The sequence below is a fragment of the Limnohabitans sp. DM1 genome, assembly GCF_001269385.1.
Taxonomy (GTDB): domain Bacteria; phylum Pseudomonadota; class Gammaproteobacteria; order Burkholderiales; family Burkholderiaceae_C; genus Limnohabitans_A.
Map to the genome: position 1 here is coordinate 115343 of NZ_CXOO01000026.1, position 55427 is coordinate 170769.

General features: G+C 59.6%; 60 protein-coding genes, 2 tRNA genes and 1 riboswitch (2 of these 63 running past the window's edge). Of the genes, 33 read left to right on the forward strand and 29 right to left on the reverse strand.

Annotation, left to right across the window (positions count from 1 at the left end):
• The 5 genes from AMM33_RS10395 to AMM33_RS10410 all read left to right on the forward strand — a co-directional run.
• Window positions 1-309, forward strand: the 3' end of a protein-coding gene (locus AMM33_RS10395) for a D-alanyl-D-alanine carboxypeptidase family protein (protein ID WP_090141314.1). 954 nt of this gene lie to the left of the window's left edge; 309 of the gene's 1263 nt are visible here — the last part of the coding sequence; the start codon falls outside the window, past its left edge; it ends in the stop codon at window positions 307-309.
• A 130-nt stretch (window positions 310-439) separates the two neighbouring features.
• The gene (locus AMM33_RS10400) at window positions 440-1141 is read left to right on the forward strand and encodes a type I restriction-modification system subunit M N-terminal domain-containing protein (RefSeq protein ID WP_228768069.1); all 702 of its coding nucleotides are present in this window, start codon (window positions 440-442) and stop codon (window positions 1139-1141) included.
• Window positions 1138-1320, forward strand: coding sequence for a hypothetical protein (locus AMM33_RS21935; RefSeq protein WP_194945375.1), 183 nt, complete (start codon window positions 1138-1140; stop codon window positions 1318-1320). The genes AMM33_RS10400 and AMM33_RS21935 overlap by 4 nt, the downstream gene beginning before the upstream one ends.
• Window positions 1321-1397: 77 nt before the next feature.
• Window positions 1398-2024, forward strand: a complete 627-nt coding sequence (locus AMM33_RS10405) for a pyridoxamine 5'-phosphate oxidase family protein (protein ID WP_090141051.1) — start codon at window positions 1398-1400, stop codon at window positions 2022-2024.
• A 149-nt stretch (window positions 2025-2173) separates the two neighbouring features.
• Complete coding sequence (locus tag AMM33_RS10410; RefSeq protein WP_228768070.1) at window positions 2174-2650, forward strand: SRPBCC family protein; 477 nt, start codon at window positions 2174-2176, stop codon at window positions 2648-2650.
• Window positions 2651-2798: 148 nt separating this feature from the next.
• Here AMM33_RS10410 and AMM33_RS10415 read toward each other — a convergent pair whose 3' ends face one another.
• On the reverse strand, window positions 2799-3494 hold the full coding sequence (locus AMM33_RS10415) for an SOS response-associated peptidase family protein (RefSeq protein ID WP_090141056.1): 696 nt from the start codon (window positions 3492-3494) through the stop codon (window positions 2799-2801).
• A gap of 233 nt (window positions 3495-3727) precedes the next feature.
• Here AMM33_RS10415 and AMM33_RS10420 point away from each other — a divergent pair, with 233 nt between their 5' ends.
• From AMM33_RS10420 to AMM33_RS10450, 8 genes are all read left to right on the forward strand, one after another.
• A complete protein-coding gene (locus AMM33_RS10420; protein WP_090141059.1) occupies window positions 3728-4261 on the forward strand; it encodes a pseudouridine synthase in 534 nt (177 codons plus the stop codon).
• Window positions 4262-4309: 48 nt separating this feature from the next.
• Window positions 4310-4945 carry a nitroreductase family protein gene (locus AMM33_RS10425; protein WP_090141061.1) on the forward strand — a complete coding sequence of 212 codons (636 nt, stop codon included), beginning with the start codon at window positions 4310-4312 and terminating at the stop codon, window positions 4943-4945.
• Between the two features lie 237 nt (window positions 4946-5182).
• Window positions 5183-5320 carry a hypothetical protein gene (locus AMM33_RS21940; RefSeq protein ID WP_194945376.1) on the forward strand — a complete coding sequence of 46 codons (138 nt, stop codon included), beginning with the start codon at window positions 5183-5185 and terminating at the stop codon, window positions 5318-5320.
• Between the two features lie 75 nt (window positions 5321-5395).
• On the forward strand, window positions 5396-6079 hold the full coding sequence (locus tag AMM33_RS10430) for an RluA family pseudouridine synthase (RefSeq protein WP_090141063.1): 684 nt from the start codon (window positions 5396-5398) through the stop codon (window positions 6077-6079).
• 74 nt (window positions 6080-6153) lie between these two features.
• Window positions 6154-6432: a cupin domain-containing protein gene (locus AMM33_RS10435; RefSeq protein ID WP_090141065.1), complete on the forward strand. Its 279-nt coding sequence runs from the start codon at window positions 6154-6156 to the stop codon at window positions 6430-6432.
• 214 nt (window positions 6433-6646) lie between these two features.
• The gene (locus AMM33_RS10440) at window positions 6647-7822 is read left to right on the forward strand and encodes a nuclear transport factor 2 family protein (protein ID WP_194945377.1); all 1176 of its coding nucleotides are present in this window, start codon (window positions 6647-6649) and stop codon (window positions 7820-7822) included.
• Window positions 7819-9189, forward strand: coding sequence for a L,D-transpeptidase family protein (locus AMM33_RS10445; protein ID WP_194945378.1), 1371 nt, complete (start codon window positions 7819-7821; stop codon window positions 9187-9189). Before AMM33_RS10440 ends, AMM33_RS10445 begins: the two co-directional genes overlap by 4 nt.
• 2 nt (window positions 9190-9191) lie before the next feature.
• Window positions 9192-9485: a 2Fe-2S iron-sulfur cluster-binding protein gene (locus tag AMM33_RS10450; RefSeq protein ID WP_090141070.1), complete on the forward strand. Its 294-nt coding sequence runs from the start codon at window positions 9192-9194 to the stop codon at window positions 9483-9485.
• A 58-nt stretch (window positions 9486-9543) separates the two neighbouring features.
• Here AMM33_RS10450 and ntrC read toward each other — a convergent pair whose 3' ends face one another.
• From ntrC to AMM33_RS10505, 11 genes are all read right to left on the reverse strand, one after another.
• Window positions 9544-11079, reverse strand: a complete 1536-nt coding sequence (gene ntrC / locus AMM33_RS10455) for a nitrogen regulation protein NR(I) (protein ID WP_090141315.1) — start codon at window positions 11077-11079, stop codon at window positions 9544-9546.
• Window positions 11080-11112: 33 nt separating this feature from the next.
• Window positions 11113-12177: a nitrogen regulation protein NR(II) gene (gene glnL / locus AMM33_RS10460; RefSeq protein WP_090141071.1), complete on the reverse strand. Its 1065-nt coding sequence runs from the start codon at window positions 12175-12177 to the stop codon at window positions 11113-11115.
• Window positions 12178-12191: 14 nt separating this feature from the next.
• A complete protein-coding gene (locus tag AMM33_RS10465) occupies window positions 12192-12716 on the reverse strand; it encodes a hypothetical protein (RefSeq protein ID WP_194945379.1) in 525 nt (174 codons plus the stop codon).
• 113 nt (window positions 12717-12829) lie between these two features.
• Window positions 12830-14245 carry a type I glutamate--ammonia ligase gene (glnA, locus tag AMM33_RS10470; RefSeq protein WP_090141075.1) on the reverse strand — a complete coding sequence of 472 codons (1416 nt, stop codon included), beginning with the start codon at window positions 14243-14245 and terminating at the stop codon, window positions 12830-12832.
• A 286-nt stretch (window positions 14246-14531) separates the two neighbouring features.
• Window positions 14532-15359 (reverse strand): competence/damage-inducible protein A, encoded by an 828-nt coding sequence (locus AMM33_RS10475; protein ID WP_090141077.1) that lies wholly within the window; start codon window positions 15357-15359, stop codon window positions 14532-14534.
• Between the two features lie 51 nt (window positions 15360-15410).
• On the reverse strand, window positions 15411-16349 hold the full coding sequence (locus AMM33_RS10480; protein WP_090141079.1) for an EI24 domain-containing protein: 939 nt from the start codon (window positions 16347-16349) through the stop codon (window positions 15411-15413).
• A gap of 151 nt (window positions 16350-16500) precedes the next feature.
• A complete protein-coding gene (locus AMM33_RS10485; protein WP_090141080.1) occupies window positions 16501-16908 on the reverse strand; it encodes a type II toxin-antitoxin system VapC family toxin in 408 nt (135 codons plus the stop codon).
• A gap of 9 nt (window positions 16909-16917) precedes the next feature.
• Entirely contained in the window at window positions 16918-17148 is a 231-nt protein-coding gene (locus AMM33_RS10490; protein ID WP_090141082.1) for a ribbon-helix-helix domain-containing protein, read from the reverse strand.
• Between the two features lie 55 nt (window positions 17149-17203).
• Complete coding sequence (locus AMM33_RS10495) at window positions 17204-18166, reverse strand: sterol desaturase family protein (RefSeq protein WP_090141083.1); 963 nt, start codon at window positions 18164-18166, stop codon at window positions 17204-17206.
• Between the two features lie 3 nt (window positions 18167-18169).
• Window positions 18170-18997, reverse strand: a complete 828-nt coding sequence (locus AMM33_RS10500; protein ID WP_090141085.1) for a polysaccharide deacetylase family protein — start codon at window positions 18995-18997, stop codon at window positions 18170-18172.
• On the reverse strand, window positions 18981-19904 hold the full coding sequence (locus AMM33_RS10505) for a YncE family protein (protein ID WP_090141317.1): 924 nt from the start codon (window positions 19902-19904) through the stop codon (window positions 18981-18983). Before AMM33_RS10505 ends, AMM33_RS10500 begins: the two co-directional genes overlap by 17 nt.
• Window positions 19905-20025: 121 nt before the next feature.
• Here AMM33_RS10505 and AMM33_RS10510 point away from each other — a divergent pair, with 121 nt between their 5' ends.
• On the forward strand, window positions 20026-20838 hold the full coding sequence (locus AMM33_RS10510; RefSeq protein ID WP_090141087.1) for an alpha/beta fold hydrolase: 813 nt from the start codon (window positions 20026-20028) through the stop codon (window positions 20836-20838).
• Window positions 20839-21010: 172 nt separating this feature from the next.
• Here the strand turns inward: AMM33_RS10510 and AMM33_RS10515 are convergent, their stop codons facing one another.
• Complete coding sequence (locus tag AMM33_RS10515) at window positions 21011-21730, reverse strand: pseudouridine synthase (protein ID WP_090141319.1); 720 nt, start codon at window positions 21728-21730, stop codon at window positions 21011-21013.
• 85 nt (window positions 21731-21815) lie between these two features.
• Here AMM33_RS10515 and AMM33_RS10520 point away from each other — a divergent pair, with 85 nt between their 5' ends.
• Window positions 21816-22094 carry a hypothetical protein gene (locus tag AMM33_RS10520; RefSeq protein ID WP_090141088.1) on the forward strand — a complete coding sequence of 93 codons (279 nt, stop codon included), beginning with the start codon at window positions 21816-21818 and terminating at the stop codon, window positions 22092-22094.
• A gap of 320 nt (window positions 22095-22414) precedes the next feature.
• On the opposite strand, the gene ettA is transcribed toward AMM33_RS10520, so the two are convergent.
• The 6 genes from ettA to AMM33_RS10550 all read right to left on the reverse strand — a co-directional run bounded on the left by ettA (window position 22415) and on the right by AMM33_RS10550 (window position 27879).
• Window positions 22415-24076 (reverse strand): energy-dependent translational throttle protein EttA, encoded by a 1662-nt coding sequence (gene ettA, locus AMM33_RS10525; protein ID WP_090141090.1) that lies wholly within the window; start codon window positions 24074-24076, stop codon window positions 22415-22417.
• A gap of 165 nt (window positions 24077-24241) precedes the next feature.
• On the reverse strand, window positions 24242-25393 hold the full coding sequence (locus tag AMM33_RS10530; RefSeq protein ID WP_090141092.1) for a 3'-5' exonuclease: 1152 nt from the start codon (window positions 25391-25393) through the stop codon (window positions 24242-24244).
• Window positions 25394-25470: 77 nt separating this feature from the next.
• Window positions 25471-25701 (reverse strand): hypothetical protein, encoded by a 231-nt coding sequence (locus tag AMM33_RS10535; protein ID WP_090141094.1) that lies wholly within the window; start codon window positions 25699-25701, stop codon window positions 25471-25473.
• A gap of 30 nt (window positions 25702-25731) precedes the next feature.
• Complete coding sequence (locus tag AMM33_RS21945; protein WP_194945380.1) at window positions 25732-26001, reverse strand: hypothetical protein; 270 nt, start codon at window positions 25999-26001, stop codon at window positions 25732-25734.
• A 187-nt stretch (window positions 26002-26188) separates the two neighbouring features.
• Window positions 26189-26734, reverse strand: a complete 546-nt coding sequence (locus AMM33_RS10545; RefSeq protein WP_194945381.1) for a hypothetical protein — start codon at window positions 26732-26734, stop codon at window positions 26189-26191.
• A gap of 137 nt (window positions 26735-26871) precedes the next feature.
• Complete coding sequence (locus AMM33_RS10550) at window positions 26872-27879, reverse strand: Bug family tripartite tricarboxylate transporter substrate binding protein (protein ID WP_090141100.1); 1008 nt, start codon at window positions 27877-27879, stop codon at window positions 26872-26874.
• A gap of 335 nt (window positions 27880-28214) precedes the next feature.
• Between AMM33_RS10550 and AMM33_RS10560 the strand changes: the two genes are divergently transcribed.
• The 11 genes from AMM33_RS10560 (at window position 28215) to AMM33_RS10615 (ending at window position 41190) form a co-directional block, all read left to right on the forward strand.
• Window positions 28215-30038 carry a DEAD/DEAH box helicase gene (locus AMM33_RS10560; RefSeq protein ID WP_090141104.1) on the forward strand — a complete coding sequence of 608 codons (1824 nt, stop codon included), beginning with the start codon at window positions 28215-28217 and terminating at the stop codon, window positions 30036-30038.
• A 213-nt stretch (window positions 30039-30251) separates the two neighbouring features.
• Window positions 30252-30354, forward strand: a riboswitch (TPP riboswitch).
• Between the two features lie 66 nt (window positions 30355-30420).
• A complete protein-coding gene (thiM, locus tag AMM33_RS10570; protein ID WP_090141108.1) occupies window positions 30421-31263 on the forward strand; it encodes a hydroxyethylthiazole kinase in 843 nt (280 codons plus the stop codon).
• 16 nt (window positions 31264-31279) lie between these two features.
• Window positions 31280-31933, forward strand: coding sequence for a thiamine phosphate synthase (gene thiE, locus AMM33_RS10575; RefSeq protein ID WP_090141110.1), 654 nt, complete (start codon window positions 31280-31282; stop codon window positions 31931-31933).
• 2 nt (window positions 31934-31935) lie between these two features.
• Window positions 31936-32778 (forward strand): bifunctional hydroxymethylpyrimidine kinase/phosphomethylpyrimidine kinase, encoded by an 843-nt coding sequence (thiD, locus tag AMM33_RS10580; protein WP_090141112.1) that lies wholly within the window; start codon window positions 31936-31938, stop codon window positions 32776-32778.
• Between the two features lie 13 nt (window positions 32779-32791).
• Window positions 32792-34069: a purine-cytosine permease family protein gene (locus tag AMM33_RS10585; protein WP_090141321.1), complete on the forward strand. Its 1278-nt coding sequence runs from the start codon at window positions 32792-32794 to the stop codon at window positions 34067-34069.
• Complete coding sequence (locus AMM33_RS10590; RefSeq protein ID WP_194945382.1) at window positions 34066-36291, forward strand: TonB-dependent siderophore receptor; 2226 nt, start codon at window positions 34066-34068, stop codon at window positions 36289-36291. The genes AMM33_RS10585 and AMM33_RS10590 overlap by 4 nt, the downstream gene beginning before the upstream one ends.
• Window positions 36292-36369: 78 nt before the next feature.
• A tRNA-Asn gene (locus AMM33_RS10595) sits at window positions 36370-36445 on the forward strand.
• Between the two features lie 316 nt (window positions 36446-36761).
• Window positions 36762-37358 (forward strand): OmpA family protein, encoded by a 597-nt coding sequence (locus AMM33_RS10600; RefSeq protein WP_090141116.1) that lies wholly within the window; start codon window positions 36762-36764, stop codon window positions 37356-37358.
• A 15-nt stretch (window positions 37359-37373) separates the two neighbouring features.
• Window positions 37374-38876, forward strand: a complete 1503-nt coding sequence (locus AMM33_RS10605) for a CHASE2 domain-containing protein (protein WP_090141119.1) — start codon at window positions 37374-37376, stop codon at window positions 38874-38876.
• A 26-nt stretch (window positions 38877-38902) separates the two neighbouring features.
• The gene (locus tag AMM33_RS10610; RefSeq protein ID WP_090141122.1) at window positions 38903-39349 is read left to right on the forward strand and encodes a FecR family protein; all 447 of its coding nucleotides are present in this window, start codon (window positions 38903-38905) and stop codon (window positions 39347-39349) included.
• 509 nt (window positions 39350-39858) lie between these two features.
• Window positions 39859-41190: a tyrosine-type recombinase/integrase gene (locus AMM33_RS10615; protein WP_090141124.1), complete on the forward strand. Its 1332-nt coding sequence runs from the start codon at window positions 39859-39861 to the stop codon at window positions 41188-41190.
• A gap of 223 nt (window positions 41191-41413) precedes the next feature.
• Here the strand turns inward: AMM33_RS10615 and AMM33_RS10620 are convergent, their stop codons facing one another.
• Window positions 41414-42775, reverse strand: coding sequence for an IS1380 family transposase (locus AMM33_RS10620; RefSeq protein ID WP_090141125.1), 1362 nt, complete (start codon window positions 42773-42775; stop codon window positions 41414-41416).
• 399 nt (window positions 42776-43174) lie between these two features.
• Between AMM33_RS10620 and AMM33_RS22725 the strand changes: the two genes are divergently transcribed.
• Genes AMM33_RS22725 through AMM33_RS10635 form a run of 3 tightly spaced genes read left to right on the forward strand, consistent with a single transcriptional unit; the run spans window position 43175 to window position 44828 of the window.
• Window positions 43175-43384, forward strand: a complete 210-nt coding sequence (locus AMM33_RS22725; RefSeq protein WP_090141126.1) for a helix-turn-helix transcriptional regulator — start codon at window positions 43175-43177, stop codon at window positions 43382-43384.
• A gap of 14 nt (window positions 43385-43398) precedes the next feature.
• Window positions 43399-43716, forward strand: a complete 318-nt coding sequence (locus tag AMM33_RS10630) for a hypothetical protein (RefSeq protein ID WP_090141128.1) — start codon at window positions 43399-43401, stop codon at window positions 43714-43716.
• A complete protein-coding gene (locus AMM33_RS10635) occupies window positions 43713-44828 on the forward strand; it encodes a plasmid recombination protein (RefSeq protein WP_090141130.1) in 1116 nt (371 codons plus the stop codon). The genes AMM33_RS10630 and AMM33_RS10635 overlap by 4 nt, the downstream gene beginning before the upstream one ends.
• Before the next feature lie 99 nt (window positions 44829-44927).
• On the opposite strand, the gene AMM33_RS10640 is transcribed toward AMM33_RS10635, so the two are convergent.
• From AMM33_RS10640 to AMM33_RS10670, 7 genes are all read right to left on the reverse strand, one after another.
• A complete protein-coding gene (locus tag AMM33_RS10640) occupies window positions 44928-45167 on the reverse strand; it encodes a hypothetical protein (protein ID WP_090141132.1) in 240 nt (79 codons plus the stop codon).
• 47 nt (window positions 45168-45214) lie between these two features.
• Window positions 45215-45499 carry a hypothetical protein gene (locus tag AMM33_RS21950; RefSeq protein WP_194945383.1) on the reverse strand — a complete coding sequence of 95 codons (285 nt, stop codon included), beginning with the start codon at window positions 45497-45499 and terminating at the stop codon, window positions 45215-45217.
• Complete coding sequence (locus AMM33_RS10645; protein ID WP_090141134.1) at window positions 45483-45926, reverse strand: hypothetical protein; 444 nt, start codon at window positions 45924-45926, stop codon at window positions 45483-45485. Before AMM33_RS10645 ends, AMM33_RS21950 begins: the two co-directional genes overlap by 17 nt.
• A 32-nt stretch (window positions 45927-45958) precedes the next feature.
• The gene (locus tag AMM33_RS10650) at window positions 45959-46381 is read right to left on the reverse strand and encodes a hypothetical protein (protein ID WP_090141136.1); all 423 of its coding nucleotides are present in this window, start codon (window positions 46379-46381) and stop codon (window positions 45959-45961) included.
• Window positions 46378-46803: a hypothetical protein gene (locus AMM33_RS10655; RefSeq protein WP_090141138.1), complete on the reverse strand. Its 426-nt coding sequence runs from the start codon at window positions 46801-46803 to the stop codon at window positions 46378-46380. Before AMM33_RS10655 ends, AMM33_RS10650 begins: the two co-directional genes overlap by 4 nt.
• Before the next feature lie 390 nt (window positions 46804-47193).
• Window positions 47194-47270 (reverse strand) — tRNA-Pro (locus AMM33_RS10665).
• 33 nt (window positions 47271-47303) lie between these two features.
• The gene (locus AMM33_RS10670) at window positions 47304-47750 is read right to left on the reverse strand and encodes a MerR family transcriptional regulator (protein WP_090141141.1); all 447 of its coding nucleotides are present in this window, start codon (window positions 47748-47750) and stop codon (window positions 47304-47306) included.
• A gap of 151 nt (window positions 47751-47901) precedes the next feature.
• On the opposite strand from AMM33_RS10670, the gene AMM33_RS10675 reads away from it, so the two are divergent.
• From AMM33_RS10675 to maiA, 4 genes are all read left to right on the forward strand, one after another.
• The gene (locus tag AMM33_RS10675; RefSeq protein WP_090141144.1) at window positions 47902-49113 is read left to right on the forward strand and encodes a 3-hydroxybenzoate 6-monooxygenase; all 1212 of its coding nucleotides are present in this window, start codon (window positions 47902-47904) and stop codon (window positions 49111-49113) included.
• Window positions 49114-49131: 18 nt separating this feature from the next.
• Complete coding sequence (locus AMM33_RS10680; RefSeq protein ID WP_090141146.1) at window positions 49132-50169, forward strand: cupin domain-containing protein; 1038 nt, start codon at window positions 49132-49134, stop codon at window positions 50167-50169.
• A gap of 112 nt (window positions 50170-50281) precedes the next feature.
• Window positions 50282-50983: a fumarylacetoacetate hydrolase family protein gene (locus AMM33_RS10685; RefSeq protein ID WP_090141323.1), complete on the forward strand. Its 702-nt coding sequence runs from the start codon at window positions 50282-50284 to the stop codon at window positions 50981-50983.
• A gap of 86 nt (window positions 50984-51069) precedes the next feature.
• Window positions 51070-51705, forward strand: a complete 636-nt coding sequence (gene maiA / locus AMM33_RS10690) for a maleylacetoacetate isomerase (RefSeq protein ID WP_090141148.1) — start codon at window positions 51070-51072, stop codon at window positions 51703-51705.
• 227 nt (window positions 51706-51932) lie between these two features.
• Here the strand turns inward: maiA and AMM33_RS10695 are convergent, their stop codons facing one another.
• Window positions 51933-52940 (reverse strand): aldo/keto reductase, encoded by a 1008-nt coding sequence (locus tag AMM33_RS10695; RefSeq protein ID WP_090141150.1) that lies wholly within the window; start codon window positions 52938-52940, stop codon window positions 51933-51935.
• 96 nt (window positions 52941-53036) lie between these two features.
• Window positions 53037-55427: the 3' portion of a DUF748 domain-containing protein gene (locus AMM33_RS10700; protein ID WP_090141152.1), read on the reverse strand. Its footprint extends 1344 nt past the window's final position; only the last 2391 of its 3735 coding nucleotides appear in the window; the start codon falls outside the window, past its right edge; it ends in the stop codon at window positions 53037-53039.

Sequence of the window (55427 nt, forward strand, 5' to 3'; positions counted from 1 at the left end):
ACCCCTGTTCAGCCAGGCGCCGTGGTCAGCACGGTCAAAGTCAGCTTCGGCAAGGCCGACACCGTGGCTGTAGGCCTGGGCACGCCGTGGCTCTTGACCGTGCCACGCGGCACCCAAGTGCAGACCGCCGTGGAACTCAAGCCCGGCCTGGAAGCCCCCGTGGCCAAAGGCACAGTGATCGGCAAAGTGATCGCCACATCCAACGGCAACCCCGTGGGCGAAGCCCCACTGGTGGCGCAAGCCGAGGTGGAACGCTCGGGCTTTCTGCTGCGCGGCTGGCAGCATGTGATGAAGTGGGTCGGCCGATAAACAGGCTTGAGCCGCAACAAGACCAACGCCAAGGCACCTTAGGGTGCCTTTTTCACGGGCTGACGCCGCCACTCAGCCCCTAAAATGCAAACTTATGTTCGAACAAACCTTTTAAGATATCGTTGACATCTTGCACAAAGACGCGGGGTGCACCAGCGAGCTGGACTACACCGAGCAATCCTCCTGGCTGCTGTTTTTAAAGTACCTCGACGCCCTCGAAGCCGACACAGCCACCGAGGCGGTGCTGGAGGGGCGTGACTACCAGTTCATCTTGAGCGATCCCTACCGCTGGGCCGCATGGGCTGCACCCAAAGGAGCAGACGGCAAGATGGACCACAACGCCGCCATGACGGGCGACGACCTCAAAGGCTTTGTCAACGGCCAACTGTTCCCCTATCTGGCAGGCTTCAAGCATCGCGCCAGCGGGCCGCAGACCACCGAATACAAAATCGGTGAAGTCTTTGGCGAGATCACCCACAAAATCCAAAGCGGCTACGACCTGCGCGACGTGATCGACCGCATCGACGAACTGCGCTTTCGCAGTCAAGCGCAAAAGCACGAGCTGTCGCACCTGTACGAAGCCAAGATCAAAAACATGGGCAACGCCGGGCGCAATGGCGGCGAATACTTCACACCGCGCCCGCTGATCCGCGCTGGCAGATCGAGCCATTCATCTTTCCGGTCATCGCACCCATGGCTGCGGCCTTGGGTTCGACCGACGGCTGGCAATTGCGGGCTTTCCTGGAAAGCCCGCACCCCGCACCGCGCTGGAGCAAGGCACTCCCGCCCAGCGGGTCATCGATCTGGCCATGGCGCAGGGGCATTGAAATGACGGATACCGCTTACCAACCCGTTGCGCACGACACCGCATTCCGTCAAGCGCTGCTGGAGAAACCTGGAGTCAAGCAAGCCTACGACGCCCTGCAAGACGAATACACAAGCTTGCAGATGACACTTCAGGATTGCGAAACTGCAACAAATGAAGTTAGCAAAAGCCCAACCACCTTTTGATGATGCCCCGCGCTCATCCAACCCAAATTGGGCATGAACCCACCCAATTTGGGTATTTCGCCTGACCACAGCCCCCCATGACCACCCCACACATCACCACCCTCCCCGCCCTGCGCCAGCTCTTCGGCCCCGCCCGTGAGCGTGCGCTCAAAAAGGAAATCCCGGCGCTCGACGCGCATGCGGTGCAGTTCATTGACTTGTCGCCGTTTGTGGTGCTGGCCAGCAGCGATGCGCAGGGACACATGGACGCATCGCCTCGCGGGGGCGAGCCGGGTTTTGTGAAGGTGCTCGACGCGCAGACGCTGCTCGTACCCGATTCGCCGGGCAACAACCGGCTGGACACGCTGGAGAACATCATCGCCACGGGCCGCTTGGGCACTTTGTTCATAGTGCCGGGCTTTGACGAGACCTTGCGCGTCAATGGCCGCGCCATGCTGTCCACCGAACCGGCTGACTTGGCGCTGTGTGCCGATGCGCGGCGCACGCCCGCGCTGGTGATCCGGCTGTCGGTGGAGTCGGTTTACCTGCATTGCGCCAAGGCCTTCATGCGCTCACAGCTGTGGGACGCTTCGCGCCACACCGATCGGACGCAACTGCCCAGCATGGGCGAGATGATGCGCGATCAGATTCGCGCCTTCCAGGGCGAAGAGATTGAGGCAGAAACCCAGGCACAAATGCTGGACCGCTACCAGCAATCGCTGTGAGGAAAGTTGTCCCGTCCGTCTGTGCATGAAGCTGTGGACAAGGCCGTGGACATCCGCGCAAACCCTGATTCCATGCGGTCTGGCACACTGTGCCTGTTCAACAGGCAGCCGCCTGTCCTCCCCCTTCCACCCCTTACAGGATGACTTTCATGACCCCCAATACCCCCGCTGCCGATGCCCGTGAGTTGGTGCTCACGCGGCTGATCGTTGTGCCGCGCCACAACTTGTTTCGTTGCTGGACGGAGCCTGCACTGATCGTGCAGTGGTTCACGCCGCCGCCCTGGAAAACCATCCGCGCCGAGATGGATGTGCGCCCCGGCGGGGCCAGCTGCATCACGATGCAAGGGCCTGACGGCACCGAAGTGCCCAACCATGGCGTTTATCTGGAGGTGTTGCCAGATGAGCGGTTGGTGTTCACTGACGCCTACACCGGCGACTGGCAACCCTCGGCCAAACCATTTTTCACTTGCGTGCTGACTTTTGAAGACGAAGGCGGCCAGACGCGCTACACCGCACGCGCCCGGCACTGGAGCGCAGAAGACTGCGCCGCACATGAACAAATGGGTTTTCACATCGGCTGGGGCATTGCCACCGACCAATTGGCGGCGCTGGCGGCCACGCTCTGAGAGGCCCTAAACAGAGCCTTCTTCGCGCCTGGCAAGTTGTCCCGTCCGTCTGTGCATGAAGCTGTGGACAAGCGCAGGGATATCCTCGCAAACCCTTATCCCGCTTGCCCTGCGACACATTGCCCACAGAATAGGCAGTTCTTAAGTCTTACTTTTTCTGCACAGGATTGGCCAGCAACAAGTGGGCCGGATAGGCACGCATGAACTCGCGCGCCTTGTCGACTGGCGCGCTGAGCCAGGCGGCCCAGCTGCCTTCGTTCAGGATGGCGGGCATGCGTTTTTCATTGCCATTTTGGCCATAGCGGTTCATCAACGCGTGGCTGTTGGCGTTCACCGTGAGCAAGGTGAAGCTGGTGATGCTTTCACCGTCTTTGGCCCAGTGTTCCCACAGGCCCGCCACGCCCATGGGTTTGCCGTCCACGCGGGCAATGCGGGTGGGCACGGCTTTGCCGCTGCGCCAGTCGTCTTCCAAAAAAGCCTGCATGGGGATGATGCAGCGCTGGCCATTGAGCCAGGTCTCGCGCGTGGGCGTGGCGGTGCTCATGGTTTCGTAGCGAGTGACCGCCAACTTGGTGGAGCGCAGTTTGGCGTCTGAGGCCGACTTGACCCAAGTGGGCACCAGGCCAAATTGGCCTTGGGTCAGCTCCAACACCAAACGGTTGGCAGAGGCTTCACTAGAGGCATCAACTTCGGCCATCACGGAACTTGCTGATGCGGCTTTGCGGATGAAAAAACCCGGCTGGCGCGGCCAGACTTGTTTGCCGGTCAAGGTTTCAGGGGGGGCGACGCCAAAGGCCTCGGCATACAGGTCGGCGCTTTTCAGGCATTCGTATTGGGTGCTCATGCGGGGGATGCTAACCCATGCATGATGGATCCGGCCCGATGAAGTCCGAGCAGTGTGTTGCCAGTTGGGCGCATTTTGTGGAAGCTTGCACTGCAAGCGAAAAGATTGTGGTCCCCCAGCGTCTGATCGCCAGCAGATGTTCTCCCACAAGATGCAAATTGAAGCCACCCTACAGACCCCGGAGCACACGACCTGCTACGCTCACGCCCTCCAAGCTGCCCCCCTGTCTCCTCATGCTGATCCGTTTCAACAAGCCCTATGGCGTGCTCAGCCAGTTCACCCCCGAGGGGCGCTGGCGCGGGCTCAAAGACCACATCGACCTGCCCGGCGTGTATGTGGCCGGGCGGTTGGACGCCGACAGCGAAGGCTTGCTGCTGCTGACCGACGACGGCCAGTTGCAGGCACGGATTGCCGACCCGCGTTTCAAGATGGAGAAGACCTATCTGGTGCAGGTCGAAGGCGTGGTGGACGACAAGGCCCTGACCGCCCTGGCCCGGGGCGTGGTGCTGAACGACGGCCCCACCCTGCCCGCGCGCGCCCGTGCGTTAATGCCGCCGGTTGACCTGTGGCCGCGTCACCCGCCGATCCGCGAGCGCCAAAACATCCCCACCTCGTGGCTGGAACTCTCCATCCGCGAGGGGCGCAACCGCCAGGTGCGGCGCATGACGGCCGCCGTGGGCCTGCCCACGCTGCGCCTGATTCGCACCGCCATTGGCCCGTATCACCTGCGTGACCTGCCCACCGGCACCTGGCAACCTGTGGATTGAGCTTTGCGACACAATGGCCCGTTTTCACCAAACCACAAGGAAAAATACATGTCCGAATTGCTGAACAAAATGCAGTGGCGCTACGCCTGCAAAAAAATGGACCCCAGCAAGGTTGTGCCCCAAGACAAAGTGGACCGCATCGTCGAAGCCGCACGCCTGGCCCCTACGTCCAGCGGTTTGCAGCCCTTTGAGGTGATCGTGGTCAGCAACCCCGCCGTGCGCGCCCAGATCCAGCCCAAGGCCTACAACCAGGCTCAGGTCACCGAAGGCTCACACCTGTTGGTGTTTGCCGCCTGGGACAACTACACCGCAGAGCGCATCAACACTTACTTTGACTTCAGCAACGCCGAGCGCGGTGGCACCAACGAAGGCTGGGAAAACTACCGCAAGATGCTGCTGGCCAACTACCCCGGCCGCGACCCCAAGGTGAATTTTGAGCACGCTGCCCGTCAGGCCTACATTGGCTTGGGTGCTGCGCTGATTTCCGCCGCATTTGAAGAAGTCGATGCCACCCCCATGGAAGGCTTCGAGCCCGCTGCGGTGGACGAGATTTTGGACCTGGGCGCCCGTGGCCTGCGCAGCGTAGCCATCGTGCCGCTGGGCTACCGCGGCGAAGGCGACTGGCTGGTGGGCCTGAAAAAGGTCCGCCGCCCCCGCGACCAATTCGTCACCGAAGTGAAGTGATCGCCCCGTCAGCCCACCCAGTGGGCTGACGCCTGTGTCGGGGTCTTCGACCGCCGACCTACCAATGCTGCCCAGTAGGTCGGTAGCTTCAGCTCCGGCATTGTGGGCTACAGCACAGGCCCATAGCGGCTTTGTTGCCACCGACCTACAAATTCTGCTCCGGCAAGAATAGCTCGCTTGCTTTGTGGCGTACCATCGACAGCATCTCAAACCGGGATAACCACCGAGGAAGCCACCATGGCCAAAGGCGAACAACGCAGCAACAAAATGGCCAAAAAGCCAAAAAAAGACACCACCCCGCCAAAGACTTTGACGTCTGACCGCCCCATGCCCCCGACCACTTTTGTGGCGCCTCGCGGCAAAAAACCCTCCTGATTTGGCCGCCAAGGCCTGGCCGCCCGCGTGCAGTGGGTCGCTGGCTCATGCCTGTTGTTTCCTGATCGTTTTGACATGACCCCGATCCACGTCGATGAGCACCTGCTGGTGCTTGAAAAACCCAGCGGCTTGCTCTCCGTTCCTGGCCGTGGGCCGGACAAACAAGACTGCCTGTCCAAACGCGTTCAGGACATTTACCCTGAAGCGCTGATCGTGCACCGCCTGGACCAGGACACCTCGGGCTTGCTGCTGATGGCCAGGGGCATCGAAGCGCAGCGCCGTCTGAGCCGGCTATTCGAGACACGGCAGGTCAAAAAACGTTATGTCGCGGTGGTCGCAGGACAGCCCCTGCAAACGCAGGCCACGGCCACTGTGGACGAAGACGGCTGGCGCACGATCGACGGCCCCATCTTGCTCGACTGGGAGCGCCGCCCTATTCACATCGTCCATCCCGATGGCAAGCCCAGCCGCAGCCGCTGGCGCGCTCTCCAAAGCAGCGACACCGCCACCCTGGTGGAGCTGGAACCCGTGACGGGCCGCACCCACCAACTGCGCGTGCACCTGCAAAGCATTGGCCACCCCATGTTGGGCGACTCGCTTTATGCGCCACCCGAGATCAAAGCGCTCAGCCCGCGCTTACTGCTGCAAGCGCAAGAATTGGCCTTTACACACCCGTTTACCGCCGCCCCCATGTCTTTCAGCTTGCCGACCGCCTGGTCCGCACAGTCCCCCTTCGTGACCGCAGCGCCCGCCCACTGAAATGCAAAACACCCCAAGTCGGGGCTGTCTCGCGGGTTTCATGGGGGCACAGGGGTGTTGCATAGAATTCGGCCATGACCTCACCCGATTTCGACACCTTTTCTTCAGCGGCCAAAGCCTCTGGTTTTGACGAAGTGCTGGAGCGCAGCTGGGAGGCCAACACCTGGCTGGACACCCACACACACCCGTTTGATGTGCAAGCCTTGGTCACAAAAGGCGAATTTTGGCTGACCGTAGAGGGGCAGACGCGGCATTTGCGCCCAGGCGATGCATTTGAGCTGGCACGCAATGTGGCACATGCAGAGCGTTATGGCCCTCAGGGGGCTACTTATTGGGTGGCTCGGAAAAATTGATGGCCTGGACCCGACCAAGTTCTCAAATAGCACGACCGCATCATCGGAGTTAATCAAAAGTATTCAAATCAGAGCGGATAATCACTGGCTAAAATCTAGTGTTTAAGAAATCGTCGGGTTGGTCATGTTGCTTTATCAATTTTTGCAGTTTCGGACTACCATCCCACGCTCCTTAAAGTGCTGGGCACACGGGTCCGCACTGAGTTTGGGACTGATGGGCGCACAACTGGTGCAATCAGCGATCCCTGCCCAGGACACGATCAAGCAAGCCATTCAGTCGGGTCAACTGGACCAGGCGCTCAAGCTGGTGCAACAAGAGCGCCAAGCCAACCCCAAAGAAGTCCAGTTCCAGTTCATGGAAGGGGTCATCCAGGCCCAACAAGGTCAAACCGACAAAGCCATCGAAACGTTCAAAAAAATCACAGAAACACATCCCGAGCTGTCCGAGGCTTACAACAACCTGGGCGTGCTGTTTGCGGCTAAAGGCCGACTGGAAGAGTCTCGCAATTACCTCGAAAAAGCGCTGCAAACGCACCCCAGTTATGCCGCCGCGCACCGCAACCTGTCTGATGTGCACAGCCAACTGGCCAAACAATCGTATGCCAAGGCCTTGCAGGTTGAACCCAAAGCCAAAATCAATGCACCGCAGCTGACTTTGCTGGGCAGCATCGGGCCAGACAAACGCAGCGCAGTCGCCGCCAGCAGCCTGCCTGCAACGGTGACGCCATCGCCCAAGCCCGCTGCTCAGACAACTGGCACTTCAGCAGCGCCCGCCACCCTGCCCGCTTCAGCCCCCGCCCAGACACCTGGGGTGGCCCCAGTGGTGGCAACTGCCCCGGTCGCCACTCAGGCCACGGGCGTGACGCCTGCAAAACCCAGCCCCACAGCATCCACAACGGCCCCCGCGCAGACCAAAACTTCGCCATCAGCGCCACCCTCGGCTGTGGCAGCACAAGCCAAACAGCCTGCACCCGCCACCGCAGAGCAAGCCACCGCACCCCAAGCCACAGCGGCAGCGCCTGCTGCGGCCAAAAACAGCCCCTCCGCCAAAACAGAGGAGGCCGATGTCCGCGCAGCCGTCCAGGCCTGGGCCAAGGCCTGGAGCCAAAAAGACATGTCGCGCTACTTTGCCGCCTACACCAGCAGCTTTGCGGGGGGCGATCGGCAGTCACGCGCCAAATGGGAAAGTGATCGACAAGTGCGCATCGTGTCCAAGAAAAGCATTTCGGTGGTGGCCAACCACCTCAAGATTGAAGTCAACGGCAACAAGGCAACGGCCCAATTCCAGCAAATTTACGAATCGGACAACTTCAAGGGCAACAGCCGCAAAACGTTGGAAATGGTCAAGCACGGCGAGAGCTGGCTGATTGCGCGCGAGACCGTCAATTGAGCTGGCTCAGGGCATTGACCAAGCGGCGCCACCGCGACGCGCCGCACGCTTCGGGCTGGCCCAGGTTGCTGCGCTGGGCGGCACTGAGCTTGCTGGTCGGCTTACTGGCACTGGCTGCGTGGTGGGCCACGGCAGGCCACGGCCAACCTGACGCCGCCATCGATTTGACCAACGCCCAGGCCACCTCTGGCCCCATGCGTTGGCGCATTGAATTTGAGCCCGGCCCAGACCAGCCCACCGCCACCAGCACCGACCCGGAAACCCTGGTCAGACGCATCTATGCCCAGCTGGGCCAGGGCGAGCGCAGCCAGGCCCTGGCCACTGCAGCCAGCCTGACTGCACAGTTTCCCAACTTCCAGCTGGGGCAACTGCTGTATGCCGACTTGCTCAACATCAGCTCACGACAGCCGATTCACGGTGACGAGATGGATGAAGACACTCGGCCTTCAGCCCTTAAACGCCTCGAAGAATTGGTGCTGGAAGCCAAACGCCGACTCAGCCACCCCGAGGCGCACACCCTGCACGGACAAATTCCGGCTGCACTGACCTATATTGACCCGCAGCAAGCCTATGTGGCCGCCGTGGACGCTTCGCGCTCGCGTCTCTACTGGTTTGCCAACCGCAGCGGGTCTGATGGCAAGCCCCAACTCGAACTGCTCAAGGAAACCTATGTTTCAGTAGGCATCAACGGGGTGGGCAAGCTCAAGGAAGGCGATGGCAAGACCCCCTTGGGCGTGTACTTCATCCAGAAAAACCTGCCCGGCGCCACCTTGCCCGACTTGTTTGGCGTGGGTGCCTTGACGCTGAACTACCCCAGCGCCATCGACATCATGCGCAACAAAACTGGCTCGGGCATCTGGCTGCACGGCACGCCCAGCGCGCAATACACCCGGGCGCCCGAATCCACCGATGGCTGCGTGGTGCTGGCCAACCCGGAAATGGAAAAACTGCTGGATTTGCCCGGCCTGCGCATGACCCCCGTCATCATTGCCGACCAACTCGATTGGGCTCCTGCCGGTGGGACATCCAGCCTTTATGCGGATTTCAAGCCCACGCTCGACCAGTGGCTGCAAGCGCGCAACGGCCTCGACCCCGAAGTATTGAAACAGCACTACAGCAGTCGCTTTCAGCGCGAAGAACTGGATCTGGACCACTGGTGGCCCAAATTGGCCAAGTTGTCCTTGGGGCATTACAAAAGCAAACCCCTGCAGTTGGTGTCTGTGTTGCGTTGGCAAGATGCCGAGGACACGCTGGTGGTAACCCTGAAAGACCCCAACCAGAAGCATCCGCAGGCACATCAATACCTGCGCACTTACTGGCAAAAAGAAGGCGCGGCCTGGAAAGTGATCTTTGAAGGACCGACCTGACCATGCACCAGGACTTGCCGTTTTTCAACGCCCGCATCGACCCCGATGGCGGCAGTTTTGACGCCTGGCGTGAGCAGTCCCTGCTCGACTCGATGGAGCAAGGCGGCTTGCAGTGGCCCAGCTCCTGCCGCTCGGGCAGCTGCCGCACTTGCATCGGCCACCTGATCAGCGGCCAAGTGCGCTACGAGATGGCCTGGCCGGGCCTGACCGCCGAAGAAAAAGCCGAAGGATGCGTCCTGCCTTGCGTGGCCTTTCCGGTCAGCGATGTGGTCCTCAAAGACCCCTTCACCGATTGACCCTTGGCGGTGTCGCACGGCAAACGCGGGACGCGGCGAGTGCCGACCTGATCGCCCCCTACTCTTCGATGCCCAACTCCTGAATTTTGCGGGTGATGGTGTTGCGGCCGATGCCCAATTTCTGGGCGGCTTCGATGCGTCGGCCCCGAGTGGTGGCCAAGGCGGCCTGGATCAGGCTGGTTTCAAAACGGCGCGTCAGCACATCCCACACATCGGTGCGGTCAGTGGCCAGCAGGCGCAAGGCTTCAGCTTCCAGACCGGGCTCCCAGGTGCCAGACGCCAAAGGGGCTGACACAGGCGCTGCCGCCCAGGCGGCACTGGCTTCTGCAGAGGCCGAAGGGGCAGCATCGGGCACTGGCTGCGCAATGGGGACCAGGGGCGCCTCGGCTTGCGGCGTCATGCTCTGTGGCGCTGCCACCGCAGGCGCTAGCACATCCAGCACTTCGGGTGGCAGGTCTTTGGTCTCGATGACTTGCGCAGGCGCCATGACGGTTAGCCAGTGGCAGATGTTTTCCAGCTGACGCACATTGCCCGGAAACTGGAAATGGCTCAGCCGCTCAATGGCCGCGTCGGAAATGCGCTTGGGCTCCACCCCCAGCTGCTGGGCGCTGCGCTGCAAAAAGTAGCGCGCCAGCATGGGAATGTCTTCACGGCGCTCGCGCAACGCGGGCAGACGCAGGCGGATCACGTTCAGGCGGTGAAACAAGTCTTCGCGAAACACGCCTTCCTTGACGCGCTGCTCCAGGTTCTGGTGGGTGGCGGCGATCACGCGCACATTGGCCTTGACGGCGCTGTGCCCGCCCACGCGGTAGAAGTTGCCGTCCGACAAAACGCGCAGCAAGCGGGTCTGTAGGTCAAAGGGCATGTCCCCGATTTCGTCCAGAAATAAGGTGCCGCCATCGGCCTGCTCGAAACGGCCCCGGCGGGTGGTTTGCGCCCCGGTAAAGGCGCCACGCTCATGGCCAAAAAGTTCGCTCTCCAGCAAGTCTTTGGGAATGGCCGCCGTGTTGATGGCCACAAAGGGCTGGTTGGCACGCGGCGAGTGCTTGTGCAGGGCGTGCGCCACCAGTTCCTTGCCCGAGCCCGATTCGCCGGTGATCAGCACCGTCACATGGCTTTGCGCCAGGCGGCCGATGCCGCGAAACACGTCTTGCATGGCCGGGGCTTGGCCCAGCATTTCGGGGGTGTCGACCTGGGTTTTTTCGCTCACTTCTTCGCGTTGGCTCTCGCCCACGGCGCGCCGGATCAGCTCCACCGCTTTGGGCAGATCAAACGGTTTGGGCAGGTATTCAAACGCACCGCTTTGAAACGCCGACACGGCGCTGTCCAGGTCGGAAAACGCGGTCATGATGATGACCGGCAAAGCGGGTAAACGCGCCTTGATGGTTGTCAGCAAATCCAGGCCCGAGCCGCCGGGCATGCGGATGTCGCTGACCAGCACTTGCGGGCCCTCTCGGCCATCTTCCGAGTCCAGCGCCTTGAGCACCTCGCGCGGATTGGTGAAACTGCGGGTGGGCAAGCCTTCGCGCAAGAGTGCTTTTTCAAGCACAAAGCGGATGGATTGGTCATCGTCTACGATCCAGATCGGCTTCATCGAAGTGGCACTTTCTGTGGGCACTCTTGTGCATTAAGGCAAGGGAATCATGATCTTGAAATCCGTACGGCCGGGCTCGCTGTCACATTCGATCATGCCGTGGTGCTGCTGAACAAAGGTTTGCGCCAACGTCAGCCCCAGGCCCGAACCGCCCTCACGCCCCGAGATCAACGGGAAGAAAATGCGGTCCTTGATCGAGTCTGGAACACCAGGCCCGTTGTCCATCACATGCAATTCCAATGCCAGGCGATAACGCTGTTTGCCAAACGTGACTTGTCTCAAGATTCGGCTCTTGAACGTGATCTGCGCATCGCCCTGTGCCATGCGTTCTTGCAGGGCTTGCGCCGCGTTGTGGGTGATGTTGAGCACGGTCTGAATCAGCTGCTCACGGTCACCCCGAAACTCGGGGATGGAGATGTCGTAATCGCGCGTGACTTTGAGCCCCTTGGGAAACTCAGCCAGGATCAGGGCACGCACCCGCTCACACACCTCGTGGATATTCACATCGCCCACCAAATGCGGCCTGCGGTGCGGTGCCAGCAAGCGGTCCACCAGGGTTTGCAGGCGGTCGGCCTCATGAATGATCACCTGCGTGTATTCGGTCAGCTCCTTGTTGTCCAGCTCCATTTCCAGCAACTGGGCCGAGCCGCGAATGCCACCCAGCGGGTTCTTGATTTCATGCGCCAGGTTGCGAATCAGTTCCTTGTTGGCCTGCGCTTGCTCCAGCAGGCGCTCTTCACGTTCCTGGCGGGTTTGCTGCTCCACCGGCAACAGCTCCACGATCACCTCGTGGGGCTGGTCAGAAGGGGCCACGATCACATGTACGGGCAAGCTGTCGTTGTGATGCAGGCGGCGCAGTTGGGCCTCGTAGCGCAAGGCGGCAAACTCGTTGGATTGAGCGCCCACCAGGGCATTCGTCAGCGGCAGCGGGTCCAAAAAGTAGTCGGGCATGTGCGTGCCCTGCAAGCCTCGGCGCGATAAGCCCATGGCATCTTCGAGTGCAGCATTGGCAAAGCGGATGCTGCCTCGACCGTCCAGAACAGCCACGGGGGTGGCCAGCAAATCAAAGGCCTGAAATCGGTGGGCAATCTGTGACATGGAGCTTCAGAGTCTCAAGGGTGGGTCGGTGCGGGGCGTCGGGCCAGTTCGCGCTGCAGGCTTTCCATGTCGCGCTCGGCTCGCTCAATGGCTGCTTTGAGCACAGCCATGCGCTCTTGGTGTTTGGCTTGTTCTCGCGACTCGGATGACCACAGCACCATGCCGCCCTGTTTGTACTCTTGGAGCATTTGCGCATGCTGTTGCTGCGTTTTTTCCAGTTCGGTGACCACAATGGTGCGGGCCTGAGCATCCCGGTCCTTTTGTGTGGTGACCTCTGCTTTGGCGGGGTCTATTTTGGTGCGGCCTTCTGCGGGCGCAGAGCCCGTGCCGCCCATGCTGGGGCGCGTGCCCTCGATCACGGTCACTGCTTGTGCTTGCAGCAACTGGCATCGGCTTTTGTCACGCGGCGCATTGGTGTATTCCTGACCACAGCGGTAAACGCTCTGCTGAGCCTGCACGCTCCACGCCACGCACAGGCCGCCCACCGCAACAGCCATCGCACGCATGGCGTCGTACCGATTCAAGGTTGGAGGTTTCATGGCTTGCACCTTTTCATCAACAGGCATTCAGGATCATGCCTGATCGGACTAAAAAAAAGGACGGCCGAAGCCGTCCTTTTTTGCACTGAGCTGTGCAATCCGCATGTGCAGGATTACAGCGAGTAGTACATGTCGTACTCGACCGGAGACACTTCCACGCGGCTGCGGTTGACTTCCTGCATCTTCAATTCGATGTAAGAGTCGATCCACGCGTCGGTGAACACGCCGCCCTTGGTCAAGAAAGCGCGGTCGGCGTTCAGTGCGTCCAAAGCCTGGTCCAAGCTGGAGCACACAGTAGGCACCAACTTGTCTTCTTCTGGAGGCAGGTGGTACAGGTCTTTGGTGGCTGCTTCGCCGGGATGGATCTTGTTTTCCACGCCGTCCAGGCCAGCCATCAACAAGGCTGCGAAGCCCAGGTAGGGGTTGCACAGTGGATCGGGGAAGCGGGCTTCCACGCGGCGGCCCTTGTCGGATGCGACGTTAGGGATGCGGATCGAAGCCGAGCGGTTCTTGGCGGAGTAAGCCAATTTCACGGGTGCTTCGTAGTGAGGCACCAAACGCTTGTAGCTGTTGGTGCCGGGGTTGGTGATCGCGTTCAGGGCGCGCGCGTGCTTGATGATGCCGCCGATGTAGAACAGGGCGAATTCAGACAATCCCGCGTAGCCATTGCCTGCAAACAGGTTCTTGCCATCTTTCCAGACGGACTGGTGAACGTGCATGCCGGAGCCGTTGTCGCCAGCGTAGGGCTTGGGCATGAAGGTGGCGGTTTTGCCGTAGGCATTGGCCACGTTGTGGATCACGTACTTTTGCATCAATGTCCAGTCGGCGCGCTCGACCAAGGTCGAGAAGCGGGTGCCGATTTCGCACTGACCGGCGCCCGCCACTTCGTGGTGGTGCACTTCAACGGGAATGCCGATGGACTCCAGAATCAGCGACATCTCGCTGCGCATGTCGTGGGTGCTGTCCACTGGGGGCACAGGGAAGTAGCCGCCCTTGACGCGGTTACGGTGGCCGCTGTTGCCGTTGTCCATCTTGGTGCCGCTGTTCCATGGGGCTTCGGCTTCGTCGATGGCGTAGAAAGTGTTGTTGGGCTCGGTGCTCCAGCGCACGTCGTCAAACAAGAAGAATTCGGGTTCTGGGCCGAAGAAGGCGGTGTCGCCCAGGCCAGCTTGCTTGAGGTAAGTCTCGGCGCGCTTGGCGATCGAGCGTGGGTCACGCTCGTAAGCTTTGCCGTCTGTGGGCTCAATCACGTCACAGATCAATACCAGGGTGACTTCTTCGAAGAAGGGGTCGATGAAGGCGCTGTTGGCGTCGGGGATCAACAGCATGTCGGAGGCTTCGATGCCTTTCCAGCCTGCAATGGAAGAGCCGTCGAAGGCTTGACCGTCTTCGAACTTGCTTTCGTCAAACTGCGACACGGGCGCAGTGATGTGTTGCCACTTACCACGGGTATCGGTGAAGCGGAAGTCAACAAATTTGACTTCATGTTCTTGCACCATCTTCATCACGTCTGCGACGGTCTTGGCCATCAAATTCTCCTGGTTGGAAAGGGGTTGAAATACGTACTTTCATGCAATGCAGTTTTTGTGCCAGCTAGAGCCAAATACTGCAAATTCCGAATACGCAGTGATTGTGCCTTCGTCGCGGCCCGGTTCGCCACTTGCTCAGAAAAAAGTCTTCCACCTTGACTGCGCCCAATGGCCCGGCTAGTCAGCCCTCAAAAAACCACGCACTGGCCTGCAGGCATCTGTGGCAGCAGGCTGACGCTAACGCATTGTTTTGGTGCATTTTTGCACAAAATCGGTGCAAATCAACTCAACGCACCATTTCGGGGCCGTATTGCACATCAAACACCTTCAGCCCTTGTCGCAAATCCAGATAAGCTTTGTCTGCCTGCTCGGGCGCACCTTTGACACCCAGTTCGATGTGACGCCCCCATTGCGGGTGGTCCACACTGGGCAGGCTGAACACCTTGACCCCCGGGTGAGCGGCTTCCACCGACTCCATCAAGGGCGTGAGTGTCGCCTCCATCGAACCGAGCACGATGACCGACTTTTCAAGCCAGGCGTTTTGATGGAAATGCGCGGCATAACGCGCATCCAGTACCGACGCCACCATGGGCCAGGCCATCACCGGAAAGCCCGGCACAAAATGCACCGCACCACCGCCCGGCCCCTGACAGGTGAAGCCCGGAATCTTGTTGTAGGGGTTGGCAATGATGCCAGCCCCTTCGGGAAACACGCCCATGTTGAGCCTTTGCACGTTGTCGTCGCGATCAGGCTCATAGGGAAGGCCCTGCTCTTTGGCCACGTCCTGCATGCGCTCTTGAATCAGCAGCTTGGCCTGCGGGTGCAAGGCCAGCGGCACACCCAGAGCGCGCGCTGCACACTGGCGGGTGTGGTCGTCGGGCGTCGCGCCAATGCCGCCACATGAAAACACCACATCCGCCGAAGCAAACGCCCGTTGCAACGTTGCCGTGATGCGCTCTGGCGAATCGCCCACGTAGTCGGCCCAGGACAGACTCAGCCCGCGCTCAGACAGCAGCTCAATGACTTTGGGCATGTGCTTGTCCTGGCGTTTGCCAGACATGATTTCGTCGCCAATGATGATCAGGCCAAAGATGGGGGTCGTCTTCAAGGTCATGGAATGTCGTGAAAAATTCTGGATCAAAAAGGTGATGCGTTTGGCAATGACTCAGGGACTGGAGCGCGGCAGCACATCGGTGATGTTGTCCAGTTTGGCCTGATCGTCTGCGCCCAGCCGAGCGGCTGCGTGGGGCGATGCGGCGTTGCTCGAAGAAGGCGCCGCGGCCAATACATCGTCCACCGCGCCTGGTCGAGGTTCATCGCGCAAGGCTTGCAAAGCAGCCAGTGCAAAGTGAGCAAACCACAGCGAGGAAAAAGCAAACACCAAGGTGTAGATCCAGATGGCCACAGGCACCAAGATCACAAAAGCCGCCGCAAACAAGGCTCCCGAGGCCCATACCAGGCTGGGCGCTGCGCCCATGAGACCGGTGACCACGCCCATGGCCAAAAAGCTCATGCGGTGACGGGCCATGAGGGCGTGGCGTTCGTCGGCACTGGCAAATTCGGCCAGCACGTCAAACGCCATGACGCGGTAAGTGAGCCAGCCCCATATGAAAGCGGGCAGCACCAAGGCCAGCGGCGGCACCAGCCACATGGGCAAAGTGATCACCAATGCACCCAAGGCCAGCACCAGAGAGAAAAAGGTCCACCACAAACTCATCAGCAAACTGCCTCCGTGCTTGCGCTGCAAACCCGCAAAGCGCCTGTCAGCCACCATGCGGGTGAGCGCCGGGGTCATGAAAAACGACACCGCCAGCAAAGACGCCACCACCACCAACGGCGTGAAAGAAAAGATCACCAACAAGGGCGCCACCACGGTTTTGAGGTCGGGCAAACCCACACCCTCGAGCCAGCGCCAGACCACGTCCAACCAGCTGGAGGCATCCAACCACCCGCGAACAAAGGTGACAGCCACATCCCAATACAGCCAGCCCAGCCCCCCGGACGCCGCCACGATCAGCACCAAGGGCAACACGGACAAGCCAATCGCCTTGGGATACAGGCAATACAAGGCAGCACGCCAAAAAGAATCCATCAACAGTTTCATGCGCGAAAGCTTAACAGTTCAGCCAAGAATGTCAGTCTCTTCGAGTTCAGACCTACGGGGACCGTGTATTCGTAGGTCGGTGGTCGAAGACCCCGATGTTGTTTGGCCGCCGATACCGCCCGATCAGACGCGCAAGCGTTATGACCAATGCTCACGCATCTGCATGCCAGTTCAAGCACTGCAAACCCGGCACACGCGCAAACTCGCGCACGTTGCGTGTGATCAGCATGGCTTGATGGCGCAGTGCAGTGGCGGCGATCAGGGTGTCGTGTGGGCCAATGGGGGTGCCTGCGGCCTCCAGCGTGGTGCGGATGCGGGCGGCATGCGCGGCACATTCGGCATCGAATGGCAGCATTTGCATGGGCCTGAGCAATTGCGCCAATGCGGCCAACCGGGGCGCCGCCGCCTCTTGCGGCAGCCGCAGCAGGCCGAAGCGCAGCTCGTATTCCACGATGGCCGGAACCCCTAAATCCGCAGGGCGCAGGGCTTGCAAGCGCGGCACGACTTGCGGGTCACCCCGGAAGTAATAACTGATGGTGTTGCTGTCGAGGACGAACATACCGGCCGCTCAAAAACCCAGGCGCGGCACGTCAGCGGGCTGCGGCGTGGCCGTGTCTTCGCGCATGGGGAAATCTGCAAAGCGCCCGGCCAATGTCAGGCAATCGTGCGGCCAGTCGTGGGAGGCATAGGTTCGAATGATGTCAGCCACCCAACGGCTTTTGGACACACCGCTGGCCTTGGCCGCTTCATCCACCAAAGCCTGGGTGGCGTCATCGAGGTAGAGCGTGATTTGTGACATGGTCTTGCTCCTGAATACAAGTATACGTGCAAGTATATGTGCTCATGAGAATACTTCAAGCCCTGCCCACCAAACGCAGCACCCCCTGCCACTGCTGCGCCCAAAAGCCCCGTCCGTAGTCGCGGCCCTTCTCCACCTGGTCGCGCACGCCCGTGGGGTCGTAGCGCAGCTGGAAGTCGGCGGTACCAAAGAGCATGTCCCACCAGGGCAGCAGCACGCCGAAGTTGCAGCCTCCCAGAACGGTTCGCCCCTGCACGTCAGACTCATGACCGATGCCGATGCTGTGGTGTCTGCGGTGAAAGCGCGGGCTAACCCACAGGCGCTCGCCGATGCGGCCAAACCAGATGCGCACATTGGCGTGCTGGAAGTTTTCGCTCAGTTGGCCAATGGCCACCAGGGCCACAAACTGCCCCGGCCCCACCCCGATGAGCACGGCCACGGCCGACAAAATCAGACTGGTCGCGATGTCGTCCAGCAGGTGGTTGCGGTTGTCGCTCCACATGGTCATCTGCCGCTGCGCGTGGTGCATTGAGTGCAGCGCCCACCAGGTGTTCGACTGGTGTTGTGCCCGGTGAATCCAGTAATGCACAAAATCAAACACCACCAGATACACCAAAAAGCTGAACACGGCGCCGTCGCTCACGCCAGGCCACAACTGGTCCAGGTGCCAGGTGGGCAGACCCATGACGCGCAGCATGCCCAGGCCTTGCTCGAACAACGCTTCGAGGCTGAAAAACATCGCCAGTTTGAACAAACCCAGGCGGTGGATCAGGGTGTAGAGCATGTCTACCCGCACGGCGTGTTTGTCCTGCACGGACTCGGCGGGCCACAGGCGCTGCATGGGGCCCAACACGGTGACCATGACCAGGATTTGCAGCACGCCGACCACCACCCAGCCACTGCCTTCGTAGGCTTTTTCCAGCAAGTTGTCTTGCCCTAGGGCCAGCGTCAGGGGTTGCAACACATCTTCAAAAAACAGTTGTTGCAAATCAGAAAAAATGTCAATCAGCGCGTCCATGCCTCACCTTTGCGCGTCGGTCTGCCCCGAGAGTTTCAGGGGCTGTTGAAGAATCCAGTCACGGTACTGTGGGTGTTCTCGCAGGGTGGCAAAGCACAGACCGCGCGCCTTCAGGCCCACGATCAGTGGCTCCAGCACGGCAGGTGCCCAAGGGTCTTGGCGCGACCAAATGCCCAGGTGGGCCATCAAGACGTCGCCTGCCCGGATGTTGTTGAGGGCTTTTTTCAGCAATTGCGCATTCGGATAGACGTCGCTGGGCAATTCGTCCCCCAAAAAGCCCGCATCAGCCCAGCCCACATGCACAAAACCGCACTGTTTGGCAGCCGCCAGCAAGCGCGGCGAAGTTTTGCCGCCAGGTGCCCTGAACAGGGGCAAGGGCGCCTGCCCAGTCAGCACTTGCAAACGACTGGCCGCTTGACGCAGGTTGTCGCAGTATTCCTTGGCCGACCACACCAGGTTCTGGCCAGCCTGCGCGCCCGCCGAGGGGCGAATGCGAAAGCTGTCAGCGCCCAGATCGGCCCGCCAATAAGCGTGGTCCCAGGTGTGCGAGGCAAAGGCATGGCCTTCGGCGGCGCGGGCTCGCCACCAGGGCGCCCAGTGCTGGCCCAAGCTGCCGTCCCCTTCATGGGTTTTTTCGTGGGCGGCAAAAAACGTGACCTGCACTTGCTGGCGCTGCAGCACTTGGGCAATCAGGGGTGCCACGGCCATGTGGCCGGTGTCAAAGGTGAGGTAAACAGGTTGGGTGCAGGCCGCCGCCCAGGCCAACGCGGGCGCGGCGCTGGCCAGGCCTGCGAGCAAGGCGCGAATGGCTTTGTCAGTTCCTGGGCGCATGGTCCAGCGTCCACACCCCGTGGGGCGATTTACCCACGGGCACTTGGCGCACCACTTTGCGGGCAGCGATGTCAACCACCGTCAATTTTTTGGCCCAACGCGACGCCACCAAAATGAATCGACCATCGGCCGAGACCTCCATGCAGTCCGGACCTGAAGGCGCCGGCAATTCGGCCACCACCTGCAAAGTGGCGTAGTCGATCTGGCTGATGGTGTTGGCCACGCGATTGCTCACAAACACATGGCGTTTGTCGCCCAGCGCCCGAAAGGCGTGCGCGCCTTTGCCGGTGGGCAGCATCTTGATCAAGCGAGGCTGGGTGCCTGTGATGTCATACACCTCCACCCCGGTGCCGCCGGTGATGCCCACGAGCAGGGTTTTGTCGTCCGGGGTGCCAAACACGTCGGCGGGCATGGTGCCCGTGGCGATGCGGGACTTGAGCGTTTGCGTGGCCAGATCAATCGAGATCAGCTCATTGTCGTCTTGAATGGAAGCCCAGACGGTGGTGCTTTTGCTGTCGATCCACAAGTGACTGGGGGTTTTGCCGGTCTTGAGACGCTTGGCCAGGGTGAGTTTGTGGCCGTCCCAGCGGTAGATGTCGACATGGTTCAGGCGGTTGGCCGCCGTTACAAACCACTTCATGTCGGGCGAAAAGCGCAGGTGATAGGGGTCCAAAATGCCCGTCATCACACGCTGGATTTGTGCCGTGCGCGGGTCAATGAAGGTCAGCGAGTCGCCCAAGGCGTTGGCCACAATCACCGACTTTTCATCGGGCGTGAGGTACAGGTGGTGCGGCTCTTTGCCGGTGGGAATGCGCTTTTTCTCCGTCCAGGTCTGGGGATCGATCACGCTGACGTTACCGTCCAGCGAATTGAGTACAAAAACCGGAGCCGGACTGGCCGACGCCATGGCGTGAAACTGGAAAAACAGGGCGAAAAAACCCAAAAATCGGATCGTACGGGACAAAGAAATCACAAAAACGCTTTCAAAATCACATTCAAGTGTAATCGGGCCGACTTGAGGAAAGCAGATGCAGATCAAAAGCACCACAAAAATGACCGTTTTGGGCCTTGACCTAGAAGTGCAAAGCCTGTCCGCCCCCACCCCCACCGATGCGCCCACCCTGGTTTTTTTGCACGAAGGGCTGGGCAGCGTCGCCTTGTGGCGCGACTGGCCGCAACAACTGTGCGCGCGTCTGGGCTGTGCCGGGCTGGTGTATTCCCGCCAAGGCTATGGCCAGTCGCAGGCCACGCCCGATGTGCGTGGCGCATCGCGGCAGGTCCATGGCCAGCGCCACGGACGACTGCTGCCCGACTACATGCACCACGAAGCACTGGTGGTGCTGCCCGCGCTGCTGCAGGCGCTGGGCATCCAACGGCCCGTGCTCTTGGGCCATTCGGACGGCGGCACCATCGCACTGATCCACGCCAGCCGCCACCCGGTGGCAGGCTGCATCGTCATGGCGCCGCATGTCATGGTCGAAGACATCTCGGTACAGGCCATCACCGCCGCGCGTGAGGACTTTGAACACGGCCGCCTGCGCCAGCGCCTTATGCCCTTCCATGCCGATGTGGACTGCGCCTTCTGGCAGTGGAACGATGTCTGGCTCAGCGATGCCTTCCGCACGTTTGACATCCGCACTGAACTGCCGGGCATCACCGCGCCCTTGCTGGCGATTCAAGGCGAAGCCGACCCCTACGGCACCATGGCCCAGATCGACGACATCGCACGGGCCGTGCCGCATGCGCAGCTGCTCAAGCTGCCCGACTGCGGCCACTCGCCCCACCGCGACCAAGCCGAAGCCGTCGCGCAAGCCGTGCAAGCGTTTGTGGGGGATCTGTAGGTCGGCGGCTGTGGACCCGGCATTCGTCCTTTTTCCCGTCATTGCGAGCAAAGCGTGGCAATCCAGTGCTTGGACAATCACCGCATCTGGATCACCGCGAACCGCCACATCACTTCGCTCCTCGCGGCTGCAGCTGCGACCTACGGGGCCTTGTCGGACCGGAAGGTAAAGCTCAGGCCTTGAGCAAGGCCAGGTCTTCCTCTGTCAACCAGCGCCACTGACCGGGCGCCAGATCGTTCAGCACCAGACCGCCGATTTGCGAACGGTGCAGGCCCTCAACCCGGTTGCCCACTGCTGCCAGCATGCGTTTGACCTGGTGGTATTTGCCCTCGGTCAGGGTCAGCTTCAGGTGCAGCTCGCCCACAGCCTCGCAGGCAGCGGCTTTGACCGGCTTGGGGTCATCGTCCAGGACCACGCCCGACAAAAGCTTGTTCACCATCTCGGGCGTGATCGGGTGCTTGGTGGTGACCTCATAGACCTTGGGCACATGGTGCTTGGGCGAGCTCATTTTGTGGATGAACTTGCCGTCATCGGTCAGCAGCAGCAAACCCGTGGTGTCCTGGTCCAGCCTGCCCACAGCTTGCACACCCTGGACAGCGGCCTTTTGCGGGCGCTGGCGCAAGGGGGGTGGCAGCAAGGTGTAGATGCTTGGCCAGGTTGAGGGTTTTTGCGAACACTCGGTGCCCGCCGGTTTGTTCAGCAGCACATAGGCTTGCTCTTTGAAGGGCCAGTCGGTGCCTTGCACATTGAACTGGAGATCTTCAGGTTCAAAAAATTCGCCCGCATCGGTTACGGTTTCGCCGTTGACTTGCACATAGCCTTGCTGCACGAGACCTGCACACACCCGGCGGGTGCCAAAGCCCTGGCTGAACAAGATGTCTTCGAGGCGCATGGGTTTGAGGGATTTGGCTTTCATGGGGCATGATTGTCGCCGCGAATTCGCCCCAAACACCCCACCTTGCCGGAGACCCTTGCCCATGAACGCCGCCCTGGACACCCTGACCCGCATGACCGACACGCTGGCAGCCTGCCAACAAGGCGCTTTGCCTCAAATCGACATGATCCGCCAGTGGCGCAGCGACGCGACCAGCCTGCCTTTGCCGGACAAGTTTGGGGATGTGCTGGCCAACTTGCTCGACCGCATCGAAGCCAGCGCCCTGTTCAGCGAAGAAAGCTGCTCGTTCAGCCAAAAAGACTTGTTCGACAGCCTGCACCTATGGGCCAACAAGGCGCGGAGTCGGCTGGCCAATTCGTAGGTCGGCGGTCGAAGACCCCGACATGAAGCACCAACAATACATGTCGTGGCTGAAGTCGCCGACCTACAAAACTCGGAGATGCCCATGGTCTTTGTCGCTTTTGAGCGGCAAGGTGAGGCGAATTTGGCCGGTTTTTGTCGGAGCTTGCCCTGCAAGCGATGGCTTGTGGACCACAAGCGTTCTATCGCCAGCAGGGCTGGCTCCCACAAGGCACATCAGGGCATGCCAATTGCTGACGTCATGACCCCCCTCATCCATCAGGTGCCCCACCAACGACAACGGGCCCCAAAGGGCCCGTTGTGTTGTGCAATGCGGCTGAATTACTTCAATGCCTTGAAGCGCACGCGCTTGGGTTTGGCGCCCTCTTCGCCCAGACGCTTTTTCTTGTCGGCTTCGTATTCCTGGTAGTTGCCGTCAAAGAACACCCACTGGCTGTCGCCTTCGGCGGCCAAAATGTGCGTCGCAATGCGGTCCAGGAACCAGCGGTCGTGGCTGATGACCATGACCGAGCCTGCGAATTCCAGCAGCGCGTCTTCCAGGGCACGCAAGGTTTCCACGTCCAGGTCGTTGGAGGGTTCGTCCAGCAGCAACACGTTGCCGCCTTCGATCAGGGTCTTGGCCAAGTGCAAACGGCCGCGCTCACCACCCGACAACATGCCGACCTTCTTTTGCTGGTCGCCACCGTTGAAGTTGAAACGGCCGCAATACGCACGGCTGGCCATCTGGAACTTGCCCACGTTGATGATGTCCAGACCGCCCGAGACGTCTTCCCACACGGTCTTGTTGTTGTCCAGGTCGTCGCGGTTCTGGTCCACAAAAGCCATTTTCACGGTCTGGCCGATCTTGACTTCACCGCTGTCAGGCTGCTCCCGGCCCGAGATCAGCTTGAACAGGGTCGACTTACCGGCGCCGTTGGGGCCGATGATGCCAACGATGGCGCCCGCTGGCACCTTGAAGCTCAGGTTGTCGATCAGCATGCGGTCGCCAAAGGACTTGCTGACGTTCGTGAACTCGAACACTTCGTTGCCCAGACGCTCGGCCACAGGAATGAAAATTTCCTGGGTTTCGTTGCGCTGCTGGTATTCGTAGTCGCTCAGTTCTTCAAAGCGGGCCAGACGGGCCTTGCTCTTGGCTTGACGGCCCTTGGGGTTGGCGCGGGCCCACTCCAGTTCCTTTTTCATGGCCTTGGTGCGGGCGTCTTCGGTGCGCTGCTCCTGCTCCAGGCGGGCTTCTTTTTGTTCCAGCCAGGTGGAGTAGTTGCCCTTGTAGGGGATGCCGTGGCCACGGTCGAGTTCCAAAATCCACTCGGCGGCGTTGTCCAGGAAGTAGCGGTCGTGGGTGATGGCCACCACGGTGCCCGAGAAACGCGACAGGAACTGCTCCAGCCAGTCCACCGATTCGGCGTCCAAGTGGTTGGTCGGTTCGTCGAGCAGCAGCATGTCGGGGCGCGACAGCAGCAAGCGGCACAGCGCCACACGGCGCTTTTCACCGCCCGACAGGTTGCCGATCACGGCGTCCCATGGGGGCAGGCGCAGCGCGTCGGCGGCGATTTCGAGTTGGTGGTCAGAGGCGTCGCCTGCGGTGGCAATGATCGCTTCGAGCTTGGCCTGCTCAGCGGCCAGCGCGTCAAAGTCGGCGTCTTCTTCGGCGTAGGCGGCATACACCTCTTCGAGGCGGGCTTGCGCGGCCTTGATCTCGCCCATGCCGTTTTCGACCGACTGGCGCACGGTTTCGGTGGGGTCAAGCTGGGGCTCTTGCGGCAAATACCCGATCTTCAGGCCCGACATGGGGATGGCTTCGCCTTCGATCTCTTTGTCGATGCCGGCCATGATCTTGAGCAAAGTGGACTTGCCCGAGCCGTTGGTGCCCAGCACGCCGATCTTGGCGCCGGGGAAAAAGGACAGCGAAATGTCTTTGAGGATCTGACGCTTGGGCGGCACGATCTTGCCGACCCGGTTCATGGAAAAAACGTATTGAGCCATTTGAAAACCCTGAATAAAAATTGGCAGAGACTGAACACCCCGTGGGTGCCAGCTCAAGACCTCAAGCCGGTAGATGGGGGCGTGTGGTGTCTGTGCAACCCGGCATTATCCCAGACAGACACGGTTGCAGGTATCGCCAAGGCTTGCGGGGCGCTGGCACAGGCCTCACAGGGCGCGTTCGGTGATGCGCCCGGCCCGGCTGGAAAACTGCACCTGGCTGTCCATGGCTTCCAGTTGCACCCGGGCGCTGCGCTGGCCATAGACCTCGGCCCGAAGCCAAGTGCACTCGGCGTCCAGCAATTCGTCCGAACCCAGACTGCACCACCAGACCCGGCCTTCGCCGTCCCAGCGGTAGCCGCGTGCCTTGAGTTTGTCCTTGGCCTCAAACGGGGCACCCATGGCGCGCAGCTTGTAGCGGGTCTGCCCGGCACCCGCCAAGAGGCGCGACAAACCGGTCAAACCATCTCCCAGGGGCGAGGCCAGCACCTGCAGCAAGGCGTGGCAATCGACCTGCGCCCGGTGCGCGTCGTAAAACCAGCCGCGCTCAGACGCCAAAAACTCCAGCTTGGCCGAGCCGCTGCCCTCTTTTTTCCAGTCAATGCCCATGAAGGAGCAATTCCAGGCCTTGCGGGCAAACACCGGCAGCCGGGCTTCGACAAAAGGCCGGTCAAACCCGGCGTTGTGCGCCACGATCAGATCGGCCTGCTCCACCAGCGCGGTCACTGCCGCATCGTCGATGCGCTGTCCCTGCACCATGGTGTCGTCAATGCCCGTGATGTCCTGAATGGCCGGTGGAATCGGCTTGCCCGGGTCTTCAAACGACTCGTAAATGGCCACAGGCCCCACCGGCAAACCCGTGGCCACATCCACCTGCACCGACAACATGGCCAGCTCGATGATTTTTTCGTTTTTGCTGTCCAGCCCGGTGGTTTCGGTGTCCAGCACGATCACGCGCTGCGTGGCCTGCCCCTGCAAGCCGCCGTAGTCGGCGCACGGCACCAAACGGCGCAGCACCCGAAAGTCCGGGTGCTGGGCCAGGGCCTGGGCCATGGCTTCGGGGTAGGCACTGGCATGCGGGCTTTCTGGCGGGGAGGGCAAGTTGCTGGGGGCCTGCGCCGGGTTCTGGCTGGATGCTGTGGGTGTGTCAGCCAAGGCGTGTGCGTTAGCCAAGGCAGGAGAGACGGGCACAACCATGGGCAAGGCTGCGGCCGGGGACACGGCCACCGGCTTGGCCAGCCGGGGACGCCCCGCCTTCTTGGGCTTGTCCACCCCGCCCGGCTCGAAGCCGAAAAAACTCATCTGATCGGTTTTGTTCATAGGCCGAGATTAAACCGCGACTTCGGGCATATCGGCCCACGAAATTGATCCTGAGCTTGCGGGCATGTGTAAGGCACTCATGAAACGGCCAACTCTGAAATGTGTTGAATCTTGATCAGCAGATCCGGCAAACGCGCTTGGCTCGCGCCATCGGGTGGCAAGTGCCCCGGCAAGGCACCAACAAAATGACGATCCGTCAAAAGATGTTGAAACTGCGCAGCCAAAAACGCACGCAAAGGTGCAAGGCTTTCCTGGCATTCATTCAGCAAGGAAGCGCGACCATCAATCACGCTGATGATGTCGCCCATATCGTGGCTGAACAAATAATCTCCGCTGCCTCAACCATAAAACGCCTCCAGCTTGGTGGCAATGAATTCGGGCGCGCGCAACACTCGAATGGGCACACCACTGGGCAATGTGAGCGTTTGGGAAGTGGCCATGCCCATGCGATACCACCGGTTGGCAAAGCCCAAAATTTCTTCTTTCGTGGGCATCAGGTCAACCGATACACCATCTACGCACCAACGGCACACGGGTGCATCGGGGCTTTGGTCTTGCACAAAGCCCATGTCTCGAAACTGATCCTCAAAGCGGTAATAGTCGGCCAAGGCTTCGGCGTTGGTGACGATGTCACATTTTCCGTGCGGCGAATGGGCGGCATGGCCAAATCGGTGATGAGCAAACCTGCGGCGGCACCGCCCACAAACACCAATTGACTGCACAGTTCGGGGCCCAAACTGCGGGCGACATGCTCCAGCATGGCCACGTTCGGGTCATTGGGGTTGAACACCTGCATCAACTGGCCCAGCGTTTGTCCAGCTCGGCAATGGCCAAAGCACGCTCGCGCATGCTGCCCCCGCGCACGGCATCCACCAAAGCCAGCAGCTCGTACAAGGCGGGGTTGTTTTTGGCAGCATCGGGCACCGTGGGGTACAGCGGGTAAAACGCCACACCGCGTGCCGTGCCATCTTTGTGCGGCCAAACGGGCACGGGCTCGGTACTTTGCACAATCAACTTGTTCAGTGGCGCAGCCGCATGCGCCGTGGGCATGCCCCGGCCCATGGGGCCATGCGTGGCCGGAAAGCTGTAGCGCACACCATGCTGCACAAACAGACGTAAGGCATGCAACAACAACACGGGCTTGCCTGATTCGTCTTTGCGAGCCAGCTGCGCGGCCACGGCACGGTCTACGCCCGCGTGAATTTCGGAGGCCGTGAGCTTGAGCTCCTCCGCCAAAGCGGCATAAGTTGGCACGCTGTCTGTCCCCAAAGACAATCGCAGCAGCACCACCATGTCTTGAAGGCGCAGCACCATTTGGGGGTTGGAAATTGTTCGGCTCATGGGGCGAGTTGAGTCGTTTATTCGCTATTCGCGAATGCCGAATAAACGGCAAAATTGGCATTCGAAACACATCCAGCTTCCATTCAAACTTGGCCAGTCACCCTTTCGATGGTTTCGCGAAAAGCCAACAACGGCGTTCAGTCCAGCTTGATCCCCAAATCCACCGCCAGCTTGATCCAGACGGGCACTTCGGCCTCCCAGTCTTTGCGCGTGTCGGCCAGGTTTTTGGGTTTGTTGGGGATGGCGAAGGTTTCGCGCAGCTTGGCGGCGCGTTCGGTGTTGGACCAGGCCACGGCTTCATCGGCCATGCGTTTGAGCACCGCTTCGGGCGTGCCCGCAGGGGCCACCAGGGGCAAGCCGCCTTCCAGCGTGACGAGTTTTTCGGTGTTGCCTTGCTCGGTCAGGGTGGGCACATCGGGCAGTTTGGGTGATCGGTAGCTGCCCGTCACGCCAATGGCACGCACGCCTCGGGTGGCCACGGTGTTGAAGGCCTGGAAACTGCCTACAGCGATTTGCAACTGGCCCGATGCCACATCGAGCCACATGGGCGCTTCGCCCCGGTAGTGCACCGACTGGATGCTGGTGCCTTGCTGGCGGTTGGTCTGGTCGGCCACCATGTGCGGGTAAGAACCCGGCGCATACGTGCCCATAGATGTGGGGTTCTTTTTGGCCCAGGCCACGAACTCGGCCATGTTCTTGGCGGGGATCTTGTCGGGGATGCCCACCACCAGCGGGCCGGAGGGGAACACGGTCACGGGCGTGAGGTCTTTGTCCAGGTTGTAGGGCAGCTTGGAATAAAGGATGCGGTTTTGCCAGTAAGTGCCTGAGGTGCTCATGCCAAAGGTGTAACCATCGGCGGGGGACTTGGCCACCGCGTCGATGCCGATGATGGCCCCCGCGCCGGGCTTGTTTTCGATGATGACGGGCACGCCCAATCGGGTGCTCAGGTAGTCACCATAGTTGCGCGCATAGGCATCGGTCAGGCCACCGGGCGGAAAGGCCACCACGATCTTGATCGGCTTGGCTGGCCACGGTGCGGCTTGGGCCTGGACCTGGCCCACGAAAACCATGCCGCTCAGGCAGGCGGCAAGGGTTGTGGAGGCCACCAGAGATTGGCGGCGTGGCGTTTTGGATGGCTGTGTCATGGCTGTCTCCCCAGAATTCAAGTGCGTCTTTACATGTCCAGTCTAGGGCTGCGGCGGTCGGCTTTGAATTGGGGTTTGAACCCATGACGCGCAAGAGACAACGGCCACACCAGGGCGACATAAAAAGCACCCGACTCGCTTTGTGCGACAATGCACCTCGCTGAGGCCTCCAGTTGCCCCAGCATCAGCACTTCTGCTGGGGCCTGACCCAGGCAACGCTCAAAACAAGCGCCTGCGGTTTCCATGCCCACCTTAAGACTTGTCGACCCACACTGGTCACTGCCAACAGCAGTTGATTGAGTCGATGCCTGCGCCGGACATGGCGCTCTGTAAAAATGAACTTTGAAGAATTGAATCTGGCCCCGGCCATCATGCAAGCTGTGCGCGAGCTCGGCTACGAAACCCCCACGCCCATCCAGGCCCAAGCCATTCCCGCCGTCCTGGCCGGACAAGACTTGTTGGCTGGCGCGCAAACCGGCACCGGCAAAACCGCCGCCTTCACGCTGCCCATGCTGCACAAGCTGAGCCTGACAGAGCCGGGCAAAAACCGCTTTGGCGGCAAAGCCATCCGTGCCTTGGTGCTCACGCCTACCCGCGAATTGGCCGCCCAGGTCGAAGAGTCGGTGCGCGACTACGGCAAATACCTCCAGCTCGACTCCACTGTGATCTTCGGTGGTGTGGGCATGAACCCGCAAATCAGCAAGATCAAAAAAGGCGTAGACATTCTGGTGGCCACACCGGGCCGTCTGCTGGACCTGCAGGGTCAGGGTTTCCTGGACCTGTCCACCGTTGAGATGCTGGTGCTCGACGAAGCCGACCGCATGTTGGACATGGGCTTCATCCACGACGTGAAAAAGGTGCTGGCCCTGGTGCCCAAAGAAAAGCAGAGCCTGCTGTTCTCGGCCACCTTCAGCGACGAAATCCGCGAGTTGGCGGGCAACCTGCTCAAGAATCCTCAGAGCATTCAGGTCACGCCCAGCAACACCACGGTGCAGCGCATCACGCAGGTGATCCACCCCGTGGGCCGCAGCAAGAAAAAAGACGTGTTGCTGCACATCATCCAGAAGCACGACTGGAGCCAGGTGCTGGTGTTCACCCGCACCAAGTTTGGTGCCAACAATGTGGCCGACTTCCTGACCAAAAATGGCGTGAAAGCCATGGCACTGCACGGCAACAAGAGCCAGACCGCCCGCACACAAGCGCTGGCCGGTTTCAAGAGCGGCGAGATCCGCGCTTTGGTGGCCACCGACATCGCGGCGCGCGGCATCGACATCGAAGACTTGCCACACGTCGTGAACTTTGAGATCCCGAACGTGTCGGAAGACTATGTGCACCGCATTGGCCGTACAGGCCGCGCGGGCGCGAGCGGCGAGGCCGTGAGCCTGGTCTGCTTGGACGAAGAAGGCTTCATGATGGACATCGAGCGCTTCACCAAGCAAGAGATTCCAGTTCAGTTGCTCGAAGGCTTTGGCCCTGAGCCAGGCGAAGTGGCCGAGCCCATCGCCATGGGTCGCCAGACTTTGTGGGGCGGCGCAGGCAAGCCGCCAAGCCGTGATGTGATGGCCGCAGCCGCCAAGGCCGCACGCCAGGACATGATGCAACGCATCCGCGACAACAAGGCTTCTGGCGGTGGTCAGGGACCGCGCCAGCCTCGCGCCGAAGGTCAGGGCCAGCCCCGCCCTTCGCGCAATGGTCCAGCGCCATCGCGCCGCAACAACCCCCAAGGCGAAGCCCGCTTTGAAGGCCAGGGCGAAGGTCGCCGTGAGGGCGCCGGCTTCCAGGGTGGTCGGGGCGATGCTCGCGGCGATGCACGCTTTGACAACCGTGGCGAAGGCCGCAACGGCCCACGCAACAACGGCCCACGCCCTGAAGGGCGTGGCCCCAATGCCAACCGGGGTGGTAGCCAAGGCGGTCAAGACCGCCGCCGCCAGGACAGCGATGAATTGCCACGCCACATTGACCCGCTGAAAACCACCCAGTTTGCCCGCCTGGACTTGCCCAACCGCAAGCCCGTTCGCACCAGCGGCCAGCCTGATCCCACACGCACCAGCATCGACAGCCTGGCCAGCGGCAACCGCCGTCATGGCGGTGGCAATGGTGGTGGTGGCCGTGGCTTTGGCGGCGGTGGCGGCGGCGGTGGCCGAGGCTTCGGTCGCTGATCCACGCGAATCCCCCCAAATGAGCCCGCTGATGCGGGCTTTTTTTGTGCAAACGGCTGCGGTTTGTGCTGCTGAAAATAGCTGCACTGAGGGGCGCTCGGTGAAGCAGCACACTGCCAACATCCTGCAGAGTTGGCCCAGCTTTGGCATGACTTTGGGCATGGCTGCTGCGCCTCATGTATGATCCGCCCGCCACTGCGACACCAACGCAGTGGCATTCGCTAGGGGTGTTGAGGACCGTGAAGTCTTCGACTGAGAAAGTCCCTTTGAACCTGATTGAGGTAATCCTCGCGCAGGGAAGCTAGTCCAAAGAACGGTGCCCCCTTCCGGGTGCGTCACGTTCGCAGCCAGCCGACCTGCCATAACGTTAAAGGAAAACGTCATGGCATTTTTTTCGCCCGACATCACCGCCCACGACCTGTGGATCGACATTGAGGCTGTTCGCACACAGTCGCCTCTGGTGCACAGCATCACCAACCTGGTGGTCATGAACCTGAACGCCAATGTGTTGCTGGCCGCAGGGGCATCGCCCGTCATGGCCCACGCCCACGAAGAAGTCAAAGCCATGGTCGGCATTGCGCAGTCGCTGGTGCTGAACATCGGCACGCTCGACCCGTATGGGGTGGACAGCATGAAAATCGCCCTGGCCGCGGCGCACCAGCGCGGCATCCCGACCGTGCTGGACCCTGTGGGTGCAGGCGCCACGCCTTACCGCAACCAGACCCTGAATGAATTGCTGAATGTGGCCAGCCCCAGCGTGATCCGGGGCAATGGCTCTGAAATCATGAGCACCGCCAACGCGGCCATTCAGACACGCGGCGTGGACAGCAGCGCCAGCGCCAACGATGCCTTGGGCGCAGCCCGGGCATTGACCGCCCGCACCCTGGGCACCGTGTGCGTGAGCGGCGAAACCGACCACATCTTGGACGCCCACCAGCGCTGGGCGCGCCTGTCCAACGGCCATGTCTGGATGACCAAAATCACTGGCGTGGGCTGCTCGGCTACCGCACTGATCGGCGCTTTTTGTGCCGTGCAAGCCGACGCCTGGCGTGCCACCACGGCGGCCATGGCGCTCATGAGCATCGCAGGCGAAGTGGCGGCAGAAAAAGCCCAGGCCTGCGGCCAGGGTGTGGGCAGCATGGCCGCCATGCTGCTGGACGAATTGCAGTTGCTGGATGATGCCACTTTCAAGGCCAGGCTGAAGCTGCAAACCGCTTCGCTCTGAACGAACGGTTGCCATCATGAAACACTGGAAGAGCGAAAGTCTTCGCCTCTATCTGGTCACCGACAACGCCCTGTCCAAAGGCCGTACCCTGACCGATGTGGTCACGGCGGCCGTGGCAGGTGGTGTGACCTGTGTACAGCTGCGCGAAAAAAACCTGTCTTCGCGGGATTTTCTGGCCCAGGCCTTGGCCATCCAGTCCGTGCTGGCCAACACCCAGGTGCCCTTGGTCATCAACGACCGCATCGACATCGCGCTGGCTTGCGGGGCCGACGGTGTGCACCTGGGCCAAAGTGATTTACCGGTGGCGCAAGCCAGGCGACTTTTGCCTGCGCATGTGTTCATCGGCTGGTCGGTCGAAACACTGGCCGATGTGGCGCGTGCCCACAGCTTGCCGGTGGACTATCTGGGCGTGAGCCCCGTATTTGCAACCCCCACCAAAACCGACACCCAAACCCCCTGGGGGCTGGACGGTTTGCGTCTGGCCAGACAAGCCACCGCCTTGCCGCTGGTGGCCATTGGCGGCATCCACATGGGCAATGCCCACGAGGTGTTGCAAGCCGGTGCCGATGGACTGGCCGTGGTCAGCGCCATTTGCTCAGCCGACGACCCGCGCCACGCCGCCGCCCAGTTGCAGGCCTTGAGCCAAGCCCATTTTCAGGAGGTCCATTGACCATGCGCACCCCGACCTTGACCCACGAATACCCGCGCGTGTTGTCCATTGCCGGATCGGACAGCGGCGGCGGCGCAGGCATCCAGGCCGATCTGAAAACCTTTGCCGCTTTAGGCTGCTACGGCATGACCGCCATCACGGCCTTGACGGCTCAAAACACCCAGGGGGTTCGGTCCATTCAGGGCACAACGCCGGCCATGCTGCTCGATCAGATTGACGCTGTGGTCGAAGACATTGGCGTGCATGCCGTCAAGATCGGCATGCTGCACTCGGCAGACATCGTGCAAGCCGTGACGCAGGCCATCGACAAGCACCAACTGAGCCGCATCGTGCTCGATCCGGTCATGGTGGCCACGAGTGGTGCCGTGCTCATCAGCGATGACGCTGTGGCCGAGCTGGTCAACCAGCTGTTTGGCAAGGCCGCCCTCATCACGCCCAACCTGGACGAAGCCGCCTTGCTGGTCGGCCACCCGCTGCTCAACGAAGCCGACATCGAAGCGGCCGCCCGGCAACTGCTGGACCAAGGCGCGCCAGCTGTCTTGCTCAAAGGCGGGCACCTGGCGGGGGATGTGGTCAGCGACTTGTTCATGACCCGCCATGGCCAATCCTTCTGGTTGCGCGCTCCGCGCATTGCCAGCCCCAACACCCACGGCACGGGCTGCACCTTGTCATCGGCCATTGCAGCCCACCTGGCCTTGGGCGACTCGCTGCCAGACGCCGTGCGTGCCGGACACGCCTTTGTGCGTATCGCCCTGGCAGCAGGTGCCAGCGTCCGCACTGGCGCAGGCAGCGGCCCGCTGAACCACGGCGCAGCCCCGCGCCCCATGCAACTGTTACCCCTCTGAATGGAGACACCCCATGTCCAAGCACTCTCTTTCCAAAGACTCACTGGCGCCGGTTGCGGCCGTCGAACGCGTGTTCACAGGCGTCTCGCACGCCTCGCTCTGGTTCAGCCTGGGCGTGGGCCTGCTGGTCATGCAAGTGGGCGCTTATCTGGTGCCTGCCATGGGTACGCAAGACGCCATGCTGGCCATCGTGATGGGCTCCTTGCTGGGCTCGGGCTGGCTTGCCTGGGTTGCCAAAATCGCTTGCGACAGTGGCCTGTCGAGCGCGGGCCTGATCCACCGGGTTTATGGCCCGTCGTTTGCCCGACTGCCGGTGTTGCTCAACATCGTGCAGCTCATCGGCTGGACCACGTTCGAGCTGGTGATCATGCGTGATGGCACCCACGCCATCACCCAAAAAGCCTTTGGCATGGATCTCTCGCCCCTGTGGACCACGGTGCTGTGGGGCGGCGTGCTGACCTTGCTGATGACGGGCTCCATGCTCACCCTCGTGCGCCGCTTTGTCAGCCGCGTGGGCCTGCCGCTGGTGATCTTGTCCCTGCTGTGGCTGAGCTGGCATTTTGTGGGCCTTGCACAGCAACAGGGCTGGGCTGCCTTCATGGCCCGCCCGGGCAATGGCTCGATGGGCATGCTGTCCGCCATGGATCTGGTGATGGCCATGCCCGTGTCCTGGCTACCCCTGGTGGCGGACTATGCGCGGCATGGGCGCACCGGAGCCAGCACTTTGCGTGGCACCTGGCTCGGCTATGCCTTGGCCAATGTCTGGTGCTACGCCCTCGGTGTGCTGGTGGCCAGCGTGTCTGAGCCAGGCACCGATCTGGTCACGGCCTTGCTGCTGGCGCAAGGTGGATTGCTGGCCCTGGGTTTGATCTTGCTGGACGAATTCGACAACGCCTATGGTGATGTGTATTCGGGCGCGATGTCGTCGCGCAGCTTGCATGCCAGCTGGTCTTTGCGCCGCTGGGGGGTCACCATCGCGGTCTTGTGTACCGCATTGGCCCTGGTCTTGCCCATGCACAGTCTGGAGCCTTTCTTGCTGATGCTCAGCTCGATTTTTGTGCCGCTTTATGGCGTCATCCTGGGCAGACTGGGCACGACATCTGCCCCAACCGGCACGACGGCCAAAGGCATGAATGTACCGGCCGCTGCCATCTGGTTTGTGGGCATTGCGGTGTTTCACGCATCCGCCCACTGGACCCCTCAATGGGGCTCGGCCATTCCGAGCCTGATCGTCACCTTCGCATTGGCCTTGGCCACGCGTTCTTCCAACCCAGAAGCTTCCCCCCAATGAAAACGTTCAACACTTTCCGCGCCTGCCACATCGCCAGCGCTGTGGCCCTGCTGGTGCTGGGCCACGCCCATGCGCAAAACACCACAGAAATCACCATCACCGACACCGCCCCCTCACAGGTGAGCGGCTTTGGCGATGTGCCGCTGCGCAAAGCACCTTTCAGCGCCGTCAGTTTTGACCGCCAGACGCTGCAAGACATCGGCGCGCAACGCGTCTCGGACGCCCTGCGCTTGGATGCCAGCGTGAGCGACAGCTACAACTCGCCCGCTTATTGGGACATGCTGAGTGTGCGGGGCTACACGCTGGACAACCGCTACAACTACCGCCGCGAAGGCCTGCCGATTTCCGCCGAAACCATGATCCCCATGGACAACAAGGAGCGCATTGAGCTGTTCAAAGGCACCAGCGGCATCCAGGCGGGCACCAGTGCACCGGGAGGGCTGGTCAACTACGTGGTCAAGCGCCCACCGACCGCGGCCAACGACACCATTCGCAGCGTGAGCGCCAGCTACGGCCCAGGCAAGAGCAGCAGCGTGGCACTCGACCTGGGCGGTCGCCTGGGCGAAAACAAGGATGTGGGCTACCGCTTCAATGCGGCCTATGAAGACCTCGACCCCTACATCCAGAACACCCAAGGGCACCACCACTTGCTGGCCCTGGCCATGGACTGGCGCATCACGCCTGACAGCAAGCTGGAGTGGGAGTTTGAAAAAAGCGAACGTCAGCAGATGGGGGTGAATGCCTACAGCGTGCTGGCCAACCCCAACGATCCTTATGGCGTACCGTCTTTGCCAGCCACCGTGGACGGCAAACTCAACATCACACGCCAGCCCTGGTCTGTGCCCGGAGCCTTTGCCAGCCAAACGGGCAGTGTGCGCTTCAAGCAAAACCTGTCAGACGGCTGGCTGTGGACCACGCAATACGGCGGACAGCGCCTGAAAACGGACGACCGCTTGAGTTTTGCCCTGGGCCACAACTGCTATGGGGTACTCGATACCTCAACCGGCGCCACCAAGCTGTGCGACCGCTTTACATCGGATGGACGATTTGAGCTGGCCGATTTCCGCAGCAACGATGAGCGGCGACTGGTGGATGCCTTGCAAACCGAAGTGGCTGGCCAAACCCGCTGGGGCAAAACCACACATCACCTGGCCCTTTCTCTGACCCGGCAGCGGCAACTCGACAGGCTGCCTGCCCTGCAAGCTTGGAATTCTGCTGGCGAAGGCAGCATCTACGGTGGAGGCACCAGCCAAGCGGCCCCCAAACCCGAGTACCCCAACACCAACAAGAGTGAATACAGCACAGAAATTGCCGTCAAAGATCGCATGGCGTTGAGTGCAACAACGGCCGTCTGGGCAGGACTGCGCTACACGTCCTATAGCCGCAGCAGTGAGCAAAACGGGATCTGTGATCCTGTCACTTACGTGTGCACACCCGCCGCAGGCACCAACCCAATCAGCAGCAAAGGCAACATCACCACCCCATGGATCGGCCTGACACAGCAAATGGGGCAGCACATGGTGTTCGTGTCGCATGGGCATGGCATTGAACTGCTGGCGGTCCCGAACACACCCGGCTACACCAACGCAGGCCAGTTGCTTGACGTGGCACGCAGCAAGCAAACTGAAGTGGGCATCCGCAGCTTGACCACGGCTGACCGCGCCACACCATGGAGCTGGAATGCCAGCGTGTTCCAAATCGAACGCCCCTTGACTTATGACGTTGCAGATGGCAGTTTGCTCAAACGAGTCAGCGACGGTCAGCAAATCCATCAAGGGATGGATGCAGGTGTTCAGTGGCGCTCAGCGGCTTGGTCACTCCAGGCACAAGGGCAATGGCTCCATGCACGCATCTCTGCTGCGACCCTCAACACCGCATTGAACGGTCAAACGCCAGTCAACGTCCCCACCATGACCCTGCGCGCTCTGGCCCAATACCGCTTTGCAAACATCCCCGGCCTGCGCACCAGCTTGCGCGTGAACCACGAAGGCCAGCGCCGCGTACTGGAAGACGGCAGCCTCAATCTACCCAGCTGGACCAGCGCAGATTTGGCAGCCCATTACGACACCCGCATCGACGGCACACGCACGCAATGGACGATGGCCATCGACAACCTGGCTGATCGCGATTACTGGCGTGAATCCCCCAAACAATTTGGCCACTACTATCTGTACCCCGGCGCGCCACGCACCCTGCGAATTGCCGTAAAAGCCAGCTTCTGAAACTCATGCTGCTTTTTTCTGAAATTGCACGCTCCACCCTCAAAAGTGGCCTGTAAATGACGCTATAATTACGCCTATTCCTCAATAGCTCAGTCGGTAGAGCGCCGGACTGTTAATCCGTAGGTCCCTGGTTCGAGCCCAGGTTGAGGAGCCAGAAAAATACAAGCCCTTGCAGCAATGCAAGGGCTTTTTTTTCGCCTGCGCTGTCACAGGTTTCATCAAATGCTTGGCTGCAATTGCGTGCAATCTGTCGGCACGAACAGGCCTCTTGGTGCCCAGGTCATTGCCGTCTAGCGGCATTCTTCTGCACACGATGTGGGCCCACCTCCTAGCGCACTCTAGGGCGTCTTCAGGCCGCCTCTTAAATTCACTGAATTCCGGTGGAATTTTGTTAAATTTGCCATAAATATAGTAATATTGGCATCCAAATGCGCTTAATGCATAAAATCAACAAATAATCAATCTTTTCCATGGAACTCATTGCTGTTGCCTTGCTGGGGCTGGGAATCTGGCTCGGCCAAACGCCTGCGCCTGAAAAAATCACTGAACGCATCATCTTGCTGCCCTCAGCCGATGGCGCACGCAGTGCGATCATCGTTCATGGTCTGAAGGGTGATCGGCTGATGGATGTACCGTATGCCAGTTTGGAAGTCACACCCTCGGGCTCATTCACCGATGCGTCGCTGACTGAAACTGCAGTGCGCGATCGTTACACCAGCTTGCTGGATGCGCAAGCGCCACGCCCGCGCAGTTTTCTGCTCTACTTTGTCACAGGCTCGGACAATAAGCTGACGGCTGAATCTCAGCAAACATTGACGGGCTTGCAAGACTTTTTGCAATCGCGCCCCGCCCCGGAAGTCACCTTGATCGGCCACACCGACCGCTCGGGCAGTGCAGCCATCAATGATGCCTTGTCACTCAAGCGCGCACAGGCTGTGCGCGATTTGATCCGGCAGTCGGGCATCTCAACCGACAAAGTGCCCGTTTATGGCAGAGGGTCGAGGGAACCCATTGCATCCGGCGCGCAAGAAGGCCTGAACCGGCGCGTTGAGATCCATGTGCGCTAAGAACTGGAGTTGCGCATGAACTTCCTCAAACGATTGCTGACCTCCGGAAAAGGCCGACCTGTTGCGATCGGCATTTTGCTGTGGACATTGCTGATCAACACCCTGACTGAACTGCCACCCACTTGGCAAAACCTGCCTTGGCCAGTCGAAAAAGTGGTCGATGCCGTGGGATCGCCTTTCACTACGGGCCGCAATCTCCTGTTCGATGGTTATCAAAAAGAGCACACCCGAAAACAACAATCGCAACCGGTGACGATTGTTGCGATTGACGAAAAGAGTTTGCAGGAACTGGGCCAATGGCCCTGGCCCAGATACCGCCTTGCAAAACTGCTGGACGCCATCGCTGTGCACAAACCTGCCGCTGTGGGGCTGGACATTTACATGCCCGAAGCAGACCAGACTTCGCCGGACAAGGTTGCTTTGGGACTGGGGCCGGAACACAAAGCCCTGGCGCAGCAACTGAAACAGTTACCGCCCAATGATGTGCGACTGAGTGAGGCGCTCAGACGCACCCCATCGGTTTTGAGCGCTGCAGGCTTTGATTTCAAGGCCTTCACCACCACCGAAGGCATGCGCACCTGGCCAATAACGCTTGAAGGCGACGACACATTGCCTGTGTTTGTCCGCCGCTTTGACCAAGTGTTGGCCAGTCTGCCGCAATTGCAAGCCGCTGCCAGCGGTCAAGCGATGGTCAGCGTGGACCTGGAAAACGGAGTGGTTCGCCACATCCCCTTGGTCATGAACCTGTCAGATCAGCCGGTGTCCACTTTGGCCATCGAAATGCTGCGGGTGGCCACCCAATCCCCCTCAGTCAAAGTCAAACTCAGTCCGGCAGGAGTGAGCGCTGTTGAAGTGGCAGACTTGTCTGTGCCCACGCTGGCCAAGGGTGACATACGCCTGCACTTTGCCAAACATGCCGACATGGCTTCTCGCCATGTCTCGGCCGCAGATGTGCTCAGCGGCAAAGTTGATCCTGAGATGTTGAATGGCAAATTGGTCTTGCTGGGCCTCACAGGCGCAGGCCTGAACGACATGCGAACCAACGCCCTTGGCGAAACCGTTCCCGGCATCGAAATTCAAGCCCAAGTGATTGAATCACTGTTCGATGGCCGCATCCTCATGCGCCCCCAGTGGCTTAAATGGGCCGAATCTGGGGCTTTGCTGTTTATCGGTGGCCTGCTGATTTGGTACATACCGCGCCCCCGCTCTGCCTTCGCACTGTACCTGCGCAAAGTACCCCAGGCTGGCTTGTGGCTGACCCTGGGCACCAACGCATTGATTGCAGCCATTGGCCTACAAGTCTTCATCAGAACCGCTTACCTCTTCGATGCCGCCTCTTTCTTTCTGGTGCTCGGCGGGGTCATGGGGTCCTTGGTTTCTTCATCCTTGGCCGATATGGACATACGTAAAAAGGCCAAACAATTGGCACAGCAAGAACAAGCTTTGCAAGAAGCCCGTTTGGCAGGTGCGCGTGAGCCACGCCAAGCACTCAATATTGCGGCTGCCCCTGCGCCGTGAGCCGCTTGAACAGATTGGAGACAAGCATGAAAAACCCAAGCATCTGGCTGCTTTGGCTCTGCTGCGCTGCCTCAGTTCAGGCTGCAGAGTCCGCAGGCACTGTCAAAACCCTCAAAGGGACTGCACACATCGAACGCGGCAAAGCCCGCATAGAAGTGGCCGTGGGCACATCTTTGCAGACGCAGGACCGATTGCACAGCGGACCTGCCAGCGGTGTCGGCATCACGCTTCGCGACAGCACCTTGCTGACCGTCGGCGCAAACTCCATGATCGAGCTGAACAAATACGCATTTGACCGCAGCACCAATGCAGGCCAGATGGACGCCTCGATCAAGCGCGGCACCTTGGCCGTGGTCTCTGGCCAGATAGCCAAGAACAACCCCAACGAAGTGGTCTTTCGCACCAACACCGTCACCCTGGGCGTTCGGGGCACGGAGTTCATCATTGACGTGGGTGAGGAAGCCCCGCGCTGAGCACCGCAGCGCAATGGGCTGTCTTGGGCATCTTCAACGCCGATCCGTCCAAAAGTCGCCTGTCACAAAGAACGATGAGCTGGCGTGGATGGCCTTCATCAGACCCAACTTGTTGCTTTTCGGCGGTGTGGCTAAAAGTGTGGCTGATTGCCAATAAATGCAGTGGAATGTGCCGTGGAAATTAAGGGGCAATCAGGGGGCAATTTGAGGGGGCATTCCCGGAAAGAAAAACGGGTCACGCCCTTGTGAGGCGTAACCCGTTGATTTAATTAGGAATAAATGGTCGGCGTGGCGGGATTCGAACTCGCTACCCCTTGCACCCCATGCAAGTTTTGTATTTTTTGTATTGCCTCATACATCAACCAAAACTTTAAAAATAATCATTTAAAATCAATGACTTATAAAGCTAAAGCCGAAAAATATTGTCCATCTGATTCCATCAAGATACACTGAGAGCCTGTAAAAACAGGGGGGCAATCAGGGGGGCAATTTCCCCATGCCTCAAACACATGGCAAAGATCACCACCAAAGCACTGGAAGCCCTTAAGCACTCAGACCACGGCAAACGACTGGCAGACGGTGACCGCATGTTTGGCATCGTCCGGGCGGTCAAAAACGATCCTGAGGCTGTATCAGTTGATTTTGAGTGGCGTTACAACTTCGGGGGCAAAGTCCGACAGGTACGCATTGGCACATGGCCACGAATGACACTCAAAGCCCTGCGCGATGAACGCGATGCGCTCAAGGGAAAACTCAAAGATGGCATAGACCCGCTTGCCGAAAAAGAAGCCGACCGCCTGAAACAACAGGCCGACCAGATCGAGGCCAAGCAAACTCAGATCACCCGCCTGCAAGAACTCGCGGCCAAAGACGCCAGAATGACCGTCCGGGGCTTGTTTGAGTTATGGCAAAGCACAGACCTGAAGAAGCGCCAAGATGGAGGAAGTGAGGCGCTCAGAGCATTTGAGGCTGACGTTTTCCCGCTCATTGGTGACGTGGCAGCGGCTGACGTGACCAAGGCGCACATTCAGCGAATCATTGACACCATGTTGGCCCGTGGCGTCAAACGCATGACCGAGCGGGTATTCAGCGACCTGCGCCAGCTTTTCGGCTTTGCATTGGATCGCGACCACATCGAGGCCGACCCGACCGCACGAATCAAAAAGCACAAGATCGGCGGCAGCGTGGAGCGTGATCGGGTTTTGTCTGAGGCTGAACTGATCGAGTTTTTCAATCGCCTACCTGAATCGGGTTTGGTGGCGTCATCCCAATGCGCCCTGACCATCCAGCTTGCAACCATCACCCGCATCGGTGAAGTCTTGGGCGCACGGTGGGAGCATGTTGATTTTGAGCGGCGCATCTGGACACTGCCTGAGACCAAGAACGGCAAGCGGCACACGGTCAACCTCAATGACCTGGCCCTGAAGCAATTCGAAGCCCTGCGCCAGCACACCGGACTGACAGAATGGGTTTTCCCAGCATCGAGGTTGAACGGCCCGGTTTGCCCCAAAACCGTCACCAAGCAGGTGGCAGACAGGCAGCGCGGCGATGATGATCCCATGAGCGGCCGCAGCAAGCAGACCGATTCGCTGGCGCTGTCAGGCGGGCAATGGCGACCGCACGACCTCAGGCGCACCGGGGCCACCCTCATGGCTGAATTGGGCGTTTTGCCTGACGTGATCGAGCGATGCCTGAACCACACCGAACAAACCAAAGTAAAGCGCATCTATCAACGGGCGCAATATGAAGCCCCTATGCGCGAAGCGTGGAAGCGATTGGGAGATCGCTTAATCTTGTTGACCAACAAGCTTGATAACGTTGTAGTCCTCCTGAATCCGTGACCCGGCAATAAATCAGATTCTCCTGTTCTGATTTTCCCCAAACACCGCCACTTTCTTCGTGACACGCGCATTTCAATCAATATCCCGAGCTGTTTTCGCGCGTGTTTTCGCCCGCTCTCGACTGCCATGGGATGCATCTTCAAATTTGGCTTGCACCCATCCCCGCCGCTTTCATGCAGCTGCGTTTTCTGACCCCTCCATGGTGTTGCCGGTAACGACCCGGCTACGCGCCCCGCAACTGCCCGTAATGCAGCGCAAACACCTCAAACGCCCCATCGTTGCGCCCCAAGCCCAGCACCAGCTGACCGGCATGGCTGATCATGCGTGCGGCCTTGCCCATCAACTCCTGGAGCACCGTTTTGATGCGCCTTCTCTTGGCCTTGTGGCGCACCGGCGAGCCCGGCTCGTTCAACGTGTGCTGGCCAATCAAGCGCAGCAAATTCATCGCCACCGCAGCCAACTGGCACACCAAATAGTTGGTGTCGAATTTGCCCGAGGGCAAACGCTCCAAATCCATGTCACTCTTGAACTCCGAATGAAACTGCTCATGCGTGGCGTGATCACAGTACAGCTCTATCACTTGCAGGGGCTTGAAGCTGGCATCCAACGTGGTCGTCCAGCCCTCCAGCACGTACTCGGGCAAGAGCAGAGGCTGGCCGTGCTTGTTGATGGTGCGCTCAGTCAATCGATAAATGCGCCGCGCAGGGCATTTCTCAGAGCCCACTCGCTCGAGTTCCAGCGCCTCTTGCCACACGCAAAAGCGCTTGCCTTCGCGCTCCAGGCACCATTGCACCGTGGGGTCTGCGCTCCTTTTGGCGGCGATGGCCTCCACGGGTGTGGTGCGCGGGTTCCACTTGATGATGAAAGCCATCGCGTGCTTGCGCTCATTGGCTTGCGCGGTGATGGCTTGCATCAGCTTGAGCGAACAAAAGCCCGAATCGGCGCGCACCAACAAAGGGGTGTCCACCAAGCTCGCTGCCATGGGCAAGACGCGCTCAAGGTTGTACTCGCTCTCGTTGGCCGAGTGCTGGGTGCCAGGGCGCAAAGCCAGCTCCAGACAATAGCCCTCAGTGCCCAGATAGGCGGCCAAAGGGCAATAGCCATCAACCCCCGCGTAGGTGCGCCCCACCAGCTCTTTGCTGGTGCCGCTGTTGTCCATGGCAAAAGTGTCGATGTCCAGCGGCGTGTAGCCGCAGGGCAGCTGTCCGAAGTCAATCGGCTTGCCGTTGATGCGGCCACTCAGCAGCGCGGTATTGAGCTGCATTGCCAGATCAAACCAGTTGGCTGCATGGGCATTCATGCGCTGGCGCAGCGTGGGGCTCGAAGGCACGGTTTGCAGGCCCAGCGAGCGCTTGAAAAAGGCATCGGTGCGAAAGCCTTCGATGGTGTCGAAATCGTTCTTGCCCAGGCACAGCAAGCCCAGGTAGGAGCGCAAGATGCAGCTGTTGGCAACGCCCGAGCGAACGGGGAATTTGGGGTCGACGAGGGCGCTGAAGTTGATGCGCTTGAGATATTGACCGACAAGGGCCAGACCGGCATGGGAGCTGAGGTCGTAGGGGAGTTTCTTGATAATGAAATCGGTCATGGGAAGGATCACCTGCGGGGTGAAGAGTACCTGATGACTAAGCGCTTGATTTCAATGGGGAAACGTCACTATCTCAGAGCTCAACTCACGGATTCAGGGTCCTCAGAAAGACCATATTTTGAGTAGGGCTAAACAATAAATATTTGTTGGTCTGTGAACCAATCGTTTGGCGTAGCGCGATCAACGGGTTGGCCGTCTATTTACAGCCCAAAATTGACCTCTATGATTGCCACGGGACTCTACAAAAGTCCCGTTAAGTTCACAGAAAAAAGAAAGGGAACCACTGACATGGCTCCCTTTCCGATTCAAGATGATCTCGAACCCGCCTCCTAAGCGTGGGTTCATTGTAGGTCGTTTTGCATCCTGTGGGAAATGGTAATCCAATGAAGGATCAACAAAATGAATGAAGCGATTCAACCCCCAGCCGCCCTTTTGGGCAGAAGTAAAGTTCAAGAACGAACCACACTGAGCCGTTCAAGTCTGTACGCCATGATCGCCCGTGGTGACTTTCCCGCCCCCGTGAAGATCAGCGGTCGGCGCGTGGCATGGCCCGAAGCAACTGTTAACGAGTGGATTCAATCGCGCATTGATTCCTCACCCACGATCTAAACAGGGGCGTAAACATGAATACCAGCACTATGACCTTCGGGTCAGGAATAGCCACGCCCAAAACCAGCAAACTCGCAACCATCCTTCAATTGTTTTTGCAGGGGTTAAGCCTGAACAGATTTGAAGCTGAGCGGCATCACGACCATTGTTTGCACAGCACCGTCAGCACCTTGCAGAACGGGCATGGCATTCTGATTGCCCGCGAGCATGAGTCGGTCCCTTGCAAGCAAGGCGCGGAAATGACAAGGGTTTGCAGATACCGCATAGACCCGCATCCTGACAACATCAAACGAGCGCGTGACCTACTGGTGAAGCTGGAGCGCACAACATGAGCGGGGCCGCTTTTCTGAAGCTGAAAAAGCTGACAGGCAGCGGCATCATAGGCAAGGCGGCACGCCATAACAGGCGTGTCATTCAGGCTGAGTTGGGCGCATCAGGACCAATTGACGTGACTCGCTCACACCTGAACATCACTCTCATGGGGCCGTCAACAGCCGATGAAGTCGCCAAACTGGCCAAAGCCAAGATGATGGCAGCAGGTATCACCAAGGACCGGAAAAATGGGGTCATGGGCGTGGAGTTGGTTTTCAGTTTGCCGACAGATCACACGCATGACGTGACTACTTATTTCACTGCCTCCGCCCAATGGGCTGGCGCACAGTTTGGAGGCATGGACAACATCGTGAGCGTGGACATTCACCGCGATGAAGCCCAAGACCATGCCCATGTTTTGCTTGTCCCATTGTTTGAGGGCCGCTTACGTGGGTCCGATGCGGTCGGCAACAAACGAAAGCTGAGCGAACTACAAACCAACTTTTACAACGCTGTGGCGGCGGGGTTTGGATTCAGCAAACCAAGGGCGCGACTGAGCGGCAACAATAAAGCACAGATCACCCGGCAGGTACTGGACAGGCTGCGTCAAGACCCAGTGGCAAAGTCGGCTGCGTGGGCGGTCATACGTGACAGCGTGGAGCGTGACCCCCAGCCCTATGCGCTGGCGCTGGGCATCACCATTACCGTGACCCCAAACAAACCCGCGAAGACCATGAGGCAGATTTTCACTGGCAATGGCAAGGGGCCGCGAAAAGAAAAACCTATAGGGTTTCAAACTGGAAAGCCCTATAGGGTTTCAGGGGGTGCCGATTTGCAAACCCTAGGTCACTGTAGGGAATCGATTTCCAAACAACAGAGCAAGGCACCAGAAGCGCCAGCACCTCAAAGCACAATGGGGGGGACGGTGAATACGAAACAGCATGAAGCCGAACAGCCTGGACGGCAAGCGGCTGAGTTGGGCCAGATCGTTAGGATTCGTGAGTGTGATTTTCCAGCTGGTAGCTACGACCCGGACACTGGCGATTTCTATCCCCAAATACCAGCACGAAAATCAGCGAAAGCCGAAGCTGATCACTGGGTGAGGGAGGCACTTCATGGAGCCCACGGCTAGTCCTGAACTATGTGAGCAAGGACGGGGATGAAGGAATCAGATCATTCATCTTCGTCTTAGGCTCGGCGCAACATTGAATTTAGCGATCAAGCCCAAATGCTACGAAAATTTTCGAGTGAGCCCGATGATCGCTGCGATAAGAAAAAAACCGCCCCACATTTTGAACAGCGCTCGCTCACCAGCAAAATGCAATACCAGACCGCTCAGAACCATAAACAAGATTGCCGGACCAGATAGCCCAGAATCTCCATCATCCAAGATGTTTCCAGCGCGATCAATTTGCGCCTGAACTGCTACGCTATTCAAAGCTATCGCCAAGTGGATCAATAATTTCTTCATAGATCGAGCAATGTATCGACTCAGGGTGGTTTTTCTCGTGGTGTAACTTATTCGACCTCGATGGTCGCTGGGCAAAAGCCACCTCGAATGGTCACCCAAAATTTGTCAAAGCCCGTTGTGTACTCGCACTTTACGATTTGCTGACCTGTAACGGAGGTTGCGTATTCCATGCGCCCAGTATGTGTGGCCATCATGGCAAAGACCGCACCAGAAAACGTCATTGCCAAGAGCGATATCACAGCACTGCGTTTGATCCGATTCATCGCTAAAAAATCGCTGGTTGACTGTTCTGCGGATTTGTTCTGCAAAGAATTTTCATTTTGATAAATCATTTTGATTTTTCCCAATTTCTCTATTAAAGCGCTGAATTAATGTCTCTGGTGCTTGTGGCGGTTTGCAATCCAGTTCGGTGATGCGATATGACCCCATCACTTTGTTATCTAAGGTCAGGTACAGTGAGTTAAGCCCCTTCAGCCCTGAGGGAAAGAGGCCACTCATTTTGCCGTCACACAGTTCTGAGGCCATCAATTCTTTCAAGCCAGATATAACCTTGGGGTAGTTGGCTCTGGACGAATGAGGTGAATCGATCTTGTAGACATAAAAAACTTCGTTGTTGTGGCTGTCCGCTGAGATAGCAGTTGTCATACTATCGATGCGCTTGGGTAATTTTGCTTTTAGTGCCTCCGCCATTTCTTGCGCAACACCAGCATGCGATAGGGTTGTAAACATTGCCATTACGAGGGCTGAGATGTATTTCATCAATGTAATTCCACTCAATTCGTTGGGCCGTTTCACTGCGGCTTACAGTCATCCTTTGAGATCGCATAACCGAAGAGCATCGTGCCATCTTTTGCAAAATACACGGCCCGGAGATAGCGAAGCCCAGCAGGAAACAAACCGCTCATCTGGCCCTTGCAAAGTTCTTCAACCATTAGACTTTTCATGCCCTCTGCAAAGATTTTTTTCTTCGCCTCGCTGTGAGTTGATACGTCTACACCGTAGGTGTACCAAAGCTCGTCCCCTTTCGCTTTAACGCTCAATAGCGTGGTCATGAAGTCGAGTTTTTTTGGAAGATATGGCTTGACTGCTTTTTCTACATCGTCCGCCACGCCTGCGTATGACAAAGTAGCAAATGATGCGAGAGCAATGACTACTACTGATACGACACGTTTCATTTCGCCCCCAAGTCTTGCATGTTCATATTTCATGCTCATTTCGTTTTCCCTTCCATCAGGCGTTTGATATTTTCTGTGGTGCCAGCGGGTGGATGAGCGCAATCGTTTTTTGTGATGCTGAAGTTAAACATCAATTTGTCATCTTTGGAAAAGTACCCGGCGTGGTATCCGATCAACCCTGAAGCAAACCAACTGCTTACCTTGCCGTTGCACAGCTCTTCAGTCATCAGTCCCTTAAGTCCATCACCGATAGCTTTGTTGTTAGCTCCGTTGTCAGCGGGAGTATTGACCTTGAAGATGAAATACACAGCGTTGTTTTTTGCTCCAACGTTTACAAGCGTGGTCATGCCGTCAATCTTTTGTGGCAGGTAAGGTTTGTTCTTGTCTGCAATTTCTTCTGCAATACCAGCATTTGTCACAGTTGCGATTACTGAGAGCCCGAGGGTCGCGATACGTTTCACTGACTTTCCATGTTTTATTGGTTGCCGTCTTGAAGGTACTTTTTGAACCGACCGCCCGTGGTCGTATCAAAGATCCAAAATGCAAATGAAAAAGCAACTTCTGAAGTACCGGGCCGTGTTTACGTCTAACGGTCAAAGTTGGGTACTTACTTTTTTGTTGAACTATAAAGTATTAGATAACGTTGCGTTGCCAATAGGTAACTTTTTGTTGACAAAAAGTTGCAGCGTTATCTTGTCCACAGCAAACATCTTCAGCAAGGGCGGTTGCTGGGTCGCCTAGGAAACGTAAATAGGGGGGCAATCAGGGGGGCAATTTGAGGGTTCAGATCCGGAAAGAAAAACGGGTCACAGCCTTGTGAGCTGTAACCCGTTGATTTCATTACGAATAAATGGTCGGCGTGGCGGGATTCGAACTCGCGACCCCTTGCACCCCATGCAAGTGCGCTACCAGGCTGCGCTACACGCCGACAAGCTTCAAATTATAGACTGAAAAGCCGGCCTCAAAGAGTTAGCAAAGTGCGAATTTCGAAAAGTTCATGGCGGATGGCCGGGTAGTCCGCTCGGTTCTTGTTCAAGGGGAATGACTCAAAGGAAGGAAAGCCAGTTGTCATGGACTCCTTGAACGATGGCACCAGTTGGTCTGCGGGCTGCGGCTGCATCAGCTCAGGGGGCATCATCAAGCGATCCGCCTGCACCTGCTCCTGTAGTTTGTTGCGCGCACCGCTGATGGTGAAACCCTGGTCATAGAGCAAATCACGAATACGCCGGATCATCAACACTTCGTGGTGCTGGTAATAACGCCGGTTGCCACGGCGTTTGACAGGCCGTAATTGGGTGAACTCCTGCTCCCAATAGCGAAGCACATGCGGCTTGACCCCACACAACTCACCCACTTCACCGATGGTGAAGTAGCGCTTGGCTGGAATGGGTGGAAGTGAACTGTCCATGAATGACAACAAGTTACTGAAGGAACCTTGTAGCTTACTGCAACTTGATGTTCCGAGTCTGCACCCTGTGCATGTAATTGCGGGTTATTGCTGAGGCCTGATTTAATATGCATGCTTACAATTAAACCTGACTGACTTGGTAGGACACCCCATGAGTACGCACACTTATCACCCACCCGTCCTCGTCGCAGGCGGCGGCATCGGCGGCTTGGCAGCCGCTTTGGCTCTGGTGCGTCAAGGCTTTGCCGTCACCGTGCTGGAACAAGCCCCTGAAATCGGCGAGATCGGCGCGGGCATCCAAATTGGACCGAACGGGTTTCATGCATTTGACGCATTGGGCGTCGGTGACAAAGCCCGTGGCCGCGCCGTTTACACCGACTTCATGGTGATGCATGACGCGCTCGACGAGTACCAAGTCGGCAAGATCCCCACGGATGAAAAATTTCGCCAGCGTTTTGGCAACCCTTATGCGGTGATCCACCGGGCCGATGTGCATTTGTCCTTGCTCGAAGCAGCGCAAGAAACCGGGCAAGTGCAATTTCACACCAGCACCCGCGTGGTGCGCATCGAGCAAGGCGAGCACAGCTTGACCGTGTGGGACCAAAACGGCAAAGCTTTCCAAGGCTGCGCCCTGATCGGGGCCGACGGCGTCAAATCGGTGGTGCGCGAGCAGTTTGTGGGCGACCCAGCCCGCGTCACGGGCCATGTGGTTTACCGCGCTGTGGTTGACAAAAAGGATTTTCCAGCCGACCTGCAATGGAACGCCGCAGCCATTTGGGTCGGCCCCAACTGCCACCTGGTGCACTACCCACTGCGTGGTGGCGAGCAATACAACGTGGTCGTGACATTCCACAGCCGCGAGCAAGAAGAATGGGGCGTCAAAGACGGCAGCAAAGAAGAAGTGCAAAGCTACTTCCAGGGCATTTGCCCCAAAGCCCGCCAATTGATCGACCTGCCCAAGACTTGGAAACGCTGGGCCACCGCCGACCGCGAGCCGATTGGCCAGTGGACTTATGGCCGCGTGACCTTGCTGGGCGACGCCGCCCACCCCACCACGCAGTACATGGCCCAAGGCGCCTGCATGGCCATGGAAGACGCCGTGACACTGGGCGAAGCCCTGCGCACACACCACAACGACTGGCCCAAGGCTTTGGACATGTACCAACGCGCCCGTGTGGCCCGCACGGCCCGCATTGTGCTGTCGAGCCGAGAGATGGGCCGCATCTACCACGCCAAGGGCGTCGAGCGCCTGGTGCGCAACGACCTGTGGCGTGGCCGCAGCCCCGAGCGCTTTTATGATGCGATGGCATGGCTGTACGGCTGGAACGTGGGCAACTGCCTCGACGCCGCACAGCACAACTGAATAGAACGAAGACAAAAAATGAACGACCTCGGCCGAATCGAAGACCTGCCCCCAGACTATGTGCAGGACCTGCGCAACGTGAACCTGGTGCCCCTGTGGCCCAGTCTGCGCGGCGTGCTGCCCCCCAAAGTGCCCACCCGCCAGACCCAGCCAACTTGCTGGGCTTACAAAGACATCAAGCCGCTCTTGCTCAAAGCGGGCGGGCTGACCCCGATTGAAAAAGCCGAACGCCGCGTGCTGGTGCTGGCCAACCCCGGCCACGGCCTCGACAAAATGCAGGCCAGCGCGGCCATGTACTTGGGCATGCAACTGCTCATGCCCGGCGAGTGGGCTCCCAGCCACCGCCACACGCCCAACGCGGTGCGCATGGTGGTGGAAGGCGAAGGTGCCTGGACCACGGTGGACGGCGCGAAATGCCCCATGAGCCGGGGTGACTTGATCCTGACGCCCACAGGCCTGTGGCACGAGCACGGCCACGACGGCACCGAGCCCGTCATCTGGCTCGACGTGCTGGACCTGCCGCTGGTCTATTACATGGAGGCCAGCTACCACATCAACGGCGACCGCCAGACCGTGGTGCCCGGCCAAGGTGACAAGCAATACGCCCGAGGTGGTGTGGTGCCCTCACATGTGTTTGAGCGCAGCAAGAAGGCTTATCCCATGCTGCGCTACGCCTGGAAAGACGCCAAGGCCGCGCTCGAATCGCTGGCCTCTGACGATACCGGTTTGGAGCAAGTGCAAGTCACATACACCAACCCCGAGACGGGTGGCGATGCGGAAAACATCCTGGGCTTTTACGCCCTGATGCTGCGCCCCGCCCAAACCCTGCGCTTGCCAGCGCGCTCGCCCGCGCAGATCTTCCATGTGATTGAAGGCGCGGTGCATGCGCAAATCGTTGCCAGCACCTTCACCCTGGCCGAAGCCGACACCTGCTGCGCGCCCGGCTATGAAGCCGTGACGCTGAGCAACCTGAACGCCAACCAGCCTGCGTTCGTGTTCATCGCCGACGAATCACCGCTGCACCGCAAGTTGGGTGTGTACGAGAACCGAGGCTGATGCCCAGCATTTGTAGGAGCTTGCCTGCAAGCGATGGTCTGCGGGCCGCAAGCGCTTGAATCGCCAGCAGGCTGGCTCCTACAAAAAAACCTTTCACCCTCTGAATGACCCCATGACCACTTACCTCTTCAATCCCACTGCGGTCCAATCCCTGCTCATCCGCGGCAAAACCGAGCGCTTCCCCGTCAACCGCATCTTCTGCGTGGGCCGCAATTACCACGCACACGCTGTCGAAATGGGCCGTCCCGTCGACAAGCGCGTCGAGCAAGCCTTCTACTTCACCAAGTCGCCGCAGACCCTGGTGGAAAGCGGCCAGGCCGTGGCCTACCCACCGCGCACCAGCAACTACCACTTCGAGATGGAGCTGGTGCTTGCCATCGGCAAAGCAGGTTTCCGCGTGAGCGAAGCCCAAGCGCATGAGCTGGTTTACGGCTACGCCGCAGGTTTGGACATGACCCGCCGCGACCTCCAGTTGGTGGCACGAGACAAAGGCCGCCCCTGGGACACCGGCAAGGACATCGAGCAAGGCTCGGTCTGCTCCGAGATCGTGCCCATGCCCGGCGTGGTGATCGAGCGCGGCGCGATTGCGCTGGAAGTCAACGGTGCCACCAAGCAGTCGTCCGATGTGGACAAACTGATCTGGAATATCCGCGAAATCATTGCCGACCTGTCCACCTATTACCACCTGCAGCCCGGCGACCTGATCTACACCGGAACGCCAGAGGGTGTGGGCGCAGTGCTGCCCGGCGACAAGATAACGGGCCGTGTGGAAGGCGTGGCAGAAGTGGCGCTGACGATTGGCGCAGCAGAATAAATAGACGACCCATCTGGCAAGCTCGAACATCCATCACCCCGCATGGACAGCCACGCTGACTCACCATCACCCACCAGGAGAATTCCATGAAGCTCTACAGTTTTTTCAGAAGCGGCACCTCGCACCGACTGCGCATTGCGCTCAACCTCAAAGGCATAGCCACCGACTATGTGGCGGTAGACCTGCGGGTGGACGAGCAGCAAAACGAAGCGTTCAAGGCCATCAACCCGCAAGGCTTGGTGCCCGCGCTCGACACCGGCGAGCAGGTACTGATCCAGTCGCCCGCCATCATCGAGTGGCTGGAAGAAAAATACCCCACGCCGGCGCTGTTGCCTGCGGGTGCTGACGCCCGTGCGCATGTGCGGGCACTGGCGGCGATGGTGGGTTGCGACATCCACCCGATCAACAACCGCCGCATTTTGCAAACCTTGCGCCAGCAGTTTGGGGCCAACGAAGACGCCATCAACGCCTGGTGCGGCACATGGATCAGCGAGGGTTTTGACGCCTACGAAACGCTGATTGCTGCTGACAAGACGCGCGGCCGTTTCAGCTTTGGCGACACCCCCACGCTGGCCGATGTGTATTTGATCCCGCAAGTGGAAAGCGCCCGCCGCTTCAAGGTGGATCTGGCGCGCTGGCCCCTGATCAGCGCCATCGACAAGGCCTGCGGCGAACTGGACGCGTTCAAACAGGCTGCACCCATGGCCCAGCCTGACGCATGAATGGTTGGGCGCTTTAGGTTAAGCGTTGAGCGTTGAGCGTTGAGCGTTGAGCGTTGGGCGTTGGGCGTTGGGCGTTGGGCGTTGGGCGTTGGGCGTTGGGCGTTGGGCGTTGAGCCTTGAACCTTGAGCGTCTAGCCTTGAGCGTTGATGCTCAGGTGAGTGCGCAATACGCTGAACCCTGAACCCTGAACCCTGAACCCTGAACCCTGAACCCTGAACACTGAACGCTAGACGCCAAACACCTCGGTATCCACCTCGCTGTTGGCCTGCGCGTTGTATCGGTTACCCGCCACCGTGTTCTGGTTGATCAATGCCTCCAGGCGCATCAACAAACCCGCGTCCAAGTTCACATCCACCGCCCCCAAGTCATCGCACAAATGTGCCACGGATGTGGTGCCGGGGATGGGGATGATGTGGTCCGCCTTGTGCAACAGCCAGGCCAGCGCCAGCTGGGCAGGGCTGCAAGCGGCTTCCCGTGCCAGGGCGTGGTAGGCGGGCAGCAGCTTCTGATTGGCCGCGAAGTTTTCCGGGGCAAAACGCGGCATGCTGCGGCGGATGTCCTTGGCGTCCAGACGTTCGATGTCAATCGGCTCGCCACACAAAAAACCACGGGCCACCGGGCTGAACGCCACAAAGGCGGCGCCCAGTTCACGGCAAGCTTTCAAGAGCGCGATTTCGGGATTGCGCGTCCACAGCGAGTATTCAGTCTGCACGGCCGCAATGGGGTGTACGGCATGCGCTTTGCGCAGTGTATGGGCTGACACCTCTGACAGGCCAATGGCTTGAATCTTGCCCTGACGGACCAGGTCGCTCAAGGCGCCCACACTGTCTTCAATCGGCACCTTTTTGTCCCAGCGGTGCAGGTAATACAAGTCAATCACGTCCGTCTGCAGCCGACGCAGGGCGTCTTCACAGGTCTTTTTGATCGATTCCGGACGGCCATCGATCACCCGCACCAGTTTGCCGTCACCCGGGTCCACGCCCTGCATGCCGCATTTGCTGGCCAATGTGAACTTTTGGCGGTGGGCCTTCAACACCTTGCCCAGCAAGGTTTCATTGGCGCCAAAGCCATACAGGGCAGCGGTGTCAAAAAAGGTCACGCCCTGGTCGAGCGCCGTAAGCAAGACGCGCTCAGCCTGCTCGGCCGAGACAGGGGCACCATAAGCGTGGCTCAGGTTCATGCAGCCCAGGCCGATGGCACTGACTTGGAAAGAGGCAATGTGTCGATTTTTCATCCCGCCATCTTAGACGCTCCATGCGCACGCCCCACAGGCTCAAACTCTGGCAACACAGCCCCTTGTCAGCCTCAACCCAAGCGTCAGCCCTGCAACTCAACGCAGGGTAAGGGTCAGCGTGGCTCGGGGTGTAAAGCCCCCTTGTTTCGCCGCTTCCGTGCGCGCTGTGCCCATGAAAATTTGGCCAGCGGGCACCTTCCTGGCCATCAGCGCATCACGTACAGCCGAACCTCGCGCCTCGGCCAAAGACTGCATATCGGCCGGCGTCACATCCATGGCCGCCAACAGCAAAGCCGACATGTCGGCGGGCGAAATGTCTTTGGGCATGCCCAGCAGATTGCGCGGCTTGGGCACGTTCGAGCGCATATAAACAGCCTTGAGCAAGGCCTCCTGCTCGTCGGCAGACAGGCCTGTTGCCGCTGTCGCATCCTGACCCTCACGTCTAAGCCTGCGGCGTTTTTCCGCCAAGAGCTGGTCCTGCAGCCTGGCCTGACGGTAGGCCTCACGCTCAGCGTCCATGTCGCTGTAGCCCGCCACAGTGAGCTGCAAATTCGGGCGATCCATCAAGGCCTGGGCCACCTTTTGAATGGACTGTTCAGCCTCTTCGGTCAATGAGGCGGTGCCAGGGGCAAAGCCCAACTGCTGAAGGTCTTCTTGCCCGCTCAAAAGACCCGTGATCAGATTCAGCGGCGAGGTGATGGCCTTTCCCACCAGGTTCATCAGCAGTTTCCAGACAATGGCGCCCACGCGGAAATCCGGGTCATTGATGGAGCCGCTCACGGGCAGCTGGATGTCAATCACGCCCTGACTGTCAGCCAGCAAAGCGGCCGCCAACTTGAACGGCAGATTGGGGGCCGTACTGCCTTCGGCCCGATCACTGAAGCGCAATTGGTGGAGGATGAGCTGATGGTTCGCCTGCAACTGACCCTCGCGGTCCAGGTGGTAGTTCAGCGTGGCTGAGAGCTTGCCGCGCTCAATGCCATAGCCTGCGTATTTGCTGCTGTAGGGCGACAGCTGGGGAAGTTCCAGGTCACGCAACTGCCCTTTCACATCCAGCACCATGGGTTTGACCAGTGGATTGATGAGGCCCTCGACCTCGACACTGGCTGAGCCAGCGCCCAAGCCGCGCAGGCTCAGCTTGGCCAATTCAGGTGCATGTGCACTGGCCACCTGGTTGGAGACCGCCGACAAACTGCCGCTCAGGCCGTGCAACTCGGTGGAGACATGGGGCTGCACATACACGTCAGAAAAAGCCACCCGCCCGTTGACCAAGGCCATCGGCCCCAGTGCAATCACGGGCTGCAGCCCTACAGCGGTCGCATGGGACGCAAGGGGCGCAGGTGCCACTGGCGAACCCTTGCGCAAGCCCAGCCAATTGAGGTGCCCCGCTGCATCAATCGCAATGCGGGCTGAAAAATCACTGAGCACGGTTTGCGCCACCTTCAGGCTGTGCAGGGCACCGGCCTGAATGCTCACATCCAAGCCACGCAAATTCAGGTTTTTGGCATCCAGCAAGGGCGCATGTGTGGACCGCTCTTCGGTACGCAAGGCGCTCAGGGTCAGATCACCTTGCAGGCCCAGGCCCAGACCCGCTGGCGCCAAGCGCACATCCAGTGCCCCGGCATAGCTCAGGTCTGCACGCTTGAACGTCACATCCAGCACGGGGGCCAGATAAGGCCCCAACTTGTGCGCCGGAAACTTGTCCATCTGCAAGCGACCCGACAGCGCCAAGGGCTGAGCTGGGGTGTCGGATTTTGACGGCTCGGACCAATGTACACGGCCATCAAATTCGACACGACCAGGCGCTCGTCGGGTTTCACGACCGTCTTGACCACTTTCTCGGCGCACATTGACAACCGTCAGTTGTCCTTGCAGGGTCATCGGCTCATGTGCCTGGCCCGTGGCGTGCCAAGCCCCGGTGAGCACGTTCACATCTTGCAATTGCAGCTGCACCCCGGCAGGCACAGCGCGATCATCCCAATGGACCTGCCCCCCAGTGACCCGAACCTGGTGAACACCCCCTGTCCAAGGCTTTTGGCCCGGTGCCTTGGCCCCAAGCGCAGTGGAAATGGCCGGATCTGCAGACACGGGGGCTGAAGTTGCCCCAACGGCAGGCGCAAGCCGCCAGTCTTCAAACATCCAGCGCCCGTTGGCTTGGCGCATGATCTTGGCCACCGGCCCAGTCCACGCCAGTTGCCCCACCCGCCACTGCGACCGCAGCCAGTCCACCTCCAACTGCGCCAACTCCAGCGAGTCCCAGGACAGTTCCGGCTGGTTGGGCGAGCCCAAAGACACCTTGTCCAAACGCACCGACGCAGCCTTGAGCAACATCTGCCCATCACCGGCCCCAGCTGAGCTGGCGTTTTTCCAGTCCAGCGTCAAGTCTGCCGAAATCTGCCCCGCCATCTGGTTCAACAACTCTGGGCGCACATGCGCGGCGCCATAGCCCGCACCTGCAGCCAAGGGCAGCGCTTGGGCGTTCACGCG

Excerpts from the sequence above, each read along its gene's own strand:
- AMM33_RS21935 (WP_194945375.1), top strand. The coding sequence starts at position 1,138 with ATGACGGATACCGCTTACCAACCCGTTGCGCACGACACCGCATTCCGT.
- AMM33_RS10405 (WP_090141051.1), top strand. The coding sequence starts at position 1,398 with ATGACCACCCCACACATCACCACCCTCCCCGCCCTGCGCCAGCTCTTC.
- AMM33_RS10410 (WP_228768070.1), top strand. The coding sequence starts at position 2,174 with ATGACCCCCAATACCCCCGCTGCCGATGCCCGTGAGTTGGTGCTCACG.
- AMM33_RS10415 (WP_090141056.1), bottom strand. The coding sequence starts at position 3,494 with ATGAGCACCCAATACGAATGCCTGAAAAGCGCCGACCTGTATGCCGAG.
- AMM33_RS10420 (WP_090141059.1), top strand. The coding sequence starts at position 3,728 with ATGCTGATCCGTTTCAACAAGCCCTATGGCGTGCTCAGCCAGTTCACC.
- AMM33_RS10425 (WP_090141061.1), top strand. The coding sequence starts at position 4,310 with ATGTCCGAATTGCTGAACAAAATGCAGTGGCGCTACGCCTGCAAAAAA.
- AMM33_RS21940 (WP_194945376.1), top strand. The coding sequence starts at position 5,183 with ATGGCCAAAGGCGAACAACGCAGCAACAAAATGGCCAAAAAGCCAAAA.
- AMM33_RS10430 (WP_090141063.1), top strand. The coding sequence starts at position 5,396 with ATGACCCCGATCCACGTCGATGAGCACCTGCTGGTGCTTGAAAAACCC.
- AMM33_RS10435 (WP_090141065.1), top strand. The coding sequence starts at position 6,154 with ATGACCTCACCCGATTTCGACACCTTTTCTTCAGCGGCCAAAGCCTCT.
- AMM33_RS10440 (WP_194945377.1), top strand. The coding sequence starts at position 6,647 with ATGGGCGCACAACTGGTGCAATCAGCGATCCCTGCCCAGGACACGATC.
- AMM33_RS10450 (WP_090141070.1), top strand. The coding sequence starts at position 9,192 with ATGCACCAGGACTTGCCGTTTTTCAACGCCCGCATCGACCCCGATGGC.
- ntrC (WP_090141315.1), bottom strand. The coding sequence starts at position 11,079 with ATGAAGCCGATCTGGATCGTAGACGATGACCAATCCATCCGCTTTGTG.
- glnL (WP_090141071.1), bottom strand. The coding sequence starts at position 12,177 with ATGTCACAGATTGCCCACCGATTTCAGGCCTTTGATTTGCTGGCCACC.
- AMM33_RS10465 (WP_194945379.1), bottom strand. The coding sequence starts at position 12,716 with ATGAAACCTCCAACCTTGAATCGGTACGACGCCATGCGTGCGATGGCT.
- glnA (WP_090141075.1), bottom strand. The coding sequence starts at position 14,245 with ATGGCCAAGACCGTCGCAGACGTGATGAAGATGGTGCAAGAACATGAA.
- AMM33_RS10475 (WP_090141077.1), bottom strand. The coding sequence starts at position 15,359 with ATGACCTTGAAGACGACCCCCATCTTTGGCCTGATCATCATTGGCGAC.
- AMM33_RS10480 (WP_090141079.1), bottom strand. The coding sequence starts at position 16,349 with ATGAAACTGTTGATGGATTCTTTTTGGCGTGCTGCCTTGTATTGCCTG.
- AMM33_RS10485 (WP_090141080.1), bottom strand. The coding sequence starts at position 16,908 with ATGTTCGTCCTCGACAGCAACACCATCAGTTATTACTTCCGGGGTGAC.
- AMM33_RS10490 (WP_090141082.1), bottom strand. The coding sequence starts at position 17,148 with ATGTCACAAATCACGCTCTACCTCGATGACGCCACCCAGGCTTTGGTG.
- AMM33_RS10495 (WP_090141083.1), bottom strand. The coding sequence starts at position 18,166 with ATGGACGCGCTGATTGACATTTTTTCTGATTTGCAACAACTGTTTTTT.
- AMM33_RS10500 (WP_090141085.1), bottom strand. The coding sequence starts at position 18,997 with ATGCGCCCAGGAACTGACAAAGCCATTCGCGCCTTGCTCGCAGGCCTG.
- AMM33_RS10505 (WP_090141317.1), bottom strand. The coding sequence starts at position 19,904 with ATGGCGTCGGCCAGTCCGGCTCCGGTTTTTGTACTCAATTCGCTGGAC.
- AMM33_RS10510 (WP_090141087.1), top strand. The coding sequence starts at position 20,026 with ATGCAGATCAAAAGCACCACAAAAATGACCGTTTTGGGCCTTGACCTA.
- AMM33_RS10515 (WP_090141319.1), bottom strand. The coding sequence starts at position 21,730 with ATGCGCCTCGAAGACATCTTGTTCAGCCAGGGCTTTGGCACCCGCCGG.
- AMM33_RS10520 (WP_090141088.1), top strand. The coding sequence starts at position 21,816 with ATGAACGCCGCCCTGGACACCCTGACCCGCATGACCGACACGCTGGCA.
- ettA (WP_090141090.1), bottom strand. The coding sequence starts at position 24,076 with ATGGCTCAATACGTTTTTTCCATGAACCGGGTCGGCAAGATCGTGCCG.
- AMM33_RS10530 (WP_090141092.1), bottom strand. The coding sequence starts at position 25,393 with ATGAACAAAACCGATCAGATGAGTTTTTTCGGCTTCGAGCCGGGCGGG.
- AMM33_RS10535 (WP_090141094.1), bottom strand. The coding sequence starts at position 25,701 with ATGGGCGACATCATCAGCGTGATTGATGGTCGCGCTTCCTTGCTGAAT.
- AMM33_RS10545 (WP_194945381.1), bottom strand. The coding sequence starts at position 26,734 with ATGAGCCGAACAATTTCCAACCCCCAAATGGTGCTGCGCCTTCAAGAC.
- AMM33_RS10550 (WP_090141100.1), bottom strand. The coding sequence starts at position 27,879 with ATGACACAGCCATCCAAAACGCCACGCCGCCAATCTCTGGTGGCCTCC.
- AMM33_RS10560 (WP_090141104.1), top strand. The coding sequence starts at position 28,215 with ATGAACTTTGAAGAATTGAATCTGGCCCCGGCCATCATGCAAGCTGTG.
- thiM (WP_090141108.1), top strand. The coding sequence starts at position 30,421 with ATGGCATTTTTTTCGCCCGACATCACCGCCCACGACCTGTGGATCGAC.
- thiE (WP_090141110.1), top strand. The coding sequence starts at position 31,280 with ATGAAACACTGGAAGAGCGAAAGTCTTCGCCTCTATCTGGTCACCGAC.
- thiD (WP_090141112.1), top strand. The coding sequence starts at position 31,936 with ATGCGCACCCCGACCTTGACCCACGAATACCCGCGCGTGTTGTCCATT.
- AMM33_RS10585 (WP_090141321.1), top strand. The coding sequence starts at position 32,792 with ATGTCCAAGCACTCTCTTTCCAAAGACTCACTGGCGCCGGTTGCGGCC.
- AMM33_RS10590 (WP_194945382.1), top strand. The coding sequence starts at position 34,066 with ATGAAAACGTTCAACACTTTCCGCGCCTGCCACATCGCCAGCGCTGTG.
- AMM33_RS10600 (WP_090141116.1), top strand. The coding sequence starts at position 36,762 with ATGGAACTCATTGCTGTTGCCTTGCTGGGGCTGGGAATCTGGCTCGGC.
- AMM33_RS10605 (WP_090141119.1), top strand. The coding sequence starts at position 37,374 with ATGAACTTCCTCAAACGATTGCTGACCTCCGGAAAAGGCCGACCTGTT.
- AMM33_RS10610 (WP_090141122.1), top strand. The coding sequence starts at position 38,903 with ATGAAAAACCCAAGCATCTGGCTGCTTTGGCTCTGCTGCGCTGCCTCA.
- AMM33_RS10615 (WP_090141124.1), top strand. The coding sequence starts at position 39,859 with ATGGCAAAGATCACCACCAAAGCACTGGAAGCCCTTAAGCACTCAGAC.
- AMM33_RS10620 (WP_090141125.1), bottom strand. The coding sequence starts at position 42,775 with ATGACCGATTTCATTATCAAGAAACTCCCCTACGACCTCAGCTCCCAT.
- AMM33_RS22725 (WP_090141126.1), top strand. The coding sequence starts at position 43,175 with ATGAATGAAGCGATTCAACCCCCAGCCGCCCTTTTGGGCAGAAGTAAA.
- AMM33_RS10630 (WP_090141128.1), top strand. The coding sequence starts at position 43,399 with ATGAATACCAGCACTATGACCTTCGGGTCAGGAATAGCCACGCCCAAA.
- AMM33_RS10635 (WP_090141130.1), top strand. The coding sequence starts at position 43,713 with ATGAGCGGGGCCGCTTTTCTGAAGCTGAAAAAGCTGACAGGCAGCGGC.
- AMM33_RS10640 (WP_090141132.1), bottom strand. The coding sequence starts at position 45,167 with ATGAAGAAATTATTGATCCACTTGGCGATAGCTTTGAATAGCGTAGCA.
- AMM33_RS21950 (WP_194945383.1), bottom strand. The coding sequence starts at position 45,499 with ATGATTTATCAAAATGAAAATTCTTTGCAGAACAAATCCGCAGAACAG.
- AMM33_RS10645 (WP_090141134.1), bottom strand. The coding sequence starts at position 45,926 with ATGAAATACATCTCAGCCCTCGTAATGGCAATGTTTACAACCCTATCG.
- AMM33_RS10650 (WP_090141136.1), bottom strand. The coding sequence starts at position 46,381 with ATGAGCATGAAATATGAACATGCAAGACTTGGGGGCGAAATGAAACGT.
- AMM33_RS10670 (WP_090141141.1), bottom strand. The coding sequence starts at position 47,750 with ATGGACAGTTCACTTCCACCCATTCCAGCCAAGCGCTACTTCACCATC.
- AMM33_RS10675 (WP_090141144.1), top strand. The coding sequence starts at position 47,902 with ATGAGTACGCACACTTATCACCCACCCGTCCTCGTCGCAGGCGGCGGC.
- AMM33_RS10680 (WP_090141146.1), top strand. The coding sequence starts at position 49,132 with ATGAACGACCTCGGCCGAATCGAAGACCTGCCCCCAGACTATGTGCAG.
- AMM33_RS10685 (WP_090141323.1), top strand. The coding sequence starts at position 50,282 with ATGACCACTTACCTCTTCAATCCCACTGCGGTCCAATCCCTGCTCATC.
- maiA (WP_090141148.1), top strand. The coding sequence starts at position 51,070 with ATGAAGCTCTACAGTTTTTTCAGAAGCGGCACCTCGCACCGACTGCGC.
- AMM33_RS10695 (WP_090141150.1), bottom strand. The coding sequence starts at position 52,940 with ATGAAAAATCGACACATTGCCTCTTTCCAAGTCAGTGCCATCGGCCTG.